The sequence below is a fragment of the Thiothrix caldifontis genome, from assembly GCF_900107695.1.
Lineage (GTDB): Bacteria > Pseudomonadota > Gammaproteobacteria > Thiotrichales > Thiotrichaceae > Thiothrix > Thiothrix caldifontis.
Map to the genome: position 1 here is coordinate 1 of NZ_FNQP01000020.1, position 56,135 is coordinate 56,135.

51 protein-coding genes and 2 pseudogenes are annotated in these 56,135 nt (G+C 50.5%); 38 read left to right on the forward strand and 15 right to left on the reverse strand.

Annotation, left to right across the window (positions count from 1 at the left end; translation table 11 throughout):
• Positions 1-265: 265 nt before the first annotated feature.
• Positions 266-565 (reverse strand): annotated as a pseudogene (locus BLV87_RS14390) (helix-turn-helix domain-containing protein); the annotation flags it as partial.
• A gap of 361 nt (positions 566-926) precedes the next feature.
• Here BLV87_RS14390 and BLV87_RS14395 point away from each other — a divergent pair.
• The 6 genes from BLV87_RS14395 to BLV87_RS14420 all read left to right on the forward strand — a co-directional run bounded on the left by BLV87_RS14395 (position 927) and on the right by BLV87_RS14420 (position 5,557).
• Positions 927-1,628: a pseudouridine synthase gene (locus BLV87_RS14395; protein WP_245707045.1), complete on the forward strand. Its 702-nt coding sequence runs from the start codon at positions 927-929 to the stop codon at positions 1,626-1,628.
• Between the two features lie 117 nt (positions 1,629-1,745).
• Positions 1,746-2,390 carry a YiaD family glycine zipper/OmpA-like lipoprotein gene (locus BLV87_RS14400; RefSeq protein WP_093069800.1) on the forward strand — a complete coding sequence of 215 codons (645 nt, stop codon included), beginning with the start codon at positions 1,746-1,748 and terminating at the stop codon, positions 2,388-2,390.
• A 99-nt stretch (positions 2,391-2,489) separates the two neighbouring features.
• The gene (locus BLV87_RS14405; RefSeq protein WP_093069801.1) at positions 2,490-3,038 is read left to right on the forward strand and encodes a CDP-alcohol phosphatidyltransferase family protein; all 549 of its coding nucleotides are present in this window, start codon (positions 2,490-2,492) and stop codon (positions 3,036-3,038) included.
• A complete protein-coding gene (locus BLV87_RS14410) occupies positions 3,035-4,162 on the forward strand; it encodes an AI-2E family transporter (protein WP_093069803.1) in 1,128 nt (375 codons plus the stop codon). Before BLV87_RS14405 ends, BLV87_RS14410 begins: the two co-directional genes overlap by 4 nt.
• A complete protein-coding gene (gene hda / locus BLV87_RS14415) occupies positions 4,159-4,884 on the forward strand; it encodes a DnaA regulatory inactivator Hda (RefSeq protein ID WP_093069804.1) in 726 nt (241 codons plus the stop codon). Before BLV87_RS14410 ends, hda begins: the two co-directional genes overlap by 4 nt.
• Before the next feature lies 1 nt (position 4,885).
• Complete coding sequence (locus BLV87_RS14420; protein ID WP_093069806.1) at positions 4,886-5,557, forward strand: tellurite resistance TerB family protein; 672 nt, start codon at positions 4,886-4,888, stop codon at positions 5,555-5,557.
• A gap of 59 nt (positions 5,558-5,616) precedes the next feature.
• Here BLV87_RS14420 and BLV87_RS14425 read toward each other — a convergent pair whose 3' ends face one another.
• From BLV87_RS14425 to BLV87_RS14435, 3 genes are all read right to left on the reverse strand, one after another.
• Entirely contained in the window at positions 5,617-5,802 is a 186-nt protein-coding gene (locus BLV87_RS14425; protein WP_093069808.1) for a PA3496 family putative envelope integrity protein, read from the reverse strand.
• 73 nt (positions 5,803-5,875) lie between these two features.
• On the reverse strand, positions 5,876-8,176 hold the full coding sequence (locus tag BLV87_RS14430) for a protein-disulfide reductase DsbD (RefSeq protein ID WP_093069809.1): 2,301 nt from the start codon (positions 8,174-8,176) through the stop codon (positions 5,876-5,878).
• A gap of 335 nt (positions 8,177-8,511) precedes the next feature.
• Positions 8,512-8,832 carry an H-NS histone family protein gene (locus BLV87_RS14435; protein WP_093069811.1) on the reverse strand — a complete coding sequence of 107 codons (321 nt, stop codon included), beginning with the start codon at positions 8,830-8,832 and terminating at the stop codon, positions 8,512-8,514.
• A gap of 270 nt (positions 8,833-9,102) precedes the next feature.
• Between BLV87_RS14435 and BLV87_RS14440 the strand changes: the two genes are divergently transcribed.
• From BLV87_RS14440 to vapC, 6 genes are all read left to right on the forward strand, one after another.
• A complete protein-coding gene (locus BLV87_RS14440) occupies positions 9,103-11,082 on the forward strand; it encodes a putative bifunctional diguanylate cyclase/phosphodiesterase (protein ID WP_093069812.1) in 1,980 nt (659 codons plus the stop codon).
• Positions 11,083-11,160: 78 nt separating this feature from the next.
• Positions 11,161-11,631 carry an FxsA family protein gene (locus BLV87_RS14445; RefSeq protein WP_093069814.1) on the forward strand — a complete coding sequence of 157 codons (471 nt, stop codon included), beginning with the start codon at positions 11,161-11,163 and terminating at the stop codon, positions 11,629-11,631.
• Positions 11,632-11,729: 98 nt separating this feature from the next.
• Positions 11,730-12,020 carry a co-chaperone GroES gene (gene groES / locus BLV87_RS14450; protein ID WP_093069816.1) on the forward strand — a complete coding sequence of 97 codons (291 nt, stop codon included), beginning with the start codon at positions 11,730-11,732 and terminating at the stop codon, positions 12,018-12,020.
• A gap of 19 nt (positions 12,021-12,039) precedes the next feature.
• On the forward strand, positions 12,040-13,677 hold the full coding sequence (gene groL / locus BLV87_RS14455; protein WP_093069818.1) for a chaperonin GroEL: 1,638 nt from the start codon (positions 12,040-12,042) through the stop codon (positions 13,675-13,677).
• 166 nt (positions 13,678-13,843) lie between these two features.
• Positions 13,844-14,071: a type II toxin-antitoxin system antitoxin VapB gene (gene vapB / locus BLV87_RS14460; RefSeq protein ID WP_093069820.1), complete on the forward strand. Its 228-nt coding sequence runs from the start codon at positions 13,844-13,846 to the stop codon at positions 14,069-14,071.
• The gene (vapC, locus tag BLV87_RS14465) at positions 14,071-14,475 is read left to right on the forward strand and encodes a type II toxin-antitoxin system tRNA(fMet)-specific endonuclease VapC (RefSeq protein WP_245707046.1); all 405 of its coding nucleotides are present in this window, start codon (positions 14,071-14,073) and stop codon (positions 14,473-14,475) included. The genes vapB and vapC overlap by 1 nt, the downstream gene beginning before the upstream one ends.
• Positions 14,476-14,490: 15 nt before the next feature.
• Here vapC and BLV87_RS14470 read toward each other — a convergent pair whose 3' ends face one another.
• Both BLV87_RS14470 and BLV87_RS14475 read right to left on the reverse strand, forming a co-directional pair.
• A complete protein-coding gene (locus BLV87_RS14470) occupies positions 14,491-14,901 on the reverse strand; it encodes a GFA family protein (protein ID WP_093069822.1) in 411 nt (136 codons plus the stop codon).
• A 101-nt stretch (positions 14,902-15,002) separates the two neighbouring features.
• Complete coding sequence (locus BLV87_RS14475; protein ID WP_217629998.1) at positions 15,003-15,857, reverse strand: 2OG-Fe(II) oxygenase; 855 nt, start codon at positions 15,855-15,857, stop codon at positions 15,003-15,005.
• Between the two features lie 196 nt (positions 15,858-16,053).
• Between BLV87_RS14475 and BLV87_RS14480 the strand changes: the two genes are divergently transcribed.
• Positions 16,054-17,061 carry a hypothetical protein gene (locus BLV87_RS14480; RefSeq protein WP_093069824.1) on the forward strand — a complete coding sequence of 336 codons (1,008 nt, stop codon included), beginning with the start codon at positions 16,054-16,056 and terminating at the stop codon, positions 17,059-17,061.
• Here BLV87_RS14480 and xseA read toward each other — a convergent pair.
• Together xseA and BLV87_RS14490 are read right to left on the reverse strand one after the other, a co-directional pair.
• Positions 17,030-18,382: an exodeoxyribonuclease VII large subunit gene (gene xseA / locus BLV87_RS14485; protein WP_093069825.1), complete on the reverse strand. Its 1,353-nt coding sequence runs from the start codon at positions 18,380-18,382 to the stop codon at positions 17,030-17,032. The genes BLV87_RS14480 and xseA overlap by 32 nt on opposite strands.
• 68 nt (positions 18,383-18,450) lie before the next feature.
• On the reverse strand, positions 18,451-18,855 hold the full coding sequence (locus BLV87_RS14490; RefSeq protein ID WP_093069827.1) for a hypothetical protein: 405 nt from the start codon (positions 18,853-18,855) through the stop codon (positions 18,451-18,453).
• Positions 18,856-19,001: 146 nt separating this feature from the next.
• Here BLV87_RS14490 and guaB point away from each other — a divergent pair, with 146 nt between their 5' ends.
• The 10 genes from guaB to BLV87_RS14535 all read left to right on the forward strand — a co-directional run bounded on the left by guaB (position 19,002) and on the right by BLV87_RS14535 (position 34,164).
• Complete coding sequence (guaB, locus tag BLV87_RS14495; RefSeq protein WP_093069828.1) at positions 19,002-20,462, forward strand: IMP dehydrogenase; 1,461 nt, start codon at positions 19,002-19,004, stop codon at positions 20,460-20,462.
• Between the two features lie 3 nt (positions 20,463-20,465).
• Positions 20,466-22,043 (forward strand): glutamine-hydrolyzing GMP synthase, encoded by a 1,578-nt coding sequence (gene guaA / locus BLV87_RS14500; RefSeq protein ID WP_093069830.1) that lies wholly within the window; start codon positions 20,466-20,468, stop codon positions 22,041-22,043.
• 166 nt (positions 22,044-22,209) lie between these two features.
• Positions 22,210-22,542 (forward strand): trypco2 family protein, encoded by a 333-nt coding sequence (locus BLV87_RS14505; protein WP_093069832.1) that lies wholly within the window; start codon positions 22,210-22,212, stop codon positions 22,540-22,542.
• Between the two features lie 15 nt (positions 22,543-22,557).
• Positions 22,558-24,054, forward strand: coding sequence for a S1 family peptidase (locus BLV87_RS14510; protein ID WP_093069834.1), 1,497 nt, complete (start codon positions 22,558-22,560; stop codon positions 24,052-24,054).
• Positions 24,047-25,123 carry an AAA family ATPase gene (locus BLV87_RS14515; protein ID WP_093069835.1) on the forward strand — a complete coding sequence of 359 codons (1,077 nt, stop codon included), beginning with the start codon at positions 24,047-24,049 and terminating at the stop codon, positions 25,121-25,123. Before BLV87_RS14510 ends, BLV87_RS14515 begins: the two co-directional genes overlap by 8 nt.
• 3 nt (positions 25,124-25,126) lie before the next feature.
• On the forward strand, positions 25,127-28,087 hold the full coding sequence (locus BLV87_RS19685; RefSeq protein WP_217629999.1) for a formylglycine-generating enzyme family protein: 2,961 nt from the start codon (positions 25,127-25,129) through the stop codon (positions 28,085-28,087).
• On the forward strand, positions 28,008-28,397 hold the full coding sequence (locus tag BLV87_RS20090) for an SUMF1/EgtB/PvdO family nonheme iron enzyme (protein WP_425441565.1): 390 nt from the start codon (positions 28,008-28,010) through the stop codon (positions 28,395-28,397). Before BLV87_RS19685 ends, BLV87_RS20090 begins: the two co-directional genes overlap by 80 nt.
• Before the next feature lie 83 nt (positions 28,398-28,480).
• Positions 28,481-28,939: an endonuclease domain-containing protein gene (locus tag BLV87_RS14525; protein WP_093069837.1), complete on the forward strand. Its 459-nt coding sequence runs from the start codon at positions 28,481-28,483 to the stop codon at positions 28,937-28,939.
• On the forward strand, positions 28,936-29,760 hold the full coding sequence (locus BLV87_RS14530; protein WP_093069838.1) for a formylglycine-generating enzyme family protein: 825 nt from the start codon (positions 28,936-28,938) through the stop codon (positions 29,758-29,760). The genes BLV87_RS14525 and BLV87_RS14530 overlap by 4 nt, the downstream gene beginning before the upstream one ends.
• Before the next feature lie 189 nt (positions 29,761-29,949).
• Positions 29,950-34,164, forward strand: coding sequence for a hypothetical protein (locus tag BLV87_RS14535; RefSeq protein WP_175517953.1), 4,215 nt, complete (start codon positions 29,950-29,952; stop codon positions 34,162-34,164).
• Here BLV87_RS14535 and BLV87_RS14540 read toward each other — a convergent pair.
• Positions 34,074-34,922 carry a transglutaminase family protein gene (locus BLV87_RS14540; protein WP_093069840.1) on the reverse strand — a complete coding sequence of 283 codons (849 nt, stop codon included), beginning with the start codon at positions 34,920-34,922 and terminating at the stop codon, positions 34,074-34,076. The two genes, BLV87_RS14535 and BLV87_RS14540, sit on opposite strands and share 91 nt — an antisense overlap.
• Positions 34,923-34,971: 49 nt before the next feature.
• Positions 34,972-35,085 (reverse strand): annotated as a pseudogene (locus BLV87_RS14545) (hypothetical protein); the annotation flags it as partial.
• A 316-nt stretch (positions 35,086-35,401) separates the two neighbouring features.
• Here BLV87_RS14545 and BLV87_RS19695 point away from each other — a divergent pair.
• The 5 genes from BLV87_RS19695 to BLV87_RS14565 all read left to right on the forward strand — a co-directional run bounded on the left by BLV87_RS19695 (position 35,402) and on the right by BLV87_RS14565 (position 39,134).
• Positions 35,402-35,596, forward strand: a complete 195-nt coding sequence (locus tag BLV87_RS19695) for a DnaJ domain-containing protein (protein WP_217630002.1) — start codon at positions 35,402-35,404, stop codon at positions 35,594-35,596.
• 9 nt (positions 35,597-35,605) lie between these two features.
• Positions 35,606-36,352 (forward strand): DnaJ C-terminal domain-containing protein, encoded by a 747-nt coding sequence (locus tag BLV87_RS14550; RefSeq protein ID WP_217630003.1) that lies wholly within the window; start codon positions 35,606-35,608, stop codon positions 36,350-36,352.
• A 106-nt stretch (positions 36,353-36,458) separates the two neighbouring features.
• Positions 36,459-37,673, forward strand: coding sequence for a BtaA family protein (locus BLV87_RS14555; protein ID WP_093069841.1), 1,215 nt, complete (start codon positions 36,459-36,461; stop codon positions 37,671-37,673).
• A 2-nt stretch (positions 37,674-37,675) separates the two neighbouring features.
• On the forward strand, positions 37,676-38,374 hold the full coding sequence (locus tag BLV87_RS14560) for a class I SAM-dependent methyltransferase (protein ID WP_093069843.1): 699 nt from the start codon (positions 37,676-37,678) through the stop codon (positions 38,372-38,374).
• The gene (locus tag BLV87_RS14565; RefSeq protein ID WP_093069844.1) at positions 38,325-39,134 is read left to right on the forward strand and encodes a UDP-2,3-diacylglucosamine diphosphatase; all 810 of its coding nucleotides are present in this window, start codon (positions 38,325-38,327) and stop codon (positions 39,132-39,134) included. Before BLV87_RS14560 ends, BLV87_RS14565 begins: the two co-directional genes overlap by 50 nt.
• Positions 39,135-39,251: 117 nt before the next feature.
• On the opposite strand, the gene BLV87_RS14570 is transcribed toward BLV87_RS14565, so the two are convergent.
• Positions 39,252-40,295: a substrate-binding domain-containing protein gene (locus BLV87_RS14570; RefSeq protein WP_093069846.1), complete on the reverse strand. Its 1,044-nt coding sequence runs from the start codon at positions 40,293-40,295 to the stop codon at positions 39,252-39,254.
• Positions 40,296-40,476: 181 nt separating this feature from the next.
• Here BLV87_RS14570 and BLV87_RS14575 point away from each other — a divergent pair, with 181 nt between their 5' ends.
• Complete coding sequence (locus tag BLV87_RS14575) at positions 40,477-42,312, forward strand: pyruvate kinase (protein WP_093069848.1); 1,836 nt, start codon at positions 40,477-40,479, stop codon at positions 42,310-42,312.
• A gap of 15 nt (positions 42,313-42,327) precedes the next feature.
• On the forward strand, positions 42,328-43,083 hold the full coding sequence (locus BLV87_RS14580) for a hypothetical protein (protein ID WP_139282193.1): 756 nt from the start codon (positions 42,328-42,330) through the stop codon (positions 43,081-43,083).
• Here BLV87_RS14580 and BLV87_RS14585 read toward each other — a convergent pair.
• Positions 43,080-43,409, reverse strand: coding sequence for a DMT family transporter (locus BLV87_RS14585; protein ID WP_093069851.1), 330 nt, complete (start codon positions 43,407-43,409; stop codon positions 43,080-43,082). The two genes, BLV87_RS14580 and BLV87_RS14585, sit on opposite strands and share 4 nt — an antisense overlap.
• A gap of 157 nt (positions 43,410-43,566) precedes the next feature.
• On the opposite strand from BLV87_RS14585, the gene BLV87_RS14590 reads away from it, so the two are divergent.
• The 4 genes from BLV87_RS14590 to ppk2 all read left to right on the forward strand — a co-directional run bounded on the left by BLV87_RS14590 (position 43,567) and on the right by ppk2 (position 46,875).
• On the forward strand, positions 43,567-44,010 hold the full coding sequence (locus BLV87_RS14590) for a hypothetical protein (RefSeq protein ID WP_093069852.1): 444 nt from the start codon (positions 43,567-43,569) through the stop codon (positions 44,008-44,010).
• Between the two features lie 88 nt (positions 44,011-44,098).
• Positions 44,099-45,058, forward strand: coding sequence for an acetylxylan esterase (locus BLV87_RS14595; RefSeq protein ID WP_093069854.1), 960 nt, complete (start codon positions 44,099-44,101; stop codon positions 45,056-45,058).
• A 69-nt stretch (positions 45,059-45,127) separates the two neighbouring features.
• Positions 45,128-45,856: an esterase family protein gene (locus BLV87_RS14600; RefSeq protein WP_093069856.1), complete on the forward strand. Its 729-nt coding sequence runs from the start codon at positions 45,128-45,130 to the stop codon at positions 45,854-45,856.
• Positions 45,857-46,035: 179 nt separating this feature from the next.
• Positions 46,036-46,875: a polyphosphate kinase 2 gene (gene ppk2 / locus BLV87_RS14605; protein ID WP_217630005.1), complete on the forward strand. Its 840-nt coding sequence runs from the start codon at positions 46,036-46,038 to the stop codon at positions 46,873-46,875.
• Between the two features lie 57 nt (positions 46,876-46,932).
• On the opposite strand, the gene BLV87_RS14610 is transcribed toward ppk2, so the two are convergent.
• On the reverse strand, positions 46,933-49,281 hold the full coding sequence (locus tag BLV87_RS14610; protein ID WP_093069859.1) for an esterase-like activity of phytase family protein: 2,349 nt from the start codon (positions 49,279-49,281) through the stop codon (positions 46,933-46,935).
• A 171-nt stretch (positions 49,282-49,452) separates the two neighbouring features.
• Here BLV87_RS14610 and BLV87_RS14615 point away from each other — a divergent pair, with 171 nt between their 5' ends.
• The 4 genes from BLV87_RS14615 to BLV87_RS14635 all read left to right on the forward strand — a co-directional run bounded on the left by BLV87_RS14615 (position 49,453) and on the right by BLV87_RS14635 (position 55,332).
• Positions 49,453-52,284 carry an nSTAND1 domain-containing NTPase gene (locus BLV87_RS14615; protein ID WP_093069861.1) on the forward strand — a complete coding sequence of 944 codons (2,832 nt, stop codon included), beginning with the start codon at positions 49,453-49,455 and terminating at the stop codon, positions 52,282-52,284.
• 308 nt (positions 52,285-52,592) lie between these two features.
• Positions 52,593-52,820 carry an AbrB/MazE/SpoVT family DNA-binding domain-containing protein gene (locus BLV87_RS14625; protein WP_093069864.1) on the forward strand — a complete coding sequence of 76 codons (228 nt, stop codon included), beginning with the start codon at positions 52,593-52,595 and terminating at the stop codon, positions 52,818-52,820.
• Entirely contained in the window at positions 52,817-53,263 is a 447-nt protein-coding gene (locus BLV87_RS14630) for a PIN domain-containing protein (protein ID WP_093069865.1), read from the forward strand. The genes BLV87_RS14625 and BLV87_RS14630 overlap by 4 nt, the downstream gene beginning before the upstream one ends.
• Before the next feature lie 98 nt (positions 53,264-53,361).
• Complete coding sequence (locus BLV87_RS14635; RefSeq protein ID WP_093069867.1) at positions 53,362-55,332, forward strand: bifunctional 2',3'-cyclic-nucleotide 2'-phosphodiesterase/3'-nucleotidase; 1,971 nt, start codon at positions 53,362-53,364, stop codon at positions 55,330-55,332.
• A gap of 82 nt (positions 55,333-55,414) precedes the next feature.
• Here the strand turns inward: BLV87_RS14635 and BLV87_RS14640 are convergent, their stop codons facing one another.
• Together BLV87_RS14640 and BLV87_RS14645 are read right to left on the reverse strand one after the other, a co-directional pair.
• Positions 55,415-55,822: a DUF4388 domain-containing protein gene (locus tag BLV87_RS14640; protein ID WP_139282195.1), complete on the reverse strand. Its 408-nt coding sequence runs from the start codon at positions 55,820-55,822 to the stop codon at positions 55,415-55,417.
• 20 nt (positions 55,823-55,842) lie between these two features.
• Positions 55,843-56,055: a hypothetical protein gene (locus BLV87_RS14645; protein ID WP_093069870.1), complete on the reverse strand. Its 213-nt coding sequence runs from the start codon at positions 56,053-56,055 to the stop codon at positions 55,843-55,845.
• Positions 56,056-56,135: the final 80 nt, after the last annotated feature.

Below are 56,135 nucleotides of genomic sequence, written 5' to 3' on the forward strand. Positions count from 1 at the left end.
CTCATCCAACACTGGATCATGCTCACCGGATTGTGGGAAATACCCCAGCGCAGCCTCACCAAAGGTGTTCAAGCCATTCAGGAACAGGCTTCCCATCTTGCCGCCTGCATCGCTGAGCGACGCAGCTTGATAAAATGCCTCAAGCAACTGGCAAAACTCTTCGCTTCTTCAACCGCTTGCCGACAAAACAAACGGAGGAAAAAACCTAATAATTGGATGAGATTACAGCAAGTTAGGGAATGGAGGGCTTAAAGTTGATGCGTATAAGGTAGTTCCTGAGGATACCGTCCCCACCGGTATAACCCTGTTCCTGAAGTTCCCGGTACAGCACCGTGGCTGGAATCCAGTGCGGGCGGGCGGCCTCCATCCGTTCATGCAGGTAGGGCTTGAAGGGTTCCAGCAAAGAAGGCCGTTCGGCCCGCTGGTACTGCGGCGTCCGTGCTTGGTTACGCAGATACTGCCGCACGGTATTGCGGGATAGGTGCAACTGTCTGGCAATCGCTCGGATGCTCATACCCTGACGATGTAAAACATGGATATCCACGACTAACTCCTGAGTCAACATTGGCTTGCTCCGTTTTCCGCATCGGCTGAAAACGGCATTTTGCTGTTCAGGTGGGTCAATTTTAAATTGTCATCGGTGGGTCAGTTTTACATTGCTGGTGACAGTTCCCCGCGTCTGTGGGGATGAACCGCCATTCAAATGGCGGCAGGCATTGCCCTAAAAGTGTTCCCCGCGTCTGTGGGGATGAACCGTCGGGCGCGTTGAAATACCTCAAATCAAAGCTGTGTTCCCCGCGTCTGTGGGGATGAACCGATGGTGTGCTGGGCGATAGCATAATCGTCGCTGTGTTCCCCGCGTCTGTGGGGATGACCCCGGATTCTTGTCAACACAGACTGAAAACTGCCCCACCTTACGGATTTAAATGTTATACATAATGACCCAACGGCTAGTTTCTACGGAATGTGATTTGATTCTCTATACCCCCCCTGCCCACACGGGCTTAAACATTCTCTACATTGACGAAGCAATGATCGTGGTCGATAAGCCAACCGGGTTACTCTCTGTCCCCGGGCGTGGTGCAGACAAACAAGATTGTATGATTGCCCGCGTGCAGGCTGAATTTCCTGATGCGTTAATTGTGCATCGGCTCGATATGGGGACGTCCGGTATTATGGTCATGGCACGGGGTAAGGCGATGGAACGTGCTTTAAGCATCTTGTTTCAAACCCGGCAGGTACATAAACGTTATGTGGCAGTAGTAGCGGGGCAGGTATCCCCCACTCGCGGGGAGATACGTTTACCTTTGTTGACAGACTGGCCTAATCGCCCGCGTCAGATGGTCAGCTTTATGCTGGGTAAAGCGTCTTGTACACGTTATCAAGTGATTGATGTTGATAAAGAAAACGACACAACCCGTGTAGAGCTTGAGCCGATTACCGGGCGTACTCACCAATTACGGGTACATTTGCAGGCGTTGGGGCATCCAATCCTCGGTGATGAATTGTATGCCATTGCGGCGGTGTGTGCTAAGGCACAGCGTTTGCTCTTACACGCGGCATGGGTTCGCTTGCCACACCCATTGTCAGCGGATATTTTAACCATCCATAGCCCAATTCCTTTTTAAGCGCTGGTATCCTGCACGCGATTGCGTCAAAATCTGCGCAATCGTCAACGGGAACTCTCTGGGCTAACTCGGTTCTAACGCCGTGACGGTATATTATAAATTATTGAGGTGTTTATTATGAAAATTTCCATGCGTACTCTGTTGATTGGTGCTGTGTCTGCGGCAATGATGGCGGGTTGTAGTCCTACTGGCGAAATGACTCGTGCGCAACAAGGTGCCATTATCGGTGCTCTGGGCGGTGCGGTAGTGGGTAAAAATACAGGCGATAAAGACCGAGGCCATACCATTGCCGGTGCTGTGGTTGGTGGTATCGCCGGTGCTGCTATCGGTAATTACATGGATCAGCAGGAAGCCGCATTGCGTCAGCAAATGCAAGGCACAGGCGTAGAAGTCACCCGTCAAGACAACAACATCATTTTGACCATGCCTGATGCCATTACCTTCGATTTCGGGCGTGCGGATGTTAAACCTCAGTTTTATGGTGTGTTAAATAACTTGGCAACCACCTTGAACCAGTTCCCTGAAACCCGTCTCCAGATTGCAGGCCACACAGATAACGTCGGTAGTGATGCCTCCAACCTGCAACTGTCACAACAACGTGCTAACAGTGTGCGCACTTACTTGGCAAGCACTGGCGTAGCGGCACAACGTATGCAAGCGGTGGGTTACGGTGAAAGCCGTCCCGTTGCGGATAACGGCAGCGATTATGGTCGTGCGCAAAACCGCCGTGTTGAAATCACCTTGATTCCTGTTCAACAGTAATACAGCCACAATAGTCGGAAAACCGGCACATAGGCTATAATCCGTTATATGATGAAGGCTCCGTAAGGAGCCTTCTTTGTATACAAAAATGGATTTAACGTGCGGGAACAAATTCCAAACATCATCACAGTGATTCGTATCCTTTCTATTGCACCAATTTGCTGGTTGCTGTGGAAAGGTATCTATGGTTTTGCACTAGCTTTGCTGGTGTTGGCAGGTTTATCTGATGCCTTAGATGGTTTTTTGGCGCGGCGCTATGGCTGGTTTACACGTTTGGGGGCAATTCTTGATCCGCTCGCGGATAAACTTTTTGTCGTTTCCGTATTTATCGTATTTGGCTTGAAAGGCAGTTTACCCTGGTGGCTGATTGCCTTAGTGATTGGGCGTGATGTGGTGATTGTGCTAGGGGCAATTGCATACCGCTTGGTAATAGGGGGGCTGGATGTGCGCCCGCTGATCATTAGTAAGCTCAACACAGGGTTGCAGATTTTTCTGTTGGCAGCAACGTTATTGCATGTGGCAATCTACCCATTACCGGGGTGGTTTAATCTGGGGTTACAGTGGGCAGTGGCAGTGACAACAGTGCTGAGTGGTTTGGCTTATGTGTTGCTGTGGAGCCGCTATGCATGGAGGGAATATCACGCATGATACTCGATAGTGGACGTTGGTTTTGGTTGGTGACAGGAAGTATTGCGGTTGCGTTGCTGTATATTCTTGCACCTATTTTGACGCCTTTCTTGGCGGCTGCGTTTTTGGCTTATTTGGGTGACCCACTGGTTGATCAGTTAGAGTCTTGGAAATTATCACGTACTTTATCTGTGACCACAGTGTTTTTGACGATTTTCTTGTTGTTGTTGCTGTTTTTTCTATTCCTTGTGCCGGTACTAGAAACACAAGTGAAGCTGTTTCTTAATAAATTCCCTGATTATCTTGACTGGGTTGTGAATGTTTTGGGACCGTATTTGCAACAGAATTTTGGTGTCGATACCAGTGTCTTGGAAGTGGACAAGATTAAAACGGTAATAGCTTCTCATTGGAAGGAAACCGGGGGATTTATCCGCAATACGATTCAGACCATTTCTAAATCAGGGTTTGTCGTGCTGGGTTGGGTTGCTAATTTGGCACTGATTCCAATTATTACGTTTTATCTGTTACGCGATTGGGATCGCATGGTGGCGTATATTGACGACTTGTTGCCGCGCTCGATTGAGCCGTTAGTGGCCAAATTGGCGCGTGAGTCCGATGAAGTGTTGGGGGCGTTTCTGCGTGGGCAGATGTCCGTCATGTTGGCTTTGGCTGTCATTTATTCCATTGGATTATCACTGGTTGGTTTGGAATTTGCCTTATTAATTGGTTTGATTGCGGGTGTGGTAAGTTTTGTTCCCTATCTTGGTTTGATTGTGGGGGTGGCGATTGCTGGTATTGCGATTTTATTTCAAACCCAAGATGTGTTTAATCTGTTTTGGGTGTTAGCGGTGTTTGGTGTGGCGCAGATGATTGAGGGGACTATTCTGACACCGTTATTAGTGGGTGAACGTATTGGCCTGCATCCGGTTACGGTTATTTTTTCGGTATTGGCAGGTGGGCAATTGTTTGGCTTTTTTGGGGTATTACTTGCTTTGCCTGTGGCAGCGGTGTTGGCCGTGATTTTACGGCATATTCACGATACATATAAACAAAGTGAGATTTATGGCATTGAGATAGATGAACCGCATTTATCGACGGTAGGGAATGCTAACAGTAAGGTTAGTGAGGCGAAAGAACAGGCATGAAGCAACAACTGACGTTGAACGTAGGAATGCGCGAAGGTCATCGTTTCAGTTCATTTTTTGTGACACCTGAAAATGCTGAGTTACTGGGTATTTTAAAAAACGGTTTTGAGCATGAATTTCCGCAAATCTTTTTGTGGGGAGAGGCTCAAGCTGGAAAGTCGCATTTACTTCAAGCGTATTGCGAACGTTATTATCAACGGGGTTTAATGGCGGCTTATGTGCCACTGGGTAGTTGTGCTCAATACGGTATCCGGGTGTTAGCAGGAGTGGAAGGCAAACACCTAGTCGCTGTGGATGAACTGGATGCAGTTATTGGGCAGCGTGATTGGGAAGTGGCGCTCATGAATTTAATCAACAGTTGCCGTGCGAATCATCAACCCTTGATTATGGCAGCCCGCATGAATCCCCGTGAAATGACGTGTGTGTTACCCGATTTTTCATCGCGCTTATTGTGGGGAGCTGATTATCGGGTGCATCCGGTGCAGGGGGCGCAATGTTTGCAAGCCATGGCATGGCGTGCGCATCAGCGTGGCTTTGAATTATCAGAACAGGTCATGAAATATATTGAGCGGCATTATCCTCAAAACATGACTACCCTCATGGCAGTGTTAGACCGGTTAGATACCGCCAGCTTAACGAAAGGGCGTAAAATTACCCGTGAATTTATCCGTGAAGTTATGCAAAAAAATGCAAATGCGTTACCTCTAAAACAAGGAGATTGATATGGACGTGAAAAGTTTTTTGGATCAAATGTTGCAATCTGGCAAGGAAATCGCACAAAAAGGCCAGAATATGGCAGAGCAAAAGTTGGGAATTCCGGCTGAAGGCGAGCAGCGTGATCAGATGTTATCAGGTATGAAAACCGGTGCCGCAGCAGCAGGTGTGTTGGCGTTGTTGCTGGGAACGAGTGCAGGGCGGCGTGTAACAGGGGCGGCAGTTAAAGTGGGCAGTTTGGCTGCTTTAGGTGGTCTCGCGTATCAAATGTACCGTCAGTGGGAAACGAATGCCGGTACGAGCGGTGCTGCACCAGCAGGCGAACCGGCTTTATTGGAAGCACCAGCCCCCAAAGCAAGTGCTGAAATCCTGTTAAAAGCCATGATTGCTGCGGCTAAGGCCGATGGGCATGTGGATTCTGCTGAGTTGGCTAATATTCGTCAGCAATTAGAGGGCGTTGAAGTGGAAGGCGATGTCAATGACATGATTCTGAATGAATTGTCTCAGCCATTGGATGTGAAGCAGATTGCTGCTTTGGCTAACAATGATTTGGCAATGGCTACCGAGATTTATCTGGTTTCTGCCGCGATTATTGACGTAGCCAATGAGGCAGAAAGAACGTATTTGGCAGATTTGCGTATGGCGCTGCAATTACCTGAAGAAGTTAGCAACCAAAGTTGATTGGGGAGGGGGCAGTAGAGACGTAATATTTTGCGTCTCTACTGCTAGGCCGTATTGTTTCAGAAATCATCATCCTCGAACACATCTTTAAGACGACGCTCTAGTGCTTTGCGTTCTAAGTAGTCTTCTAGATTACGTCGTACAATATGTGGTTTAATTTTTTTTCCATCCGTCGGTACGGCTGCTTTTTCTAGCTGGAATAGTTCATCTTCTTGTTCAATATAATAGTCTTTGTTATCACGCATGGATTATACCTCCTGTAACCGTTATTCACGATAGTATAGAAGCAGTAGCTGAATTTGTGCTGATTTCAATAAACTATGGAAGGTTTTGTTGGAAGCGCTGAACCCGTTTCAGAAACGCTTCAGGTGCTTCGTAACCGGCTAAACGCACGGATTTGATTTCTTCACCATCCGGTGTAAAAAACAAAATTTGTGGTGGGCCGAATAACCCGAAGTGTTTATTTAAAGCTTGATCTTTTTCATCATCTTCAGTGACATCGGCTTGAATGAGCAGGGTATTACCTAATGCTGCGATCACCTGTGGGTCTTTAAAGGTGTTGTGTTCAAGCTCTTTGCAACTTACGCACCAGTCAGCATAAAAGTCTAGCATAACCGGCTTGTTTTGGGCTTTAGCTTGGTTAAGTGCTTGTTCAAGACCTTCTAAGCCTTTAATTCGTTGAAAATTTAGTGCTATTTGCTGGTTAGGAGCTGCTACAGCATAGGCAGAGCCGCCAAAAATCCCTTTGAGTGGTTGCAACAAATTATTACTACCCGCAGCAACCCCAAACAAAATCATGCCGCCGTAAAAAAACATGATCAATCCCAGACTTTTCCAGAAACGTCCCCATCCTCCGGCTTCATCGTTGATTCGTTCTAAAGCGCCCATGTAAATGCCAGAGCTAACCAATAGCACCCCTGTTAATGCCATGGTGACTTCCAGTGGCACAACGCGGTTGAGCATCCATATCGCTAAGCCTAGCATCATAATGCCAAAAATAGCTTTGGTGGTATCCATCCATGCCCCAGCACGCGGTAGCAAGCGACTTGCTGAGGTGCCGATCATGAGCAGTGGCAAACCCATGCCCAAGCCCAGTGAGAATAATGACAACCCACCAAGCAATGCATCACGCGTTTGTGCAATATAAACCAATGCACCTATTAGGGGGGCGGTGACACAGGGGCCAACAATCAAGGCAGACAAGATACCCATAATACCCGCGCCTAAAAAGCTACCTCCTTGTTGACGATTACTGATTTCGGTCAAACGGCTTTGGATGCTCGTCGGCATTTGTAGGTCATAGAAACCAAACATCGAGAGTGCAAGCAAAACAAAGAGGCCAGCGAATGAGCCAATAATCCACGGATTCTGGAACATAACCTGAAGGTTTGCGCCACTCAGACCCGCAATGACTCCAACAATGGCATAAGTCAACGCCATTGGCATGACATAAGATAAGGAAAGCAGAAAAGCCTTGCGCGGGGATAGGTCATTAGAAGAACCGGCAATTATACCCGATAAAATCGGGATCATGGGGAACACACAAGGTGTGAATGCCAGCCCTAAACCTGCAATGAAAAAGAATAATAGATTACTAAAATAACTATCATCACGCATTCGCATGGAAATAGCATCTTCTGCCGAAGTGGCCTTATTCTCAGCGGTGTTATTATCTTGTGCTGCCTCGTCAAGTGGTTTCGCATCAGGCAGGCCAGCCAGTGTGAGTTCATGATTTTGTTTGACGGGTGGATAGCAAATACCGGTACTGTCTGAACAGCCTTGGTATTCAGTTTCTACAATGAGTTTTTGCAGACCGGAAGACTGTAGTATAGGGACTTTGACATCAATATCGTGTCCATACACTTCAATTTTACCAAAATATTCATCTTCAACGGTTTCACCGGTTGGGAAAATAGGTGCGCCTAAGGTAACACCTTGTGGTTCTTTTACCGTAAATTTAATTTTAGGGCGGTATAAATGATGTTCTGGTTGAATAGTCCAATGAGCATTTAGCGTGCCTTTGTCCAGTGCTGTTAGCTCGAATACAAAAGCCTGATCAACCGGAATCCCACTGTTAGCATTCGGCTTTTGTACTTTTTTGATAATATCTGTCAGACCTTTATCAACAGTAGGTGTATCCGTTTGAGAAGTGGTTTGAGTGCTGGGATCATTGGAGCCATCGAGTGCGGCTAATTGCAGTTTGGCAGTTTTTTTCTGGGGCGGATAACATAAGCCAGCGTCTGCACAACCTTGATACTTGACTTTAATTGCTAATTCTACGGCTTGAGTAGCCGTTTGACCGCGTTCAACGGGGATCTCAACAGCAACCTTCTTATGGTAGACCTCAGTATTGCCGAAATTCGGGTCATTTTTGCGTTCACCGGTTGGGAATGTTGGCGATGATAAGACTAGGTTTGGTGTTTCTGGCTCAAACGTGAAGCGTTCTCGATACAGATAATAGCCTTCTGCAATCTCCCAAGTGGCTTTGATTTTCTCAGGTGAAATGACCTCAGCCTTAAACTTGAAGGCTTCATCAGGCGGCAGCAAATCTTCCTGCTTGAGTGCGTGAGCTTGCATCGAAGCTACAAGCAATAGCAGGAAGCAGAGTAGTTTTTTCATTGTTGGTTGCTCTCTAACCTGCACACAAGGAATGAGGCGGTAGCCTGATCCGGCAGGGTCGTCATTACAAGTAGACAGTCCGTCATCTTTCAGCGTGGTTTAATTGAGTTCGGGTAATAGTAGAGTAAATGCAGTGGATCAGCAAAATATCTTCGCACCATTTTGCTTCATATTGAGTGTTTTTGTTTGTTATGCGGAAGAAATGTTTGATGTCTACATTAAAAGTTGTTGTTTATGCAACATTAGTAGCTTAATTGCAACACACAGGTTAAGAGCTACAACGACGAAAGCCTAATGTAAGGCGGCTTTCGTCATGGTTTAGATACTGATTAGACTTACTCTGGAATTAAGCAATCATTTAAGTCACGGCCTGTTGAGGTCCATTCTTCGACCCAGCCTGGTTTTCTGCCTCTCCCACTCCATGTTTGTTCTGGATTATTGGGGTTACTGTATTTGGCTTTAACAACGCGTTTTTTAGTGGTGCGTGCTTGCATGACTTCTTCTAGGGTAAAGCCTGATTGGGCAATCATGTCTTCGATTGCCTCACGTAAACTAGATAATTCACTGTCACGGCGATTGGCAATGGCACTGTCAATACTACCTTTAAGTCTTTCGAGTTCTGCAACACTGAGATTAGAAATGTCAAGATTGGACATGAATAACACCTTTCCTTTTGCATTATGTTTAAAAATATAGTTTTGTATACTCTCGTTCTTTAATCAAATTGTCAAGCATGGTTTTAATAAAATGAATCTTATTTTCTAAAATAAGATTGTATCGTTAATGGCTAACTGGTGACGTAATGCTTTATTATTGATTGTTTTTTATCAGACGGACGGAGTGGCAATTGTCAAGTAATTTGGTTATAATTAAAGAAAATATTTAATCATAATTATTATGGAAATGCCTGTTTTTAGGGGGATTTGATGCGATTTGTCATTCCAATCCTGTCATTAGTTGCGTTGGCAGTTGTTTTTGTCTGGGTAATCTCCAGCGGCCAGCTAAACAAGACTACGGTGGCAGATAAGCTGTCTTTTTTGGCAGATAGTGTGCCTCATTTATTGTTAGCGATGTTTATTGCGCAAGTTGCTGCGGTTTTCCTTCTCATTCGTTTCAGGGGGAGTGAGGTAGTAACCAATGTTGTGAAAATGCATGATAAGGCAGTAGAGCCTAAGCCTTCTTCAGAACAGGTTAATACTGAGTGGGTCTTAGATGCATTAGCAGGTGGGGTGATTGTTGCAAACCAGCAAGGTGTTATCACTTATATGAACACGAGTGCTGAGAAGTTGACGTTATGGCAACGCGACAAAGTATTGGGGGAGCATGTAAGTCATGTATTGAAACTGGAAGACTTACAGGGAAATCCCATCGGTGAGAAGGCATTTGAGACTAATATACTTCACCCTAATTACCCGCTGCAATTTGGGCAGGTAAAGTTATATCCGCGTATTGGTGAAGAGCGTTTCGTCGAATTAAATACAACTTGTATACTGGAGCACTGTAAAGCAGTTGTCTTTATTTTTCGCGATGTTACCGCTGATCGGAAAGTCATTAACCGTCTATACCGTCAGGCATCGCGTGATGCATTAACGGATTTGATGAACCGTTCTAGTTTTGAGCAATACGTCGAGCAGCTTGCACATGATACTTCCGCGCTTACCCGTAGTCATGTCTTAGCAAGTGTTGATCTCGATAACTTTAAGATTATCAATGATACTTGTGGGCATTTGGCTGGCGATGAGTTACTTAAGCAAGTCGCACAGATCTTTCGTCGCTCGGTACGTCGCTCTGATAAGGTGGCGCGTATCGGCGGGGATGAGTTTGCAGTATTTTTAGAGGGTTGCGGCTTAGAAAAAGGCCGTACTATCATGGAGTCTATTTTAACTGAGCTGCGTAATTTCCGTTTTAGCTGGGAAGGTAAAGTGTTTTCTATTGGGGCTAGTGTCGGTTTAATAGAGTTTATGCCAGCCTCTAATCTTCAGATTAAGCAGTTGTTCTCGGACGCGGATAAGGCATGTTATACCGCTAAAGCTTTGGGTCGTAATCAAGTCTTTATTCATGCCGAAGAAAAGCGTGAGCAAATGTCCAACCAAAGGGTGCATGACTGGAGCAAGTTACTTAAAGATGCGCTACGTGAAGACCGTTTTATTCTGTTTGCGCAACCGGTTGTTCCTTTGCATACAGGGCGTAATCAAAGCTTTCGTCAGTATGAGGTGTTACTACGTTTACCTTTCCGCCAGGCACTGCTGAACCCCGGTAGTTTTTTGCCAGTTGCTGATCGTCTTGATTTGATGACGAGCATTGATCGTTGGATTATCCGTAAAGCCTTGGAAATGTTGGCAGGTTGCCGTGGTGATAACAACAATGGTACTCCCTGCATGGAAACACGTTTGATGATTAATTTGTCAGGACAGTCCGTGCAGGATGCGAGATTATTTCCTTATGTGGAGCAGCAGATTAAGCAGTTTGGTATTGATCCCGGTATGATTTGTTTCGAGATTTCCGAATCGGTGGCAATTAGTAATTTTGTTCATGCAAAGCGGGTAATGAATGCGTTGCATAGTTTGGGATGCCATTTAGTATTGGATGATTTTGGCAGCGGTTTTTCTTCTCTCAGTTACTTGCGTGAATTGCCGCTGAGTTACCTGAAAATTGACGGTAATTTTGTACATAACTTGGTTTCCAGCCCTGTCGATGCGGCAATGGTAAAAGCAGTGCATGAAGTAGGGCAGGTGATGAATTTACTGACCATTGCCGAATTAGTGGAAGATGGCGAAACCTTGGTGCGGCTGCGGCAGATTGGGGTGGATTTTGCCCAAGGGTATTATTGTGGCCGCCCGATTCCGCTGGTGCAGTTGCGTGACCGCCTTCAGAGTGAGCGGGGTGTCGACGTGAAAGCGGCCTGATTTTTATAGGGTTGCCTTGAAAAGCCATTCTTAAGACCGATATAGTTAACATAATTGGTTTGAATGGAATCTTGTGTCATGCGTCGTTTCCCCGTGTTTTCTTGGTTATTGTTAGCGATTCCGTTCATTGAATTGTGGTTGCTCATCAAAGTTGGCAGCGCCATTGGTGCACTGGCGACTATTCTGCTGTTAATCCTCTCCGGTTTTTTGGGGATGTATTTATTACGTCACCAAGGGCTATCTTCGTTAGCAAAATTCCAACACGATATGCAAGCGGGGCAACGTCCGGCGGAGTCCTTGCTGGAAGGTAGCATGATGTTACTCAGCGGTTTGCTCTTCATCATTCCCGGTTTTTTTACTGACATGCTGGGGTTAATCTTGCTGTTTCCTCCAACCCGTTACCTATTGGTCAAAGCTGTTCTCAAGAATGGTGTGGTGTCTGCTTCGGGGTTTCAATACACACAAACGTCACGCACTCACGGCACTGACATCGAAGGCGAAGTCATTCGCCGTACCGATGATACAAAAAATTCACTCGACCGCCCTTGACTTTACTTTGCCCGCCCCTATTATTAGCACTCACTAGCATTGAGTGCTAACAACAACCCTAATGTCCTAATCCTATTGGTTTGAGGAGAATACTGACCATGAATATCCGTCCATTACATGACCGCGTTGTAGTACGCCGTATGGAAGAAGAGCGCAAAACTGCCAGCGGCATCATTATCCCTGACAATGCTACTGAAAAGCCTGATCGCGGCGAAGTCCTCGCGGTAGGCCCTGGCAAAGTTGGCGATGACAATGAGCGTATCGCGCTGCAAGTAAAAGTCGGTGACAAAGTTCTGTTTGGTAAATACGCCGGTACAGCAGTAAAAATGGATGGTCAAGAAGTCTTGATCATGCGCGAAGAAGATCTGCTGGCGATTATCGAAGGCTAAATTTTAAGAGGATTATGAAATGAGTGCTAAAGAAGTACGTTTTGGTGATGACGCTCGCGTTCGCATGGTTCGCGGCATTAATGTTCTGGCAAACGCTGTAAAAGTTACCCTGGGTCCTAAAGGCCGTAACGTCGTTTTGGAAAAATCTTTCGGCGCACCGACTGTGACCAAAGACGGCGTTTCCGTTGCTAAAGAAATCGAACTGGAAGACAAGTTCGAGAACATGGGCGCACAGTTGGTTAAAGAAGTTTCAAGCAAAACTTCTGACGCTGCTGGTGACGGCACAACGACTGCAACCGTTTTGGCACAAGCCATCGTGCGTGAAGGCATGAAAGCGGTCACTGCGGGCATGAACCCAATGGATCTGAAACGCGGTATCGACAAAGCGGTTATCGCTGCGGTTGAGCAACTGCACAATATGTCTAAGCCTTGCGCTGACAGCAACGCGATTGCCCAAGTGGGTAGCATTTCTGCCAACTCTGATGAAGCCATCGGTAATATCATTGCCACTGCAATGGATAAAGTAGGCAAAGAAGGCGTTATCACCGTTGAAGAAGGCTCAGGTCTGGACAACGAACTGGACGTGGTTGAAGGGATGCAATTCGACCGTGGCTACCTGTCTCCATACTTTGTGAACAACCAACAAAGCATGTCTGCTGAACTGGAAAGCCCGTTCGTATTGTTGTACGACAAGAAAATTTCCAATATCCGTGAATTGCTGCCAGCCCTCGAAGGTGCGGCTAAAGCAGGCAAGCCACTGATGATCATCGCTGAAGACATCGAAGGCGAAGCACTGGCGACACTGGTTGTGAACAACATCCGTGGTATCGTGAAAGTGGCTGCGGTTAAAGCACCGGGCTTCGGCGACCGTCGTAAAGCTATGCTGCAAGACATCGCTATCCTGACTGGCGGTACTGTGATTTCTGAAGAAGTCGGTTTGGCTTTGGATAAAGTCACGCTGGACGATCTGGGTCAAGCCAAGCGCATCAATGTCAGCAAAGACAACACCACTATCATTGATGGCGCAGGTTCACCTGATGACATCAAAGCGCGTGTTGACCAAGTACGTGCGCAAATCGAAACCACTTCATCCGACTACGACCGTGAAAAACTGCAAGAGCGCGTTGCCAAGTTGGCAGGCGGCGTTGCAGTTATCAAAGTCGGCGCGGCAACTGAAGTCGAAATGAAAGAAAAGAAAGCCCGCGTAGAAGACGCGCTGCACGCTACCCGCGCTGCGGTTGAAGAAGGCGTGGTTCCTGGCGGTGGTGTTGCACTGGTTCGCGCCCTGCAAGGCATTGCTGGCTTGAAAGGCGAAAACCACGAGCAAGACGTGGGCATCCAAATCGCTATGCGTGCGATGGAAGAGCCACTGCGCCAAATCTGCTCTAACGCAGGTGATGAGCCGTCTGTGGTGCTGAACGCGGTTAAAGCGGGCGAAGGTAACTACGGTTACAACGCACGTACTTCCGAGTACGGCGACATGATCGCCATGGGTATCCTTGACCCAACTAAAGTTACCCGTACTGCATTGCAAAACGCAGCATCTGTTTCTGGTTTGATCATCACGACCGAGGCAATGGTCGCTGAACTGCCGAAGAAAGAAGCGCCTGCAATGCCTGATATGGGCGGCATGGGTGGTATGGGCGGCATGATGTAATTCCTTCGGGAATACATTACCTCCCCATCCCCGACCCTTCCCCCGCAAGGGGTGAAGGGAGCAAGAAAGCCCCGCTGGTCGGGGTTTTCTTTTGTGGGTAAGGCTTGAGTTCATGTGGCAAAAAGTCTATATTTCTGATATATACTTTTTGATGAAGGGACGCGTAATGCAAACAGCAAAAATCTTTCAAAATGGGCGTTCGCAAGCCATTCGTTTACCCAAAGCCTTTCGATTATCGGGTACTGAAGTCAAAATTTCCCGCGATGGCAACCGCATTATCCTTGAACCACTAGAGCAATCTTGGGACGATTGGCTGCTTGCCATCGAACAGTTTTCAGACGATTTCATGGCGGAAGGGCGCGACCAGCCTGCTGTGCAAGAGCGGGAGTGGTAATGGTAATGAAGTACTTGCTGGATACCAACATCTGCATTTACCTCATCAAGGAAAAACCACCAGAAGTGTTGCTGCGCTTCACGGCATTGAAACCCGCGCAAGTGTTCATTTCAGCCGTTACGGTGTTTGAATTGTATTATGGCGTTGAAAATAGTCAGGCTCATAAACGCAACTTGGCGGCGTTGGAAAAATTCCTGCGTCCGATGACTATCCTCGACTTTACCTCTGAGGATGCCAAACAAGCTGCCCGGATTCGTGCTGACCTCAAGCATAAAGGTACACCGATTGGGGCTTACGATCTGCAAATTGCCGCAACAGCATTAGCCAATGGCTTGACGGTAGTGACTAATAACACTGATGAGTTTCAGCGGGTTGTTGGGTTGAGGCTGGAGAATTGGGTTTAGTGGACGGCTTCCCCGCTATTCCAGTATATTTCTTGGTAGGCTTTCAAATTTCGGTATTCCCTCATAAGGCTCATGCCATGAAGCTTTAGATTCGATATTCACATGGGCTACAGGTTGAAAATCTACCGGAGTATCAACAGTTGATAGAACGATGCTGAGATACATAGTTTTATCCGGGGCATAGTTCATCAGTCGAGTGCCACAATTAGAACAAAACGCCCTAACACCACCAAGGTCATTTATGTGTTCTTTAAGGCTTTCTTGTCCCTTTGTGATTTGTAACGTATCGCCTTTTGCAAGAGTTACTGTTACAAAAGCAGCTCCATGCGCTTTTCTACAATAAGAACAATGGCAGTTAAATGTTTTGTCTGGTATGAGTTCTACCTGATATTCAATCTGCCCACATAGACAGCTACCCTGTACCATAGTTGGTCTCCTTTTTAGTTCAACCATTATTACTGAAATCCATCTGCTTGGCTAATCAGGAATCGAGGTTACGAATCAGCCGTGATTGAGTCTTGTGACAACTAGCCCCATTCCGGCAAACAAAGCTGCCAAGTCGGCAGCAAGCGCGTAAACATTGCGATTCCCTCCAGTTCGCCCCGCAAGATTTCCCAGCGAGCCAGATCAAACGAATCCCGATACAAGTACGCCACCCAATCCGCAAGCCGCACGGCTGCATAGGTTTCCGCATCGTGCGTAGCGCCGCTATCCAGCCCAACACTGTACTGGTAGCCACTCACAACCATTGCCGCGTCATAGCCCCAACGATGCAACGCAATCGCCGCCGTGCCTGCCCGATACGTCACATCTTCAGGCAAACTTGCTTCGGCATCTGAAGCAATAGGATTGAGTGCTGTCGGTAATTCCGAGAAATGCAGGTTGGCAAACAAGGATTGAATGTGCGCTTCAAGTTCGGGCGTATTCGCCCTATGCCAGAAATTGAAGACCAGCGTTTGGCGCGGCTGAGTCACTTCGGTGACACCATGATAAGACGCAGCGTGCAGCAAAAAGCCAAAGGCTTTGTTGTATTCAGGGTTAACCTTGAATACCGCTTCGCCATCTGGTGTTGCAAATAACTCCAGCACACCACCATGTTCCGCTTGCCAGCCTTTATTGAGTTGCACCACCAACCGCGCAATTTCATAGCCCAGTAACGGGCGGTCGCTGTGGATACCAATAACGTGTCCGGGCAGCATTCGTTGCGCCGTGACCATAAAACGCTTCACGAGTGGCAAGCCCGTAATCTCACGCATTCGAGCAAGTATGGCGGCATGAAACGTTGCAGGAATCGCGTCGGTAACGTCGTGCAACGAACAGCGGTAAAACGCCTCATCCCGATGTTGCCACTCGCTGTCTTGCACAAATAGCTGTTCAAGCATCGCACATTGTTCTCCAGAGAAGGCGGCATCCACAGCAAAAAAAGGAAATGGGTTTTGGTGGTGGTTGGGTTGTAAGAGCAACGGCTGAAGTCCTTCGAGAAGTTATTAAGTTCTTTAGTTGAAATGTTGTTGAGTCTAGCTTTTCGTATATTACCTCAGTTAAGTTAACGCTTTAAGTTAATGATTAACGACGCTCATGATTAAACTGGACTTTTTCATTCCCGGCTTATGGCAACCTTTGACCTTGTGGCGTAAAGATTTTGCTTTTCAGCCAGTTGCTCAGGCGTTATTGCGGTTGTGTGCCAAGTTGAGTGTGGAAAGCTCTCCCGTAAAGGGGCTGGAAAATACGCTGTTTCAGCAAAGTGGACACCCAACAGAGCTAGAACTCCCGTTTGCGTATTACCGTTACTTACTCGATTTTGGTGTACCACCCGAACAAGCCTTGCTGTGTGCTGACCCTGTATACCTTAGCAGTGGTTTAGACAGTGTGATATTGCAGCCGAATTTGCCGGTCTTAACGATGGCGGAGATGGCAACCGCATTGACCATGCTGAATCAGCATCTGGCAGAAGATGGCTTACAATTGGTGGCGCGACATCCGCAACGTTGGTATTTGTTGGGGGATAAGGTGCGAACGGCTACACCGTTACACACGGTGGCCTTATCGCAGGCAAAAGGGCAAAGTATTTTCCCGTTGCTGCCCCAAGGCGATAAACGCTATTGGCATCGCTTGTTAAATGAAATCCAAATGCTGCTGCATACGTTGGATATGCCAGCCATGAATGCCGTTTGGTTGTGGGGAGCGACTAATCCGACTGCTTTGCCAGCCTTGCAAACACAAACATTTGATGCTTGGCTTGGCTTAAGCCCCACGGCACAAGTCATGGCGTTAGCGACGCATTCTACACATCAAATGACGGCAAGCTTGGCGGATAGCCATTTGGCGGCAGGTAAACGTTATGCCATTATCCTCGACGATTTGCACCTTCCCAGTGTGAGCGATGACCTGAATGCATGGCAGCAAGCGCTGGATGCCATTGAGAAAAATTGGTTGGAGCCAGTGTTAGCGGGTGTGCAGTCAGGCAAGTTTTCGGTCAGTCTGACGGCTGGTGATGGACGTATATTGCGCTGTCAGCCTCCACCTGCCTGGAAATTCTGGCAAACTCAAGCCGCTACTTGGGATCAACTGCTTGAATGCGGGTAATAATGCTGTCAAAACTGCCGTCTTGCACTTGCGTCGTCACGCTGTGCCCTAGGCGTAGTGGCGCGATACTGCGGATAACTTGCCCTGTTTCCAAATGGCGGACAATGCCATAACCACGTTCCAGCGTTGCCAGCGGACTCAATGTGTGCAATTGCCCGGCCTGTATTTGCAATTTATCGTGTGCTTTATCTAAACGTTGCTGAATTAAAACAAGCAAGTATTGTTGCCAGTGTTTCAGTTGTGCTTGTTGCTGCTGAATTTGGCGCACGGGAGATTGCACTTGCAAACGTGTGGATAAGTTTGTCAATTTTTGTTGCTGGCTGTGTAAATGGCGCAGCAAAGTAGCTTGCAAACGCATTTCCAGTTCATCTAAACGTTGTACTTTTTGCTGTAAGCGATTGGTGGGTCGCTGGTTTTCCAAACGTTGTTGCAGGCGTTGCAGGTGTTCACCGGCTACCTGTAAACGCCGTTGCTGATAGCGGTGTAATTGGAGGAACAGGCGTTGTACCTGTGTTTGTAGCGCCGCCATATCCGGACTGACCAGTTCAGCCGCCGCTGATGGGGTAGGTGCTCGCACATCCGCCACGAAATCAGCGATGGTGAAGTCGATTTCATGCCCCACCCCGCTGATAATGGGCAGAGAGCAAGTATAGATGGCATGAGCAACCACTTCCTCATTAAATGACCACAAGTCTTCGATGGAACCGCCGCCCCTTGCCAGAATCAGCACATCGCAACGCTGTTCACGGTCTGCTTGGCGGATGGCGTTGGCAATTTGGTCTTTAGCGCCTTCGCCTTGCACTAGCACGGGGTAAACCACCACCGGAATTTGTGGGCAACGCCGTTTCAATACGTTGAGGATGTCGCGAATAGCTGCCCCAGTGGGTGAGGTGATGACCCCGATACAACGCGGAAACGCGGGCAGGGTTTGTTTGTGTTCGGGGGCGAATAAGCCTTGTGTCTGTAAGCGTTGTTTGAGTTCTTCAAACTGGCGTTGCAATGCGCCAACCCCGGCATCTTCCATGTGCTCGATAATGAACTGGTATTCGCCGCGTGGTTCGTACAGACCGACTTTGCCGCGTACCAGTACTTTTAGGCCGTTTTTGGGAATGAGCTTCAGGCTGGAGGCTCGCCCCTTAAACATGGCACAGCGCACTTGTGCACCTGCATCTTTCAGGCTTAGGTAAAGATGCCCGGAGGTCGCACGGGTAAAGTTAGAAATTTCGCCTTCCACCCACAGGGCAGGGAAGCCTTGGGACAGGAGTTGCCCGACTTCGGCGTTGAGTTGGGAGATACTGAAGATGAGTCGTTCGGTTTGCATTAGGTAACTGTATAAAAAAAGCCGAGGCATTGCTCGGCTTTTTCATCATGGCTTGCTGCAATCAGCGCTTAGCTTTTTGCATCCGCAGCCGCAGGGCCAGCCGTTTTGGCTTTTTCTGCTTGTTCTTGACCTTGCTTGCCAGCGGTTTCAACGGCTTTAGCAATTTTCATGGCATCCTCGTTCTTGCCATCGTTGGCTGCTTTGATGGCATCTTCCAAGTGCTTGCCAGCGGGTTTATTGCCCCAGTACCATTCGAAACCGGCTTTTTTTGCTGCATCATTGGCGGTCTTTGCTGCTTCGATAGCCGCTTTTACTTCAGCATCAACATCGGCTTTCAGTTCAACAGCTTCATCTTTTTTCGCTTCTGCTGGTTTTTCATCTTTTTTCGCTTCTGCTTTCTTATCATCAGCTGCAAAAGCAACAGATGTCATTAGGGATAATGCAAGTGCTGCAAATAGTGCTTTTAAGTTCATCAATGAGTTCCTCCTCTCCTGAAAATTACGTCAATGAGATAAATCAAATTACTTGAAATACTCTGGTGCGTATTGATAGCAGTTTACCGACTGAAGGTCAAACCCTATAATGAGGTGCTTCTTTCTCACAGATGGACATAAGCCCCATGCGTATCCTTCAGGAAGCTCTTACCTTCGATGATGTTCTGTTAGTACCTGCCCATTCTACGGTATTGCCCGCCGATGCTAATCTACAAACCCCGCTGACGCGTGGGATCACCTTGAATATTCCGTTGCTGTCGGCAGCAATGGATACGGTGACAGAAGCGCGTCTGGCAATTGCCCTTGCCCAAGAGGGTGGCATGGGAATTATCCATAAAAACATGAGCATACAGGCGCAAGCTGATCAAGTGCGCATGGTGAAAAAATACGAAAGCGGTATTATTAAAAACCCGATTACGGTTGCACCTGATACCACCATTCGTGATGTATTGGCTTTGACCCGTGCGAATAATATTTCCGGCGTTCCGGTGGTAGAAGGCGAAGATTTGGTCGGTATTGTCACCGGGCGTGACTTGCGTTTTGAAACCAAACTTGATCAACCGGTTAGCACTATTATGACGCCGAAAGAGCGTTTGGTGACGGTGGAAGAGGGCGCGAGCAAAGGCCAAATCCGCAAATTGTTGCATACCCACCGTATTGAAAAAGTGCTGGTTATTAACGATCAATTCCAATTACGGGGTTTGATTACGGTTAAGGATATCCAGAAATCCACCGATTTCCCGAATGCGTGTAAAGACGACCAAGGTCAATTGCTGGTCGGTGCGGCAGTCGGTGTCGGTTATGGCACAGAAGATCGCGTGCGTGCTCTGGTCGAAGCCGGTGTGGATGTGATCATTGTTGATACCGCGCATGGGCATTCCCAAGGTGTGTTGGATCGGGTGAAGTGGGTTAAGGACAACTTCCCGCAAGTCCAAGTCATCGGCGGCAACATTGCCACAGGTGATGCGGCACTGGCGTTGGTAGCAGCAGGCGCGGATGCGGTGAAGGTGGGTATTGGCCCCGGTTCGATTTGCACTACCCGTATTGTGGCTGGTGTGGGCGTACCACAAATTTCGGCGGTGATGAATGTGGCGAAAGCCCTTGAAGGCACGGGTGTACCGTTGATTGCGGATGGCGGTATTCGTTATTCCGGGGATATTTCCAAAGCGTTGGCTGCTGGGGCACACACGGTGATGTTGGGCGGAATGTTCGCGGGGACGGAAGAAGCACCGGGTGAGGTGGAATTGTTCCAAGGGCGTTCGTACAAGTCTTACCGTGGCATGGGTTCATTGGGGGCGATGGCGAAGGGTTCTAGCGACCGTTACTTCCAAGATGGTTCGGAAAATGCGGCGGATAAGCTCGTGCCGGAAGGTATCGAAGGGCGTGTGCCGTACAAAGGGCCGCTTGCACCGATTATTCACCAGATGATGGGTGGTTTGCGTTCCAGCATGGGGTATGTGGGCTGCAAGGATTTGGAAGAGATGCGTACCAAGCCACAATTCGTGCGGATTTCCAGCGCGGGTATGCGCGAATCCCACGTTCATGACGTGACTATTACGAAAGAATCGCCAAACTACCGGGTGTAATTGATGACACAGAATATTCATGCGGATCGTGTACTGATCCTCGATTTCGGTTCGCAATATACGCAGTTGATTGCACGGCGTGTGCGCGAGGTTGGGGTTTATTGTGAGATTTACCCGTGGGATGTGGAGGCGGAAGCGGTTGCTGCATTTGGTGCGAAGGGCATTATTTTGTCCGGTGGCCCTGAATCGGTGACGGATGCTGAACCACCGAAAGCGCCGGAGAATGTTTTCAGCTTAGGTGTGCCGGTGTTGGGCATTTGCTACGGGATGCAGACAATGGCGGTGCAGCTCGGCGGGGCGGTGGAATCGTCCAGCCATTGCGAATTTGGCTATGCGCAAGTGCGGGCGCGTGGGCACACCGAATTGTTGCGTGAAATCGAAGACCATGTGACTGCCGACGGTTTTGGGTTGCTGGATGTGTGGATGTCGCATGGCGATAAAGTCACCGCGATGCCGGAAGGCTTTAAGCTGATGGCAAGTACCGATTCCGCGCCGATTGCGGGGATGGCGGATGAGTCGCGGCATTTCTACGCGCTGCAATTCCACCCGGAAGTGACGCATACCAAACAGGGCAAGCGCATTTTGCAACGCTTTGTGCAGGGCATTTGCGGTTGTGCAGGGTTGTGGACGACGGCGAATATCATCGAGGAAAATATCCGCTTGGTGCGCGAAAAAGTGGGTTCGGATGAAGTCATTTTGGGCTTGTCCGGCGGGGTGGATTCGTCCGTTGTTGCAGCGTTGTTGCATAAGGCGATTGGTACACAATTGACCTGCGTATTCGTGGACACTGGCTTGCTGCGTTACCGAGAAGGCGATCAGGTGATGGCGATGTTCGCCGAACACATGGGCGTGAAAGTGATTCGCGTGGATGCGGAAGCGCGTTTCCTCGCCGCACTGGCGGGTGTGACTGACCCGGAGAAGAAGCGCAAGATCATTGGCGGGTTGTTCATTGATATTTTTGATGAGGAATCCTCTAAGCTGACTTCGGCGAAATGGTTGGCACAAGGTACGATTTACCCGGATGTGATTGAATCGGCGGGGGCGAAAACGGGCAAGGCGCATTTGATTAAGTCGCACCATAATGTTGGCGGTTTGCCGGAAAACATGAAGCTGGGGCTGGTCGAGCCGTTACGCGAATTGTTTAAGGATGAAGTACGCGTGATGGGGGTGGAACTCGGTTTACCGCCGGAAATGGTGTATCGCCATCCGTTCCCAGGCCCCGGTTTGGGCGTGCGGATTCTGGGTGAAGTGAAGAAGGAATACGCTGACCTGCTGCGTCTGGCTGACCACATTTTCATTGAGGAACTGCGCAAGCATGACTTGTATGACAAGACTTCGCAGGCGTTTGCGGTGTTTTTGCCGGTGAAATCGGTGGGCGTGACCGGCGATGGGCGGCGTTATGATTATGTGATTGCGTTGCGGGCGGTAGAGACGATCGACTTTATGACGGCGCGGTGGGCGCATTTGCCGTATGAGTTGTTGGATCTGTTGTCGCGGCGGATTATCAATGAGATACGCGGGGTTTCGCGGGTGGTTTATGATATTTCGGGGAAACCTCCGGCTACGATTGAGTGGGAGTGAGAGGAGACCCCCATCCCCAGCCCTTCCCCCGCAAGGGGGGAAGGGAGTTAAGAGGTGGTGGCGAGCTTCTGTTGTAGGAGCTTGCCCTGCAAGCGAATCTTTCCTTGCGCATCCTTTGTTCAGTCGCTATAAAGAAAAATAATTTTTACGGGCTGGAGAAATGAAAATGGCACAGAAATTGGAACTGGCAGAAGTCATTAAGGCGTTGCGCGAGGAGTTAAATCTTGCCAAGCGTGATGGAGAAGGGCAAGGCATCCGTTTTAACATCAACAATGTAGACATCGAACTGCAAACCGTGGTTGAACGTAAAGTGGATGCGGGTGTGTCTGGCAAAGTGCGCTTCTGGGTGATTGATGCGGATGCGAAAGCCAACGGTGAACTGAAAGATGCTGTGACCCAGAAAATCAAACTCAGTTTGCAGGTGGTTGATACGACTAAAACGGCTGAAGAAATCGCAGCAACAGGTTCTAATGCGATGACAATCAACGATAAAGCCTGACCATGAGGATGCATTATGCTCAATGCCGATTGGTTGGTGCAGGTTTATACTCACGATAAAGACGGTGATCCTTGCATTGGCACGGGATATTCCATTGGAAATGGGTTAGTTCTGACTGCCCGGCATGTGGTGGTTTTTGATAAACGCGCCGCTGATCCTCGCTTAAAACTGGTATGGCCTGAGCAAAATAAACATGAGATGCCGTTTGCGGATGCGGATATTGTGTTTGATGGATTTGCTTGTGAGCCAAATATTGACGTTGCGGTTATCCGTTGCCCCCAAGCAACACTTTTTAAACCACCTCAGGTAGATTGGTTGTTTACTGCTCCTGTGCCGACTACTGCTTGGGCGGGTCGGGGTTTTCCACGAGCAGCTAAAGAGCCAACGATTCGCGATGATTTGGGCATGTCGGGCACAGTGGCAGGTTTGAAAAAGCATGTGGTCGAATTGGCAACCGATGTTGATGCGATAGAAGCCAATGGTTGGGCTGGCTTTTCAGGCTCTCCGGTGTTTATTGGTCAGCAATTGGCGGCGGTGATTACCCATGACTATTCATCGTTAGAAGGCTACTTCAAAGCCGTTTCAATTCCGTGGTTATTGCACAATGAAAAATTATTTCGTGAAATCGTCAAGCCTGCTAAGCAGGTAACAGCCCAATTGCACGCCAAGGTAAAAGCCGAAGCGACACGCATTCTGGATGGACAAGCGGTGCTGCGCGATAAATTGAAAGTCGCCTTGAAACTGGATTCCGGTGCTATGGCGACTGACATCGCAGCGTGCCTTGTTGAAAAGCAAGAGGTTGGTCAAGCCATTGGAGTACTCGCTCAAATCTCCTTGGAGCTGGATAAGAAAAAGCCTGAACCACTCAAAGAGCGCTGGGAAGATTATTTAACCGATGTTGAGCAATTGTGCGGCTGGTTGTTGATTAATAGCGTTGATCCTGACTGGTGGCTTCAACATGAAGCAAGTTTGCAAAGCATTGCCCAAGATAGCGTTACCCGCAGTTTATCTTTGGATACACAAGCCTATGTGGAAGTCATCATTTCGCGCAGTTTATTACAGCAAGCCCGCTATGATCTGGATGAATACGGTGATCCCATACCCGCCAGCAGTATTCATGACCCGATGGTGTTTGATGGGCATACGGCGGGTGCATCCGATATTCAGATATTGAGTGAGATTTTTAAGCAATTGCGCCGAGTCGACAGCGCACCGCAAGATGTGGACAGACTTCTGGCAGATATACAAAAAACTGCCCGTGCCTTATCGAAACGCCAAGGTGGTAAGCCGATCTATTACATCGTTTCTAATGCTTATTTGGAGATGTTAAAGGATTTGGCTTGCTACCCGAAGCTGAAAGAAAAATTAGCAGGATGCATACAATTCATCTGTTGTGTGCAAGCGAGTCTTGATGAGTTGTCGCCTTGTCGTGAAGATCAAAGTTCGTTGCTGGAAGATCTAGCCGTTATACTCCGACTCAAGAACCCCAAGCGAGTAGCTGCCCATGTCTAAACAAGAAGTGCCGAAGCTCAAGGATTTTATCCCTCCTAATTTGACCGTTTCCAATCTGGGGCGGAAGTTACACCATGTTTTCAACGAAGAGGATTGCTACGCACTGTGGGCGGCGTATTCCGCAGGGCGACCTTTGTTGGTGAGGGGAAAACCGGGGACAGGTAAGAGCCAGATGGCAAAAGCGATAGCCGAACAATTGGGCTGGGCGTTTGTCAGTGAAGTCATACACGGTAGTACCGAACTTAGCGATTTGCATTGCCACTTTGATGCGATAGGGCGTTTAGGTGAAGCGCAAGCACGTAGTATGGGTAACGATTCACCCCCAGCATCAGGTTGCAGTTCGACCCAAGACCGGCTTAATCCGCTGAACTTCCTTTCGCCCGGTGTATTCTGGTGGGCTTATGATTGGCAGGCAGCCGCGTATCAGTATCAAGCCTGTTATACCCGCTTACGCCCTGCACCGTTAAAGCCCGACAGCACAACCCCGCAAGGTAAAACATGGCAGCCACAAACAGGCGGTGTTGTGTTGCTCTTGGATGAAATTGATAAAGCCGAGCCTGATTTGCCTAATGGTTTATTGGAAACTTTAGGACAATACCGTTTTAGTGTTCCTTACCTACATGATACCCAGCAGGCGAATGCGAACAGTGTATTGAATAACCCGGTACAGGCTGATCCTGCGCGGGTGCTGGTGGTGATTACCACGAATGAGGAGCGTGAATTGCCCTCTGCCTTCGTGCGCCGCTGTTTTGTACACACTTTGAAAATGGAAGAGTCCCCCGAAAAAATAACGGTGACATGGCATGATGAGACTGTTGAAAAACGCCATGCCTGGTTGGTGGAACGCGGTCAATTGCATTTTGGTAGCCGTATTGCGGATGCTGTCTATTTGCAGGCGGCTAAACAGCTATGGGCAGATAGGGAAGGGGATAGCCAAAACCGTTATCCACCGGGATTAGCGGAATACATCGACTTGCTGAGTGCACTGCAATCGTTGGAGAAAACGGAACAACAAACCCGGCTTAATAAAATAGCCCGTTATGCCCTGAAAAAAGAAGTGGACGGTTAAACAATGGCATGGGGGCGGTTGGCACTGCTACAAGCGGCGGGGGAAGAGGATGCCAAGCTGCAAAAAATGGCGACAGTGTTTGGTTATGTCAAACAGTCTGCGCCAGAACCGCTTATCGTTGATGATGCCGATACCGCTTCACACCACACCACTTCAACGCTGATACCGTTTGAAACGACACCAGACGTAGCCATTCCACAACGCCCACCTGCCCGTTTTTTGCGGGTCAATAAAATCACCCGTTCAACAGAGCCTGACAAACAAGCGTCGGACTATCTGCATGACCCCGCCATGCGTTTATTGCCTAATGCAAACAGCATGGATTCATACCATTTTGCACCGCCACCACCCTTATTGCCGCTCTCACGCCTTGTTCCGTTTTTGTTGAATAGCCTTGGGGTGTCTCGCACCAGCAAACGTTTGGATCAGCAACGACTGGCACGCCAAGTGGCATTGGGTAAAGCGTTGCAGCGTTTACCGCAGATGTCGCGCCAACATTGGGCGCAACGTTTGCACATTATTGTGGATGCAGGGCTGCATTTAGAACCGTATTGGGGCGATTTTGCGCGTGTCATCCAACAATTCAAGGCGTTGTTGGGTGAGGATGCTGTTGAAGCTATCCGTTTTGAGGATACGGCTTGGTCTGGGGAAATACCTGATTGCATCCCGTGGCCAGGGCAGGCGGACGACGAGTGGCAACAGTGGCAACTTCCACCAGCGGATGTGCCGATTTTGGTCTTGGGGGATTTGGGGGTAACAGCCGATAATGTTAGTGCCAGTGCCAACTGGTCACGCTTGCTCAAGGTATTGCGTTCGCATCCTGCACCACTATTGACGCTCAGCCCGGTGATGCGCTCCCCGCGCCAGCGGTGGCTATGCCGCACATTCAAGCCGCACCCTTTAAATGATGTTTATCGGTTGCCACGTCATCCGGGGCAAAATGGCTTTACGCTAACGGCAGCTTCACCTGTCCCCATGAGTGAGATTCTGGCTTTATTGTCGTGTTTGCCGGTGGTGGATACGGGGTTATTGCGGCGTTTGCGGCTGGTATTGCATTGGGGCGGTAGTGAACGGGAAGGCGAAATCTGGAATCACCCTGACATTCGCCGCATTGGATTAGGTATCCGTTTGGATGAGCGGGTAGCGGAACGTTACCGTCAAGACTATCAAACGCATTTCGCCGGTTCGCAGCAAGCCGAAACATTGTGGCAGCTTGTGCAGGCGCATCATGTCGGTGCTTTTGAGGGGTTGCGGCAACTGGAAAAACTGAATCAGTGTGTGTTGGAACTGCGCGATGATGCCGCGTTGCGGGATTATCTGCAACGCTTGTGTGCCACTGTTACCCAAGAGGGGCAAGGTTCGGCACGGCATAAAATCTTGGTAATGCAATGCCGCACTATTCTGGCTTCTAAACCAGAAAGTATTTGGTGCAGTGAGCATAATGAGCTGGCGTATCACTTGTTTGGGGTGGCTTATGCAGAAGACATTCGGGCGGGTAAGTGGCCTGAGCAATTGGAAAAAGACTTTGATCCGGCACGATTGCAGTGGGTGCTGGATGCAAAAGCGCGGGAAGAATGGGTTCAGTGGCAGGTAGTGCAAGTCGGTGATCAGGGGCAGTTCAAGCTACAACAAGCACAACGGGCAGATGGGTTGGCAATAACACCTGTTGCGGAATTCAGTGCGTTGCGTGGTTTGCCACCGACGGTATTGTTTGCTCCCATTGATGGTGGTCAGCATTCTATCGCAGTGGAAGGGGCTGTTTATCAAGCCGAACAGGGATTGGTTGGAATCGAGTCAGCTACCCATTGGATTGAATTGCAAGGTATCACTAAGCCGAGTTGGGCAAATAAAATTTGGCGTGACCAAACAGGATTGCAAGCAGAAATCATTTTTGCAGGTGAGCTGTATGTTGTTCAGTGGAGAAAATCTAGCGGGGGCAATAATGAGGATGGCATACAAGAAGATGAAGACCTGACGGAATCTAATGTTTACATCGCTTACGGTTTGTATGAGCAGGCAGCAAGTATATTAAAGAGGAGGATTGAGGCTAATCCAAATAATCTTGAATACCAACACAAATTGTTGGAATGCTATTACATGTCAAATAATCATCACGATTTCGATCGTCAGGCAAAAAAGTTTGTTTTTATGGGCGGCAAGATGAAGGAGGCGTTGTGGAAAGATATTGTTAAATGGAGTCGAAAGATCAGTCCTGATAATAGACTTTATCATGAAGGTGGAATGGTTACTTATGCTGTTGATGTTATCAATCATTGGGAATGGCCTAAGCCTTTTGGGCAATATGTGCTGAGGGGTGCTTATGATTATCAGGATGGTCTGGGGTTGTATGCCGACCTTGCAATCGCTGGCATCACTCAACGCTTCCGTTGGATTGAACCAGGCACATTCCTCATGGGTTCACCCGAATCCGAACAGGATCGAGTGACTGAAAGTGAAACCCAACACCAAGTAACCCTAACTCAAGGCTTCTGGTTAGCTGATACCACCGTCACTCAAGCACAATGGCAAGCGGTCATGGGTAACAACCCTAGCTATTTTCGCGATAACCCCAACAACCCGGTTGAGCAAGTAAGCTGGAACGATATTCAAGATTTCATTAAAAAACTCAACACACTTATTCCCAGTCTACAAGCCAAACTCCCCACCGAAGCCCAATGGGAATACGCCTGTCGTGCTGGCACGACTACCCCGTTTTCGTTCGGCGATAACATTACCCCAGAACAGGTGAATTACAACGGTAATAATCCCTACGCAGGTGGCAATAAAGGTCTATATAGAAAAAAAACTGTCCCGGTCAAATCACTTCCAGCCAACCCGTGGGGTTTGTTTGAGATGCACGGCAACGTGTGGGAATGGTGTCAGGATGTGTGGCAAGAAAAATTACCGGCTTCGCCGGTCACAGACCCGGAGGGTGTCGCCGGAAGGCGACAAAGCAGGCGTTAGGCGCGTCATTCGCGGCGGCTCATGGTACGGCTACGGCGGCTGGGACTGCCGTTCTGCCTACCGTGGCAGGAACGAGCCTGATGACCGTGACCGCAACCTTGGCTTCCGTTTGCTTTTAGGTCATTTTGAGCTAAGGTCAGGGCAGGGCGGCGGAGCCGCAGGGAGCGGAGCGACCAACGATAGAGCGGACGGGAATGACGCGGACAGACGTGGCGCGGGCGACACGGCAGGTCGTGGCAGTGCCGGGAGCGGCGGTTTAGTTGAGAAAATTTTCAAAGGATTGAAAAACCCTTTCAGGAAGAAAAAATGAAACAGAAATTTTTTATCATCCCCGCCAAAGACCCTCACCCCAACCCCTCTCCCAGAGGTAGAGGGGCTAAGAAGTAGAGTGCCATGACAATAATAAATCGTGAGAAATCTCGCCTGCTTCGGCAACAGCAAACACCCGCAGAACAGTGTTTGTGGCAGCAATTGCGTAATCGCCAACTGGATGGTTACAAGTTTCATCGCCAGTATGCTGTTGGTTACTACATCGTGGATTTTGTATGCCGAGCGGAAAAGCTTATTGTGGAACTGGACGGTATCCACCATGCAGAAGCTGATCAGGCAGAATATGACCAAATCCGTACCCAATTTCTCATCGCACAGGGCTACCATGTCTTACGTTTCTGGAACCGTGACATTGAAGCATCCATGCCAAGTGTTTTAGATAAAATCCATTCAGTGTTGCAGACCCTCACCCCCCAGCCCCCTCTCCCGGAGGTAGAGGGGGAGCAAGATGCCGACCCAAATTCTTCCCTCTTAAGCCCCTCTACCTCTGGGAGAGGGGTTGGGGTGAGGGTCTTCCCATGACCTATCGCAACCACCTCTCCCCACCTGTTTTCCCTTACGCTTGGGCATCCGACTGGGGCGAAGACCGCCGTGGCTTATGGATGGCGTTCACCTACTGTGATGTACGCCACGCCTTCCGCTGGATTCAACCCGGCACGTTCATGATGGGTTCGCAGGAAACCGAAAAAGGTCGGCTGGAATGGGAAATATTACACCAAGTCACCCTCAGCAAAGGTTTCTGGATGGCAGAAACGCCCGTTACCCAAGCCCTGTGGCAAGTGGTCATGGGTGAAAACCCCAGCAGCTTCAAAGGTGAAAAACGCCCGGTCGAACAGGTAAGCTGGAATGATGCCCAAGCCTTTATCACCAAGTTCAACCAAGTCCACCCCGATCTGAATGTATGCCTGCCCACCGAAGTCCAATGGGAATATGCCTGCCGTGCCGGAACGCAAACCCCGTTTAATTTCGGTGATGAGTTGACGCTCGACAAAGTGAATTACCGAGGTACTTGGGAATGGGATGGTTCAGATAAATGGGGTGATGGCGCAAAGCAACAAACCACCGATGTCACCAGTTATCCCAGTAATGCTTGGGGCTTGTATGACATGCACGGCAACGTGTGGGAATGGTGTCAGGATGTGTGGCAAGAAAAATTACTGGCTTCGCCGGTTACAGACCCGGAGGGTGTCGCCGGAGGCGACCAAGAATCGGGCGTTGAGCTCGTCGTTCGCGGCGGCTCGTGGAACCTCAACGGCAGGAACTGCCGTTCTGCCTCCCGTTACAGGAGCGGGCCTGATGTCCGTGACTTCGACCTTGGCTTCCGTTTGCTTTTAGGTCATTGAGCATAGGTCAGGGCGGCGGAGCCGCAGGGCGCGGAGCGCCCCAAGGGAAAAAGTGAGCGGACGGCTCTGACGCGGACAGGCGTGGCGGGGCGCCATGACAGACCGTGGCAGTGCCGGGAGCGTGTGGAGGTGGTGAAATTAAAATGATATGGGTATAGTTAACAACAATAAAAATCCAAAGGCACTGCTATGTTACATTTTCTGCGCCTCCTGCCCTTGTGGCTGTTACTGCTAACCACCGCACACGCCAACCCGCTTGCCCCTGAAAACGTCCCCGACCCGCTCAAACCGTGGATAGGCTGGGTGTTAGATGGGCAAAAAGACCTGCAATGCCCCTACCTCTTCAACGCCGAAGAACGCCAATGCGCTTGGCCGGGACGTTTAGATTTGCAGCTCACCACCACCGGCGGCACGTTCACCCAACACTGGGAAGTCTACGGTGAAACCCAAATCCGCCTCCCCGGTGATGCACAACACTGGCCGCAACAAGTGCAAAACAGCACCAACACCCCCTTGGCAGTGCTGGAAAAAGACGGCTATCCGGTTGTCACCCTCCCAGCAGGCAGCCACGATCTCAGCGGGCAATTCGTCTGGGATAAACTACCCGAAGCGCTCTTCGTTGCCCCGACCAGCGGCTTGGTGCAACTCAGTGTCAATGGCGCAAACATCGCCACCCCCGAATTCAACGCCGCTGGCAGTTTATGGCTCAGCCAAACCAACCAAGAAGCCAGCGAAGACAACCTCGAAGTGCAAGTATTCCGCAAAGTATTGGATTCGCACCCGCTCGAAGTCACTACCCACATTCAATTGCGTGTCGCAGGCAAGCAACGCTACGCCGAATTCACCCCAGTGTTGCTGGACGGTTTCATCCCGCTGCACCTCGACAGCCCCTTACCCACGCGCATGGGGCAGGATGGCAAGCTGCAAGTGCAACTGCGCCCCGGCGAATGGACGCTCAAACTGACCGGACGCGCCCTCACCAATGTCACCGAATTAGCCTTGCCCGCGAGCAGCACCCCTTGGCCTAGCGAAGAGGTTTGGGTATTTGAAGCCGATCCGACAATGCGCCAAGTGCAGGTCGACGGCGTGAATAGCGTTGACCCCAGCCAAACCCGCTTACCCGATACTTGGGCAAGTTTGCCTGCATATCTGCTCACCAGCGGCAGCAAAATGACCTTGGCAGAACAACATCGCGGCATGGCAGACAGCCCCGCGCAACTCAATTTAACCCGCCAACTGTGGCTGGATTTCGACGGCAACGGTTACACCCTGCAAGACCAGTTGACGGGAACACTGGCGCAACAGTCACGGCTGGAAGTGCTGCCCGATATTCACCTCGGCAGGGTCAGCATTGACGGCACACCGCAGTTGATTACCCAACAAGCTGCCGATCAAGCCGCTGGCGTGGAAGTGCGCCAGCGCAATCTGGCACTCGAAGCCGATAGCCGTTACGTCGCTGCGCGTTCCAGCCCGCCGGTCAGCGGTTGGCAACAGGAATTGCAGCAAGTCAGCACTACCTTGCACTTGCCGCCCGGCTGGTTACTGTTTGCGGCGAGTGGCACGGATAATTTGCCGCTGACTTGGTTGCAGCAATGGAGCTTGCTGGATTTGTTTCTGGTGTTGCTGACCACGGTGGCAACCGGCTATTTATTTGGCTGGCAATGGGGTGCGGTGGCAGGGCTTGCCTTGTTGCTGACTTGGCATCAGCCGGATGCGCCGCGCTTGTTGTGGTTGAATCTGTTGGCGGTCACGGCCTTGCTGCGTTCCGTGCCGGAAGGGGCGATTCAACGTTGGTTGGGGCGTTACCGCTGGTTGAGCTTATTGGGATTGGTGCTGGTGATTTTGCCCTACACCATTGATACGGTGCGTTTGGCGCTGTACCCGCAGTTGGAATACAGCACCAGTGGCGGCATGAATGGCGTGGTTTATGAATCAGCCGCTGCACCTGCTGCTGAGGAAGCGATGGATGCAGAAGTGGCAATGATGGCAGATCAAGCCGCTATGCCTGCCGCTCCAGCACCGGCTCCCGTGATGAAATCGGAGAGTTATGCGCGTGAGAAAATGCGTAGCTTGGCAAATAGCGGCGCGTATCCTGATACCCGACCCGCCAAAAAGCAGGTCAATCTGCGTGAAATCGACCCGAATAGCATGATTCAAACTGGCCCCGGTTTACCCACATGGCAATGGAATCAGGTGCGTTTGGAATGGTCAGGGGTGATCCAACCCGACGAACGCATGGGCTTGTGGCTGATTTCGCCGGTAGCACATTCGTTGCTCAAAGTGTTGGGGGTGATTATTATGCTGATTTTGGCGGCACGTTTGGCACTGGTTTCCGGCAGATTGACGGCGTTGTGGCAAGCGACACAATCCGCCAAACGCGGTTTGTCCTTGGCGTTGTTACTGGCGATGACCGTGCCGTGGGTAATAGTAACACTGCCGCAAACTGCCTTGGCAGAATCGCCTGCTGTTGCCGCCATGCCCGTTGCACCCGCCAGCAATACACCCGACCCTAGCCTACTGGAAACCTTGCAGGAACGTTTGCTACGTGCGCCGGAGTGCTTGCCAAACTGTGCGCAAATCGAGCAAATGTATCTGAACGTGGGGAATGATGGCTTGCAAATCCGGCTGCGGGTACACACTGCTACCGCCGTTGCCGTGCCATTGCCGGGCAGCCAAAGCACGTGGTTGCCACAAACGGTATTGGTGGATGCGCAACCCACGCAAGCTTTGCGCCGTGATGCTGAGCAACAATTGTGGGTGGTCTTGGCGCAAGGTCAGCACGATGTGGTCTTGCAAGGCGCTATTCCCACCCGCAGCAGCATCGCCTTGCCTTTGCCGCTGAAACCGCATCGCGTCACTTGGCAAGGCGAAGGCTGGCAGGTGGACGGTATCCGCGATAACGGTGTGCCCGAAGCCCAGCTTCAGCTTAACCGCACCACCGCCAGCAGCGATAACACCATGCAAGACATGCCAACCTTGCCCGCGTTTGTCAAAATTTCGCGGCGCTTGGATTTGGGGCTGGATTGGTATGTCACCACCACCGTCAGCCGCGTGTCTGACAGTGCCGCGCCAATCAGCTTGGCGATTCCGTTGCTGGCGGGTGAACAGCCCTTGAGTGAGCAATTCACCCTCAAAGATCAGGCGTTGCAAATTAATCTCAAACCGCAGCAAAACACGCTGGAATGGACATCGCGGCTGCCGCAGACCGCAGAATTACAACTTACCGCCAGTCAAAACAACGCTTGGCTGGAAGAATGGCGCATTGCTGCCAGCCCGGTATGGCACGTCGATGCCACCGGTTTGCCTGCCAATGCTTATGAAGAAGCCGACGCACAAGGCACCTTATTGTGGAAGCCGTGGGCAGGCGAAACCCTGAACTTGGCGGTTAACCGTCCGCAAGGCACTGCCGGGCAAACCGTGACGCTGCTTGCCAGCCAGATGCAGGTCGAGATTGGCAAACGCGCCCGTGATGTCAGCTTGCGCCTGAATTTGCACAGCAGCCGGGGTTCGCAACACAGCATTAGCCTGCCGGAAGACGCGGTGGTGCAAAGCTTGACGATTGATGGCACCAAACAAGCGATTCAACAGCAAGCGGGCAAGGTGATCTTGCCGTTATTGCCGCGCAAACAAGAAGCGGTGCTGGAATGGCAGGAAAACGGCGCATTGCCTTTGCATTACACCTTCCCGGCGGTCGATTTGGGTTTGCCGAGTGTCAATAGCGAGTCACGCTTGCAAGTGCCGCAAGACCGTTGGGTATTGTGGACGCATGGGCCTTTGTTAGGCCCTGCGGTGTTGTTCTGGGGCATGGTCGTGGTGTTGCTGGTGTTTGCGCTGCTGTTGGGGCGTTCCAACATTACCCCGTTGAAAAGCTGGCAATGGTTCTTGCTGGGCATTGGTTTGAGCCAAAGTACGCCGTTTTTGATGGTGCTAATGGCGTTCTGGCTGATTGCTTTGGCGTTGCGTAGCAAAGTGTCATTGGCTGACTGGGCGCGACCTTATTGGCAATTTAACCTGATGCAAGTGGGTTTGGCAGGCTTGACGGTGGTGGCGTTAGCGACTTTGGTGGGGGCGGTTGCCAATGGCTTGCTGGGGTCGCCGGATATGCAAATCACCGGCAACGGTTCATGGGCGCAACAATTGCAATGGTACCAAGATCGCGTAGCAGGGTTATTGCCACAGGCAGGCGTGATCAGTGTGCCGATTTTGTATTACCGCTTGCTGATGTTGGCTTGGGCGTTGTGGTTAGCCGTCGCCTTGCTGGGGTGGTTGCGTTGGGGCTGGACTGCCATTAACCACGGTGGTTTGTGGCAGCCTCATATTTCTGTCACCCAAACGCCTACCGTCAGCGTTGCGCCCGCAGGTCCGATGAATGCGCCTGCGACGGGCGGCACGGATTCGGGTTGACGGGCGACGGCGACCGCAATGTGGTCGGTTCCCACGATCGTGCCGATGGTCGGATCAAAGCCTTTCCACCCTGCGCCGGGTAGGAACACTTCTGCCCAGGCATGGGTTGCACCGAAGTCAGTCGGGGCGAGTTGCGTGTGCAGATAACCACTGACAAAACGGGCGGCGAAACCTAAGCGCCGTGCCGTTTCCATAAACAGATACGCCGAGTCACGGCACGACCCTGTACCACGGGTGAGCGTGTCGATCACGGATTGCACCCCCGGTTCTTCACGTAATTGATACTTCAAGGTTTGCTGGATGCGTTCGGCAAGGCGTTGCAGCAAGCTGTAGGTCTGAATTTTTTCGCCCGGTTGCCAGAGGCTTGCTACCCAGCGTTCCAGCAAGGCACTGGGTGGATCGCCTGCTTGTCGGTAGGGGGCTAATACCGCTTGATCATCCGGCAGGTAGGTGAACGGGTAATAGGTAGCGTAATCAGCGACCAGAAAATCCAGCGGGGCTTCGTTGTATTGCTGGATGATAATCGTGCTTTCGATCATCAGTTGCGTGGTCGGGGTTTTGAAGGTAGCGATGGCGACCGAATTGTCTTCCACGTCACGATGCCAGCGCAGGGTGGCGGCAGGTGTGATGTTTAAGCTGGAGGATTCGATGCGCAGTTCGTAGCCTTCACGGGGGCGCAAGCGTAACGTGTGTGGTTCTAGGCGCACGATGCCGGGGAAGTTGTAATAGGTGCGGTGTAGGATTTTATAGCGTTGCATAGGCGTTTATACCCCACACCCAATCGCGGATTTCCGGCATATCTCGTCCTTATTTGCCGATGTATTGCTTGTGTTCAATTAATTTGTCCTTGAGTTGCTGTTTCAGGTAACTACCCTTATCCCCCGTTTGCGGCAAGCGGTCAATAGCATCCATCACCAAATGGAAGCGATCAGCGCATGGGGGTTTTTACGCTTAACATTAGATGGTTTTTAGATAAATATCAGTATTTAATTCAGTTTTATTAGGTGCTAAATTTGCTTAGGTTGAGCAGTTTCTGTGGATCATTCTATTAGCCGCCGTGGTATTAATCGCACTGGTGCTGGTTTTTGTGGTATGGAAAATACGTTCTTATTAAAATGAACTATACTTAAAATATAAGATTTGTCATATTTAACAACAGAAGAAGTTAATGTCATGGCAATCTTGATTGTTGTTGCAAATGCGACAGTGGCGCGTTTTTTTAGTGCTGAGCCGTTAAATGCAAATGCCTCGCTTATTGAGTTGGAAGACAAGGTTCATCCGAGTTCCCGTTTACATGGGCGTGATTTGGAAACGTTACAAAGTTCTGGGTCTGACTAAAGCAGCCACGCAGGATGACATTAAGCGTGTCTACCGCAAACTGGCGCGTAAATACCACCCCGACATCAGCAAGGAAAGCAATGCCGAGGAATAGTTTAAAGAAGTGGGTGAAGCCTACGAAGTTTTGAAAGACCCGGAAAAACGCGCAGCCTATGACCAGTTGGGCGAAGACTTAAAAGCCCAGCGTGATTTCTGTCCGCCGCCGTCAAGTGGTACTGCGGGAACAGGTCGGTTTACCGATTTTGATGATTTCCTTGCCAACCTGTTTGCTCAACGTGGGCGGGGTGGTGCAGGTGGGGCAGGTCGGGTGTATCAGGAAAATGGTGAAGATAGTCACTTCAAGGTGTCGATTGATCTGGAAGATGCTTACCGGGGTGCTACGCGCAGCTTGAATTTGCGCTCTTTCCAGCAAGAGCGAACCCTCAATGTCAAAATCCCCAAAGGGGTCAGGCAAGGTCAGCACATTCGTTTGCAAGGGCAGGGCAACCCCGGCATCGGTGGTGGTGTGGCGGGTGATTTGTATCTGGAAATTGCCTTCAACCCACATCGGCTGTACCGCGTTGAAGAGCTGGATGTGTATCTGGAATTGCCGCTTGCCCCGTGGGAAGCGGCGCTGGGTGGCAGTGTCAAAGTGCCAACCCCAGACGGCGCGGTGGATATGAAAATTCCGCCCAATTCATCCACAGGGCGCAAATTACGCTTGAAAGGGCGCGGCATTCCTGCGCAGATACCGGGCGATGTTGTGATCCGGCTTCAGCGTGATTTGGGTGTTAATCTGGCAGGTGCGGCTTTGGCGGTGGAATTGCTGGATGAAATCAAGACATTACGGAGTAATGTGTCACGTGGTTAGTCGTCAAAGCGGTATCCATAACACAACCGTAATATAACCGTCATTTTGTGGTCATTCCCAAGCCTTAGCCTCACTGCCACGATTAGATTTTGTTAGCGAGAGTTTCATGGCAGGTATTTCCGACGCAATGCGCGATGCTGTGCATCAACATGCCCCCACGTCCTTGATGGGGATGCAGCAACGTTTGTTCAGCTTTTGGTTCAATAGCTTCATCTACAACCAGATTTGGGAAGACCCCACGGTGGATATGCAAGCCTTGCAACTGACCTCGGAAAGCCGGGTGCTGACGATTGCTTCGGGCGGTTGTAACGTCTTGAATTACCTGACCGCAAACCCTGCACATATCACCGCGATTGACCTGAACCCGTACCATTTGTCCCTGACGCGCTTGAAGCTGGCAGCGCTGAAACATTTGCCGGATCATGCCGCCTTCTACGATTTCTTTGGTTACGCTGACCGTGACACCAATCCGGCGCATTATGAGCAATACATCCGCCCGCATTTGGATGATGCACTGGATGGGTTCTGGCAAGGGCGCAGCATTCTGGGGCAAAAGCGTATTCATATGTTCCGTGACGGGCTGTATCGGCAAACGCGCTTTGGCTATTTCATGCGCTTCTTGCACTGGATTGCCCGCCGCACCAATTACCACCCCGAAAAGCTCCTCACCGCCACCAGTTTGTACGAACAGAAAGCGATTTTCCAGCAACACATTGCGCCGTTCTTCGACAATAAACTGGTGAAATTTTTGGGCAAATTGCCGATGTCAGTGTTCAGCCTTGGCATTCCGCCACAACAATACAAGGCGATGAAAGAGCAGGGCAATCTGATTGAGCAATACCGCGAGCGCGTCGAACGCTTGGCGTGTGATACCCCGATTCAGAACAACTATTTCGCATGGCAAGGTTTTAGCCACAGCTATGACCATGAAAAGCGTCAAGCGATTCCTGATTACCTGAAAGCGGAAAACTACGACGCTATCCGCAACCAGTTGGGCAAAGTCGATACGCACCTCGGTTCCATGATCGACTTCCTTGAGCAGCAAGCTCCGCACAGTTACGACCGTTTCGTGTTCCTCGACGCGCAGGACTGGATGACGGATGAAGTCCTCACCCAGTTGTGGACGCAAGTTGCCCGTGTAGGCAAGCCAGGGACACGCATTATCTTCCGTACTGCCGCCGCCGAATCACCGTTGGAAAGCGCGTTGCCAGTCGAATTACGCAGCCAGTTTGTGTACGAAGCCGAGCTTTCCGCGCAACTGTTCCAGCAAGACCGTTCGGCGATTTACGGTGGTTTCCACCTCTACCGCAAGGCCGATTGACGATGGATGCCGCACAGAAAATGGATCAGCAGTACCGTTACCAGCGGTACGTTTACGATTGGTCGCGCAAGTATTATTTGCTGGGGCGCGATGCGTTGTTGGCGGAAATTCCGTTGCAGCCGGGCGAAACGGTGCTGGAAATCGGCTGCGGCACCGGGCGTAATCTGAGCAAGCTGGCGTATCGGCAACCACACGCCAAACTCTACGGCATGGATGCGTCCGCGATGATGCTGGACACTGCCCGCGATAATTTGCGTAACACCTTGTATGCACAACAAATTACCTTGCAGCAAGGCTTGGCGGGGCAGGTCGACCACACCACCTTCGGGCTGGAAAAACCGTTTGATCACATTGTGTTTTCGTATGTGCTGTCGATGATCCCCGGTTGGCAGGATGCGCTGGAACATGCCTTGAGCATCCTTAAACCCGGCGGTTGTTTGCATGTGGTGGATTTTTCTGACCAGCAAACCATGCCCGCGTGGTTTCGCAAGCTGCTGTTGCAGTGGCTGGATTGGTTCAACGTCCACCCTGATCCGGCAGTCCCGGCGTATTTGGAGCAAATGGCAGCCCGTCACCATGACCAATTGCGTATCCGCCACCTGAGTGGGCGTTACGCAGTGCTTGCGCATTACCAGAAAGGGGGGATTCCCAATGACCATCAACCAGAACTTCCGCAAATATCGCAGTATCTGGATTTCTGATACGCACCTCGGTTCACGCGGGTGCAAAGCCGAGTTCTTGCTCGATTTCCTGCAACACAATCAAGCCGATCATTTGTATCTGGTCGGCGATATTATCGACGGTTGGGCATTACGCAAACGCTGGTATTGGGATACGTTCCACGACCAGATTTTGCACTTGCTGTTTGAACGGGCGCAACGTGGCACGCAAGTGACCTATGTCAGCGGCAATCACGATGAGTTTTTGCGTCCGTTTATCCATCACCGCATTACCGCGATCAGTTTGGAAGACGAGGTGGTGCATACCACTGCGGATGGGCGCAAGTTTTTGGTGTTGCACGGCGACCAGTTTGATGGCGTGATGCAATTTGCCCGCTGGCTGGCAATCTTAGGCGATTGGATTTACGAGCGTTTGCTGGTGGTGAACAATGTGTACAACCGGCTGCGGCGGCGCATGGGTTATCCGTATTGGTCACTCTCGGCTTACCTCAAGCACAAAACCAAGTCGGCGGTGAATTTCATCTCGGCATTCGAGGAAACGCTGGCGAAAGAAGCGAAGAAGCGTCAGTTGGATGGGATTATTTGCGGGCATATTCACCATGCCGAAATTCGCGAGATTGACGGGGTATTGTATTGCAATGATGGCGATTGGGTAGAAAGTTGCACCGCGTTGGTGGAAGAGTGGGATGGGAGTTTGCAGGTGGTGCGTTGGACAGAAGCCAAAAATGCCGCTGTGGAAGTATGCTTGCCCAGCGTAACGCCTGAACCGTTAGCTGCTTAACGCTATTTCAGAACAACAAGCATAAAAAAGGGAGCATCCGTGCTCCCTTAATCGTTTTGAATCTTTAGTTATCGCTTAGATCGGCTTATTTTTTATGATTGTCTAGAGAGAGTTTGATTACTTCAGTGCGTTTGCTGACACTGGCTTCAGTGCGTTAGCAGCAGCAACTGTTTCAGCTTTTTGGCTATCCGGTAATGCAACCAGACCTTTGTCAGCCAAGTAGCCGTCTTTGCTCAGCGCTTCTTCGCTAGTGAATTCAGCGATGAATTCTTTGATACCAGGTACTTGACCAACGTGGCTGTTTTTCACGTAGAAGAACAGTGGGCGTGACAGTGGGTAAGCACCGCTAGAGATGTTCTCGTAGCTGATTTCTTTGCCGTCGATAGTGGCAGCTTTCAGGGAGTCCATGTTTTGCTCAAGGAAGCTGTAACCGAAGATGCCGACTGCATCACGGTTAGCTTGCAGCTTTTGTACGATCAGGTTGTCATTTTCGCCCGCTTCGATGTAGTGACCGTCTTCACGCACGGTGGTGCAAGCGGCTTTGAATGCTTTCTCGTCTTTCTTTTTCAGCTCTGGCATACCTTGGAACAACAGGCAACCTTTTTCCATGCCCAGTTCAGCCAATGCGTCACGTGTGCCAGATGTAGGTGGCGGGCCCATGACTTCGATTTTCACGTCAGCCATGTCGGGGTTGATTTGCTTCCAAGTGGTGTAAGTGTTGGGTTGCAATTCACCGTTAGGGCCAGTTGGAACGTCTTTTGCCAGTGCCAGATACAGTTCGCGGCGAGACAGTTTGACGGGTGCAGCATCCTTGGCTTGAGCTACAGCGATACCGTCGAAGCCGATTTTGACTTCAGTGACTTCGTTAACGCCGTTTTTGATGCAGCTTTCCATCTCGCTCTTTTTCATGCGGCGGGAAGCGTTGGTGATGTCTGGGGTTTCAATGCCAGCGCCTGAACAGAACAATTTCATACCGCCGCCAGTGCCGGTGGATTCAACCTTAGGAGCAGCCATGCCTGTTTTCTTGGCAAACTGTTCAGCAACAGCCGTCGAGAAAGGGTATACAGTAGAGGAGCCAACGATTTCGATATTATCGCGTGCTTGTGCAACGCCAGAGGCAGCAACCAAGCCCAGTACAACTGCCAGAGTGAGTTTTTTCATTGCGAGTTTCCTTCAAACAAAAAGAATCCAAGGCGGATTTGCGCGAATCTTAAGGGGTATTCAATGAAGGTTTTATGGCAGATATATTAAAAAATGATGACAACGACTGTTTGCTCAGGTGTCATCAAGCTGCAATAACGGCGGCGTAGCATGGGTAAACCCCCAAAATGGAATCAAGCCAATGGACAATAACGTGTTACTAACCCGTTTGTGGCAATTGCGTGAACAGGCAGTGGACTTCGCGGCACAACACCCTGATGTAGACAACATTCACCCTAATCATGCCGTTTCTGCGCAAAATTTATTGCATTATCTTGGTTTACGCAGCCATGAATTGCGTGAGGTACAACTGGCTTTGATTGAACGGGGATTAAGTTCTCTGGGGATTCTTGAGGCGCATACGCTGGCAACGCTCAACCGGGTGATTGCGGCTTTGGAATGTTTGAGTGGGTGCGCTCCCTCACCAGAACCGAATGCCCCGATTCAGGTTGCTGAGAGCCAGCATTTATTGGCGTATGCCAGCCATGCACTGTTTGGCGAACGCCCCACCCAGCGTGAAGCCCGTATTATGGTCACGATGCCGACGGAAGCGGCTGAAGGCTCTGCATTCCTCAGTGAGTTGTTGGCAGCAGGCATGGAGGTGATGCGCATTAATTGTGCTCACGATGATACGGATGCTTGGCAACAGATGATTACCAATCTGCGTTTGGCAGAGTCACTCACCCATAAACGCTGTAAAACCCAATTGGATTTGGCAGGTCCTAAACTGCGCACGGGTACGCTTGGCGTGGTTGGGCGAGTCATTAAACTTAAACCAGTACGTGATGTGTTTGGTCATGTGTATTTGCCGGGGCGACTCTGGTTGATACCGCAAGGCGAAGTGGTGGTAGTCTCTGATCTTCCTGCCTTAGAAGTCGAAGGCGCGGATTTTAATGGGACACAGGTGGGTGATTACATTGTACTGACGGATGCCCGTGGCTCTCTGCGTCAATTACGTATTGCTGCAAAACATCAGCACGCCCGCTTGGTAACGACTGAGCACACGGTGTATCTGCAAGAAAATACCCAACTGGTGTTTGAGCGCAGTGGCAAAGCGTTTGGCACGGGTTCATTGGTCAATGTGCATGAAGTAACGCCTCCGTTGGTACTGTCAGTGGGCGATGCCTTGATTTTAACCCGTGACGACCAACCGGGTGTATCTGCCAAGCAGGCGACCGATGGCACACAAACCGAACCCGCCCGCATTCATTGTACGTTGGAGGAGGCTTTCGTTGTGGTACGAGCAGGGCAACACGTGTGGCTTGATGATGGCAAAATCAGCGGGATAGTCGAACAGAATGATGGCGCTGAAATCAGGTTGCGTATTACCCAAACACCCCCCGGTGGTGCGAAATTGCGTGCAGAAAAAGGTATCAACTTTCCCGACGCGGCGTTTGATTCATCCGCTTTAACCGAGAAAGATGTAGCCGATTTGGAAGCCATGGCGGGCAAAGTGGATATGGTGGCGTTGTCGTTTGTGCGCTCCCCGCAAGATGTGGCGAATTTGCAAGGACATTTGCAGCGTTTAGGCATCCCGGAAACGGGGATTATTCTGAAAATTGAAAACCGTGCGGCCTTTGAAAATTTGCCTGCGATTTTGCTGATGGCGATGCGCTCACCCAATATCGGGGTCATGATTGCACGGGGTGATTTGGCGGTAGAGGTAGGGTTTGAGCGTTTGTCAGAGGTGCAGGAAGAAATCCTCTGGTTATGTGAGGCTGCACATATTCCGGTGATTTGGGCGACGCAAATTCTGGAGGGAATGGCGAAAAAAGGTGCGCCATCCCGTGCTGAAGTGTCGGATGCTGCCATGAGTATTCGCGCCGAATGTGTGATGCTGAATAAAGGGCCTAATATCGTCGAAACGGTACGTTTTCTGGATGGTATTTTGCAGCGCATGGAAGGCCATTACCACAAGCGGCGTTTGATGATGCGCCCGTTGAGCGTGTGTCAGCATTCTTTACAACTCAATAATTAGTTAAGGACATTAGCCATGTCTGGATTAACAGATGCAAATGCCTGTTATCGACGTTTAGAAGTTGATCGAATCAAACAAACGACTGAGCATTTATGCCTGCGGATACACGAACGTTTTCCGCACGCTAATTTGCTTAAGGTGTGTCATGAGCTGGATCATCAGGTGGATGCACTCAAAGCCAAAGCGTGTTGGATCGCTTGCCCCAATTGGTGGTTGCGGGGAGTGATGTTGCTATCGGCTATGCTGGTGCTTGGTGTGGTGCTGTGGTTTACGTTTGCACCACTCAAAGAGTTGTTATTGAACCGTGTTGAAGCGCCGGGCGATTTCTTGCAGGCAGTGGAGGCGGTGCTGAGTGGTGTGTTTTTACTGGGGCTATGGATACTGTTTTTGTTTACCTTAGAGCAACGTTTTAAGCGTAGTCGGGCGCTAACGGCTATCCACGAATTACGCGCTTTAGCGCATGTCGTGGATATGCACCAGTTGACCAAAGATCCCAGTTACATTCTCAATAAGGCTGCCCGCACTGCGTCATCACCACCGCGCAATCTGGGGGCGTTTGAGTTGATTCGTTACTTGGATTATTGCAGTGAAATGCTTTCAATTATCGGCAAGCTGGCGGCGTATTACGCACAGAATTTCAATGATTCGGTATTGTACGATGCGGTCAACGACGTGGAATCGTTGACCAATGATTTGTCGCGCAAGATTTGGCAAAAAATTGCGGTATTGCACGAATACCAGCAAGAGCAAGACGAGAACGCCACTGATTAATGTTTCACGATTTTTGAAAACATCTGGATGACGACGACGCCAGCAATGATCATGCCCATGCCAAGCACGGCGGGTAAATCCAAGCGTTCATCGTACATAATAATGCCGATGATGCTGATCAGCACAATCCCCAGCCCTGACCACACCGCGTAGGTAAACCCCAAGGGCAGGGTGCGTAACGCGAGCGTCATAAAATAAAACGCAAACCCGTAACCCACGATCATGATCAGGGTAGGGATGGGCTTGGTAAATTCTTCAGTCGCCCGTAATGAACTGGTGGCAATGACTTCAGCGATGATGGCAAGCGCAAGGTAAAAATAAGACATAAGTTAGGGTTTTGGTTTTACACAACAAAGGACTGGTATCATAAACGGAATGCGAGTGTTATGGCATTGGATTCTTGCCAATTATCGTCTTGTGATCAATCCGTATTAGCGTTTTGTTATATTCCAGCATGACAAAACTCCACAGAGCGACTTTAAGATGAATGATAAAAAACATTGTGCAATGGATACCCGTGATTTAGTCACGCTATTGGCTGACTTAGCCGAGCAAATTGAAACCTTGATTGGCAAAAAAGGTGCGGTCAGCGTGTTCCGCTATGCAGGCAAGCAAATGGGCAAACGTTTAGGTGCTGGGCAGTCCGGCGATGCGGAGCAGGCACGCGGGATTGTGGCAAAATTTTTCCAAGACAAAGAATTCATGGATGGCGTGACGCTGGAAGGCAACGGTGCAGAACTCAGCGGTTGCCGTATCGGTCTGGTATTGCGTGACCGTGGTATCCAAGCAGGTTCACATGCTTTATGCCATTTTGGGTTTGGTTTGATTGATGGTGTTACAGAAGCAGTAACAGGGCGCAAGATTATTACTCTGCATTTGGCTTCGGAATACCACGATGATGGCATTACGTGTCATGAAACTTGGTAATAGAGTAAATGGTGAGAATTTCATTGTGTGGCTGTGAAGCAAAATAAGGTATAAACACAGGTTTCCATGACGTGATGAGGGAGCGCGGATGCCTGCCAGTTTTACCCACGGTTTTGCTTTTGACCCTAGTTACGGGTATTCGCTGGATGATTTTCTGGCGATTGACGCACCGCTTGCCCCTGTTGACTTTGCGGATTTTTGGCAGGCGCGTTATGCCCGTGCTTTGCAGGTGCATCCACGCCCACGCATCACCCATACGGGAACCGCGCAACACGGTTATGAAGTGTACGATTTGCGCTATTGTTCGACTGAGCATTTTATGATTCGTGGTTGGCTATTGATTCCTCAACACCAGCCGGTAACGCGGGCATTGGTATTTGGACACGGTTACGGTGGCTGTGACGGTGCGGATTTTCGGTTGCGACCGGAAGGCACAGCGTTGGTGTTTCCGTGTTTGCGGGGCTTATCACGCAGCCAGCATCCGCCGATTTCAGCGAATCCGGCATTTCATGTGTTGCATGACATCGACAAGCCGGAACAGTACCTGATTGGCGGTTGCGTGGATGATGTGTGGCTGGCGGTGTCAGCAACGCAGATGCTTTTTCCGGCGACGATGGGGCATATTGGCTATTCCGGTATCAGTTTCGGGGGCGGAATTGGGGCATTGGCATTGCCGTGGGATGCGAGGATGCAGCGGGCGCATTTGAATGTGCCGACGTTTGGCAACCAACCTTTGCGTTTGCAATTGCCGACGATTGGTAGCGGTGCGGCAGTGCAGCGTTATCAGCAGCAACACGGTAATGTGCTGGAAACCTTGCAATATTACGATGCCGCCAGTGCTGCCCGTTTTATCCAGCAACCGATGCATGTGGCGGCGGCATTGTTTGACCCAGCCGTCGCGCCACCGGGACAGTTCGCGGTTTACAATGCATTATCCGGCGAAAAATCGTTGTTTGTGCTGGAAGCAGGGCATTTTGATTACCCGCAGCGAGGGGCGCAGGAACAGGCGCTATTGCAAGAATTGGAAGGATTTTTCGCGCTACTGTAAAACGCCTGCAATCTCGCACGTTTATGATGCCTCCATCGAAATGTCGCAAACAGTAAGCAGGTCAGGTCAATGCAACGCGAATATCACCGCTGGCACAGCCCCCGTTTGGGGCGCACGATGGAATTGCTGGTATTTGGGCACGCGGGAGCCAAGGTGCTGGTATTCCCCACCCGCGACGGGCGTTTTTACGAATACGAAAAGTTACGCATCGTCCACCAGCTTGCACACAAGATTAATGCAGGGCAATTGCAACTGTTTTGCGTGGATAGCGTAGACCACGATGCGCTGTATTGTTTCTGGAAGCATCCCGCCGAACGTATCCGCCGCCACATGCAGTTTGAGGATTACATCCTGCATGAGGTGTTGCCATTTATGCAGCACAAGAATCAGCACCCTTGCACGATTGCGCACGGCTGTAGTTTGGGGGCATTTCATGCGGCGAATATCGCATTTCGGCATCCGCACTTGTTTCAGAAACTGAGCGCGTTTTCGGGGCGTTATGATTTGACGATGCAGGAGGAAAGTTTTTCTGATCTATTCAACGGCTATTACGATGAGAATATCTATTTTCATACGCCGACGCATTTTTTGCCGAATCTGACGTGTGAGTGGCGGTTACAGCATTTGCGGCAGATGGATATTGTACTGGTGATTGGTAAGGAAGATCCGTTTTTGGGTAATAACCATCACCTGAGCTATATCTTGCACAGTAAGGGGATTCGGCATCAGTTGCATGAGTGGAATGAACGGGCGCATCGCGGCTATTATTGGCGGCGCATGGCTCCGTTGTATGTGTAAGCGCATCCGACACAATGCTGTCATATAAAAACGTTAGTATCCCGCCCTGATCAAGGATCATTTAAATCCCACTTCGAGGAATAAGAGGAATATTAATGGATTACGAAAATAATACAGAAGACTTTAGCAGTGACTGGCTACAAGCAGAGCTAGACGAAACCTTGGATGATTTGTTTGAGATGGAATTCAATGAACCCATGCTCAGCCAAGAGATTCGTAAAATTTATAAGCGCCACCACCCTGATATGTTGGATAACCGCACTTATTATACCAACTTGCTGCGTCTCCAGTCCGAGCTGATCAAACTGCAATACTGGGTGGAACAGACCAATGCCAAGGTGCTGATTATCTGTGAAGGACGTGACTCCGCAGGCAAGGGCGGGGTCATTAAGCGCATTACCCAGCGCCTAAATCCGCGTGTTGCCCGTGTGGTAGCGTTGCAAAAGCCGAGTGACCGCGAAATGACCCAGTGGTATTTCCAACGTTATGTGCCGCATCTGCCTGCTGGCGGTGAAATCGTGCTATTTGATCGTTCTTGGTACAACCGTGCCGGGGTTGAGCGGGTGATGGGGTTTGCGAGCGAAAGTCAGGTCGAACAATTCCTTCAAGACGTGCCAGAGTTTGAGCGCATGTTGGTGCGTTCCGGCATTATTGTGCTGAAATACTGGTTCTCGATCACGGATGAAGAGCAACAATTGCGTTTTTTGACCCGCATTCATGACCCGATGAAACAGTGGAAGCTCAGCCCGATGGATTTGCAGTCCCGTGTGCGTTGGGAAGACTACACCAAGGCGAAGGAAGAAATGTTCGAGCGCACCAATATCCCGGAAGCGCCTTGGTACATTGTCGAGGGCAATGATAAGAAGCGCGAACGCCTTAATTGCATTGAGCATATCCTCTCAAAAATTCCGTATGAAGAAATTGCTACCGAGAAAGTTACCTTGCCTGAACGGGTATTCAACCCGGATTATGAGCGTCGTACCTTGCCGGATGAGCTTTACGTGCCGAAGATTTATTGATTGTTGAAGAAACCCCTCCAAACCTCCCCTTGTCAGGGGAGGCTTTTTTTCTACCACTTACTTGATGATATTGCCCAAGTTGATCAACTGGGTTTCACCATTGTTGTCTTTCACGCCATCGTTGTCGTTGATGATCAGTACATTGCCGTTGGCGAGTACGGCTGAACCTTCGATCTTTTCCATGACCGGGCTGCCAGTGGCTTTCAGGTCTGGCAGGATGTCGCGTACCAAGGTCTTGGCAACGGTTGCACCAGCCGCTACGCCGTTGGTGTCGATGCGGTACAGGCGTTTGATGGCAGCATCCGGCCCGCCTTGGTTATCACGTTCGACCACCAAGAATTGACCGTTACCCAGCGAAGTCAGGTCAGACAAACCGACCCAACCGCCGTTTTTGGACGCAACCGCATCCAGCGGGTAAAACACAAAGCTCCATGCTTTGGTTGCGGTATCGTAGATGCCGATGCGTGGGTTGGCTTCCTTGTTCCAAGCACGTTGGAACGCAACGTAGACACGCCCGTTGTATTCCGCCACGCCTTCAAAACCAAAGCGCAATTGTACAGCATTAAGGTCGGCTGGCAGCGGGATAGCTTGCTGAATCACGCCATTTGCATCGGTCTTGAACAGCAGGTTAGCACTATTAACCGGGCGTGCTGCTTCACCAACTGTACCCGCACCTTCAGAAGCAATCCAGAAGCCGCCATCACTGGCAACCGCCACGCCTTCAGGGTCAAGGTTGACGGTTTTGTCGGCGTTGATCATGGCTTTCAGGTCGGCACTGTCAAACACGTCTTTGCGGGTATCGCTGTCGGCTTTGGCAGCCGCATCAACTGTGGCAACGGACAGGCTCCCCAGCACATTGTTCAGGTCGCTGATTTTGGCAGCAACGCTTAACTTGGCAGGTTTGCTGGACACATCCAGTTTGAAGATGCGGTTTTGCTGGTAGAAGCTGTCTTCAATGGCATAAACCGTGTTGGAATCATTGGGTGCAGCAGCAAGACCAGACATCGCACTCCAGGCTACCGGCTGACCACTGGCATCATCGGTGGAAATGACCGTCGGGTACGCAGCGGTTTTGTCTTCGTAGCGGTAAATGTTCAGGGTTGAGCGAATAATGTCTGCACGCGCATCGACTTCACTGGCAGCAACCAACAGGTTACGAGAAGGGATGGCTAGCACACCTTCAGGCCCTGCACCCGCTGGCAATACTTGTTTCAGCACAGGTTTGCTGTTGTCTTTAGCATCGTAGACGAAAACTGAGTTTGAACGTTCTGAAGCAACAAATAGGAATTTATTGGATTCAAAGGTACCCGATTCGGCATTTTCCGGTTCATTGCCTTTGTTTTTGGAGCGGTCATCGGGGTAATGCCCCATGCGGATAGCTTGGTGTTCCATGCTATTACCTGCGGCAAACACGACGTCGCCTTTGGTGTTGAAAATGGTGAAACCACGGCTGCCACCTAACCAGTCGCCTTCGTCAGCGGTGGCAAACAGGTCAGTGGATAACCAAGTTACGCCATCCGGTTCACGCGCGATGGCACTCAATGCGCCGTCGGTGGTAATCAGGGCAGGGGCTTCTTCTTTGGTGTCGATTTTGTCGAGGTCTACCGCGCCTGCATTGAAATGGTTGATGATTTTACCATCGACCAAGTTTACCAAGGCGATGTGATTGTTTTCTTGTAAAGTCACGACCGCGACGTTATTGCTGTTAATGTCAACGTATTCCGGCTCTGGGTCGCCAGGGGCAACGGCGGCTAAGCCACTCATGTCCACTTTGCGGCTTGTCCAGGCGCTGGGTTCGCCCTTGAGGTCGATGATCATCAAATAACCGGCAGGTGCTTGGGGAATCGCACCGTCATTCACGTCTTCATCGCGTTCGTTTTCGATGGCAATGGCGGCGTAATTACCGTCAGGGCTAACCGCTACGGAATCGGGTTGACCGCCAAGGTCGAGTGAGGCAACCACGGTTTTGCTGCTCAGGCTGACTACATCCAGCTTGCCACTGGCATTGATGAAGTCGGTGGAGGTGTTGACGCCTACCAGCGCGTAATTGCCTTTGACGGCAACGGAGGTTGGTTCGCCGCTCATTTTCAGTTTGCCTGCGGCTTTGGGTTTGGTCGGGTCGGTGATGTCAACGAAACCGATGGATTTGCTAGGGCTGTCGCTGTAAATCAGTGTCATGCCATCGGTGCTGGCGGCGACGATTTCAGCAGCGGTTTCGTCAGCAACATTGCAGTCAGCATCCAGTTGCAGGCACACCGGAAATGAGGCAACACGATTGAAATTTTTGGTGGTGGTCGCTGGGGTGGTGTTATCCGTGCCGGTGTTATTGTCATCGTTGCAGGCACTCAAGCCGAGTGCGACCGCGAGCGCAAGGGCGCACAGTTTTAGGGAGACAGGTAGGCGCATGAAAGACTCCATAATGCGTTTATAGAAATAAGTGATTGTTGGCGGTTTGAATGAAGATTATTTGACAAACATGTGACGTTTTGGTGAAACAGCAAGCAGTGGGAAATGGAGCGCACAGGGGTTTCAGTCTGTGCCATACTTCAGCCATCCGTATGAGAAGGGAGAATCGGGATGGCAGATGCCCCGCAAACCGCACAGATTTTTCTCAGTTACAGCCGCACCAATCTGGAAGCGGCGATTGTATTACGCACTGAACTGGAAAAAGCCGGATTCACCGTATTCCGTGATGAAGATTCCATCCGCGCTGGTGATAACTGGATGGAACGTTTGCAAGCCGCGTTGCAAGGCTGTTCTGCCTTCGTATTGCTCTACGGGCGTGAAGGCGTGCGGCGTTGGGTCTGGGCGGAAGTGCAGTATGCCTTGAGCCGCAACCTTTCCCCGCATGATGATGCTTTGCGCTTGCCGATTTTCCCGGTTTTGTTGCCGGAAGGCGATTTGCATAATCTGCCGCCGTTTTTGAGTCTGTTTCAGATTCAACGCTGGCAACCTGAGCAAGCCTTGCCCGCTACGCTGATTCAGGCAATCCGCGATAAGACTGAATTGCTGGATGATAGCAATACTTTTGAAGGCTGCCCGTATTTGGGCTTGAGTGCGTTCCAGCCGGAACACGCCAACTTGTTCTTTGGGCGGCGTGAGGAAACGCTGGATGCGCTCAAACTGCTCGGCACATTGCGCGATGACGTGCGTCCTGACCGCATCCGTGTCGATGGGCAATATTGCCGTTGGCTGCAAATCGAAGGCAACAGCGGTTCGGGCAAATCATCGCTGGTGAATGCCGGGATGTTGCCGCTGATCCAGCAAGGTATTTTGTGGGCGCGGACGGGCTACGAACACTGGCATATCCTCAAGCCGATGATGCCGGGGGAAAAGCCGCTGCAACAATTGGCGGAAGTGCTGGAACATTCGCTGTTACCGGAACAGCAACGCGACATCGGCAAGCGTCATCAATGCCTGTTGGCGGATGAAAAGGCTTTGGCCTTGCGCCTGCGCGACTTCAAGCAGGATGGCAAAGCCTTCCTGCTGGTGGTTGACCAGTTTGAGGAGTTGTTCACTTTTTCTGATCAGACCGAAAAGCTGCACTTTGACATGCAGCTTTACACCGCGCTGCAAGACAAGGATTGCCCGCTGTTTGTGATCAGCACGGTGCGTATCGACTTTCTGGAGCATTTCGAGCAATTGCTGTGCCTGAAAGCGCTGTATCGTCAGCGGTTGTGCGAACGGTATTTGCTGCCGACTGTGACGCAACGCGGCTTGCAGGAGGCGATTGAACAACCGGCACGCTTGGCGGGGTTGGATGTCAGCGCGGTGACAACGGCGATGCTCAACGATGCCAAAAATGAGCCGGGGGCGTTGCCGCTGGTGGAAAACGCCTTGCGGGTATTGTGGGAACAACGCGAAGGCAACCGCCTCAGTGGTGAGTTGTACCTCAGCAAAGGCGGCATTGCCGGGTTGCTGGAAGAACAGGCGGATGATTTGCTGAAACGGCTCGACAGCGATTTGCCCAAAGGCAAAGCGGATGCGCTGGAATTGCTGCTGGCACTGACCCGCATCAATGACGAAGGCCGCCATACCCGCCGCCGTTTGCCCTTGGGTGAAGCGCGGCTGGCAGCCGGGGGCAAACAGGCTGACCCTAAACGCGGGCAACAGGTGATTGATTACTTGACAGGCAGGCTCACGCCGGATGGTGGCAACCGTAAGGCCAATGGCAGTTTGCGCCTGCTGGTGACGGTCGGCGACAACGAACACGACCAATCCATTGACCTGATCCACGAAACCCTGATCCGCGCCAAAGGCAAGGATGAAGTCACCGGCAAGCAGGTGGGTTACTGGAAAACCCTCTACGACTACATCGACAAGAACCGCGAGCGCGGTTTCTACCGTGACCAACTGGCACGACAAGCCAAAGAATGGCAGGGCAAGAAGGGCTTGGGGCGTTGGTTCAACTTGGCGGGCTGGGGTGATTTGCGGGCTTACCGTAAGCTGCGCCCGGAGCGGGGCAGTGTGGATGAGCGTTTTCTGAGTCGCAGCCGTCGGGTTGGGTGGTTGCAAGGTGGGGCGTTGGTGTTGTTGCTGGGCTTCGTCGGCGAATCCTACCTGTGGACGTTGAACAACGGGCTACCGCCCAACTACATGCTGACCCAGCAGAAATTCCGCCTGATGGATTGGGGGATTTTGCCCGAACCATTGCCTGAGATGTTAGAGATTCCATTGTCGGTAGGGGAGTTTCAGATGGGAGATAGTAATGAAGATAAATATAAAAACTCTATGAAAAACCCTATATCAAAAGAGTCGGTTAATTTGGGGGATCCACCAATAAGAGTCACCCTCACTAATCCGTTTGCACTAGGTAAATTCGAGCTGACTTACGAGCAATATGATTACTACGTTTGGTCGCAACGAGAAAATGATGATTCACCAGCTTACCCTAGTAATGCACCTAATGAGAATGCGCGGGGGCAACGGGCAGTAGTGAATGTGTCATGGAACGATGCACAAAACTATTTACAATGGCTTAGCATTAGAACGGGTGATAATTACCGCCTACCAACAGAAGCAGAGTGGGAATACGCTGCTCGTGGGGGGCTTACTACACCCTATTGGTGGGGGAATAACATTGGAAAGAACAATGCTAACTGTCGAAATTGTGGTAGTCAGTGGGACAATACATTTGTTGCTCCAGTGGGTAGTTTTAAACCTAATCCGTTTGGATTGTATGACACAGTAGGCAATGTATGGGAATGGACGTGTTCAGACTGGAGAATGATTTTTAATGGTGATGAGAAGATTTGTACACAATTTGAATCTGATTTTCGCGTTTCTCGAGGTGGTTCTTGGAATATCGATGCTATTTATGTGAATGCTGCATCTCGTTCTAAAGACAACGTAGTTGAAAGACACAATAATGTTGGCTTGCGTGTTTTGCGTACTGCTAGAACCCATTAACCTTTTACCGTTGGTGGCACGTTGGTTCGGGTGCTGTGGTGCTTGCCGGGAGTGGCGGTGGTGGGGCTGGCTACCGCGCGAAGCGCGGTCGAAAATCCCCCTCAATCCCCCTTTTGCAAAGGGGGAAGCTGGAGAGTGCCGTCCTCTTGTCCCCCCTTTGCAAAAGGGGGGCAGGGGGGATTTCTCTTACGCTTACCACCAATCCAGCCTGTGGTGCGTTCAAGACAAAAAAGCTCAATATCAATCCTTGTGCCAGTATTCTCTTTGAATTACTATTTTTGCAATTAAGTAATTCAAGGAGTGCCGTCATGCGCAGCACCATCACCTCCCGTGGTCAAACCGTCATCCCCGCCGAAGTCCGGCGTTTTTTCCACCTTTCCGCTGCTGATCGGCTGGAATGGGTGATTGAAAACAATACCATCCGTGTCATTCCGGTGCGGGAAAATCCTATCGACGCTTTCCGGGGCGGTAGCAAACGGAAGGGATCAGTCGAGCGCTTGTTGGCAGAGCGTGCTTTCGACAAGGAGCGGGAATGAAGCGTTACCTGCTGGATACCTCTGCATTGCTTGCTTTGTGGGATGAAGAAGAGGGCGTGGATACCGTCAGCGATCTTCTTCAGCAGTGCGAAAATGGGCAGGCTAAATGCTTTGCCTGTTTCATGAGCCAGATGGAAATTCTCTACCGTGTCTGGAAGGATGAGAACGAGCAAGTGGGACGGTTGGCGTATGAACAGTGCAAATCCCTGCCCATCGAATGGGTTCACGAATCGGCGCAGTTGCTCGAAAAGGCGGCGCAACTGAAAGCCACTTGCCGGGTGTCACTGGCAGATGCATGGATTGCTGCCAGTGCCTTGCTACACGGTGCAACGCTGGTACACAAAGACCCGGAATTTGAAACGGTGCAGTGCCAGCAGTTGGCGTTGCCTTATAAGCAGACCAAGATTCACGAAGACGAGGGTGAATATCGGCTACCGGCATAGCGCACACCATCACAAAAACATCACCAAACATTCGTAGCCCTGTAACCCTTCAGTCAGCACCATGCACCGGATTCTCAACGTTTCCCACGGAGCGCCCCATGAAGCTGAAAAACGTCCACCGACCTTGGTCATTGAGTATTCTTGTAGCTTTATCTGCCAGTGTCCTACTGGTTTCTGGTTGCAACGATAATGATGGAACCGCCACCACCAGCGATACGACCAACACCACCCTTGCTATCCTCGCCACCACCGACGTCCACACCAATATCCTGTCTTACGACTATTACAAAACCACCGAAGACAAAACCATCGGTCTGGAACGCACCGCCGCCCTGATTCAGCAAGCACGGGCGCAATACCCCAATAGCATCCTGCTGGATAATGGCGATACCCTGCAAGGCACGGCAATGTCGGATTATCAAGCGGTCGTCAAGCCGGTTACGTGTGGTGAAACCGCTGCCCAAATCAAGGTGATGAACTATTTGCGTTACGATGCAATGGCTTACGGCAACCACGAATTCAACTACGGTTTGCCTTGGCTGGATCAAGTGACCGGCAAGGATGGTTGTGCGGGCGCTAATTTCCCCATCGTGGTTGCCAATGTGCTGAATGCCGATGACAAAAAACCACGTTACCCTGCAACCACCATAGTGGAAAAAACCATCGACGGCAAACCGCTTAAGATCGGTGTTTTCGGCGTCACCCCGCCGCAAATCGTCTTGTGGGATAAACGACATCTGGATGGCAAAGTCGTCACCGAAGGCATCAAAGAAGGCGCGACCAAAGCTGTGGCAGAACTCAAAGCCAAGGGTGCTGACATCATCGTTGCGCTCAACCACGGCGGCATGACCAAACAAGCGTACTCAGCAGAATTGGAAAATGCTGGGAATTACGTGGCAGAAATACCCGGCATTCATGCCATGATCATGGGGCATTCCCACAGCTTTTTCCCGGATGGCAAAGCCTACGCCGATATTCCGAATGTGGATAACAAAACCGGCAAAGTGAATGGTGTACCTGCGGTAATGCCCGGTTTCTGGGGCAACCATCTGGGGGTGATCACGCTGGAGCTGGAGCAAAAAGATGGCAAATGGTCAGTCGCCAGTTCCAAAAGTGAAATTCGCCCGATTGCCATCAAGGATGCCGCAGGCAAAGTGACCGGCTATGTTGACCCCGATCCACAAGTGAAAACACTGGTGCAAGCAGAACACGACGCCACCGTCACTTACGTCAGCACCCCAATTGGCACGAGTGAAATGCCAATTGCCAGCTTCTTTTCGCACGTGGGAGATACCACCGCGATGGAGCTGATCAATAAGGCACAAACCCGCTACGTCAATGACTACGTGAAAGCCAATTTGCCGCAATACGCCAGCTTGCCGGTGTTGTCAGCCGCAGCGCCATTCAAGATGAATTTCCGGGGGTCGGGTTACACCGATATTCCTGCCGGTGGGGTGGCAATCAAGAACGTTGCCGACCTGTACCTTTACCCCAATACCGTGCAAGCGGTGAAAATTGACGGTAAAGCGGTTAAAGCCTGGTTGGAAAAATCCGCGCAATATTTCAAGACCATTGACCCGACCAAAGCTGAGGCTCAGGAATTGATTGATACCACCTTCCCGTCCTATAACTTTGACGTGATAGATGGTGTGACGTATGAGATTGATGTTGCCGCCGCCGTGGGCAGCCGTATCAAGAACCTGAGTTACCAAGGCGTGCCAGTGACGGATGCGCAGGAATTCATCGTGGCAACCAACAATTACCGCGCTTCTGGCGGCGGTGGGTTTGCCGGTTTGAATGGTAGCCAGACGATTTTTGAATCACCGGATACTAACCGTGACATGATTGTGGAATACATCAAAACCACCAAAACCCTGACCAAAGCCAATAGCGGTGCGGACAAGAACTGGCGTTTTGCCCCGACACTGACCGGCGGCACAGTCACGTTCAAATCGGCTTGCGACAAGCTGGCGGTGGCGACGGCTGATGACATTGCCAATGTGACCCAAACCAGTGCGGCGAAAGACGAGAACGGTGACTGTACTTACAGCATCGACTTGAGCAAGTAATTCCTCCTCCTGACTATCCCTCCAACCGGAAAGCCCTGCCCACGCTCGCAGGGCTTCCGCTTTTAGAGTGCACTCTATTGCTTTACTCGAAATAAAACTTCCCAAACAAGGCTTCCATTTCCTCTTTGGTAAACAACGAACCGCTCACGGGTTTCGGTCCTGCTGGTGCTGAAGGTTTGACCTCAGGTTCCGCAGGTAAACCCAGTAGTTCCACCGCCCGTTCATGTGCCACCATTGCGACGCTGCGGAACGGGTAGGTTTGCTGATTGAAGGAATAACGCCCGGCCTGAATCGTCGTGAAGGCGAGCAAGGCATCTTCCCCGTGCAAACGGCTAAATGTGCAATGCGTTAAGCGCCCTTTTTCAAGGGCGAAGCGGCAAGATGCATTGTCATGGGTCGCAATTAGGAATGTGCCAGACAATTTCTGGACAACCGCATCCATTAACCCATTCCATAAGACGAGGTAAGGGTGGTAATCACGATTTGGCATGTAACACTCGTAAGTTAAAATTAACTGCGTACCAGCTTGCGCTTGCCAGCACCGGCTACCGTGGTTTTCAGGCTTTTTTCCAGCTTGGTGGTGTAAGTGCTGGTTTTGACGCTGGAAACAAAATACCAGTCTGCTTTGGCTTCGGTCGCATTCACGCTTAGCACCATGTAACCGCGTTGTGCGGTATCCGCGTAAGCCAGCGTGGGGATCAATTGCTGCACCCCTATACGCATCAACTTTAACCCGCGAAAGCGGTCTCCCTCTCTGGTAGGCTATTAGTTTTGCACACCGAATAGATCGACTTCGACAAGGA

What these genes read in the sequence shown, in the direction of transcription:
- BLV87_RS14395 (WP_245707045.1), top strand. Translation starts at nt 927, where the DNA reads ATGTTATACATAATGACCCAACGGCTAGTTTCTACGGAATGTGATTTG.
- BLV87_RS14400 (WP_093069800.1), top strand. Translation starts at nt 1,746, where the DNA reads ATGAAAATTTCCATGCGTACTCTGTTGATTGGTGCTGTGTCTGCGGCA.
- BLV87_RS14410 (WP_093069803.1), top strand. Translation starts at nt 3,035, where the DNA reads ATGATACTCGATAGTGGACGTTGGTTTTGGTTGGTGACAGGAAGTATT.
- hda (WP_093069804.1), top strand. Translation starts at nt 4,159, where the DNA reads ATGAAGCAACAACTGACGTTGAACGTAGGAATGCGCGAAGGTCATCGT.
- BLV87_RS14420 (WP_093069806.1), top strand. Translation starts at nt 4,886, where the DNA reads ATGGACGTGAAAAGTTTTTTGGATCAAATGTTGCAATCTGGCAAGGAA.
- BLV87_RS14425 (WP_093069808.1), bottom strand. Translation starts at nt 5,802, where the DNA reads ATGCGTGATAACAAAGACTATTATATTGAACAAGAAGATGAACTATTC.
- BLV87_RS14430 (WP_093069809.1), bottom strand. Translation starts at nt 8,176, where the DNA reads ATGAAAAAACTACTCTGCTTCCTGCTATTGCTTGTAGCTTCGATGCAA.
- BLV87_RS14435 (WP_093069811.1), bottom strand. Translation starts at nt 8,832, where the DNA reads ATGTCCAATCTTGACATTTCTAATCTCAGTGTTGCAGAACTCGAAAGA.
- BLV87_RS14440 (WP_093069812.1), top strand. Translation starts at nt 9,103, where the DNA reads ATGCGATTTGTCATTCCAATCCTGTCATTAGTTGCGTTGGCAGTTGTT.
- BLV87_RS14445 (WP_093069814.1), top strand. Translation starts at nt 11,161, where the DNA reads ATGCGTCGTTTCCCCGTGTTTTCTTGGTTATTGTTAGCGATTCCGTTC.
- groES (WP_093069816.1), top strand. Translation starts at nt 11,730, where the DNA reads ATGAATATCCGTCCATTACATGACCGCGTTGTAGTACGCCGTATGGAA.
- groL (WP_093069818.1), top strand. Translation starts at nt 12,040, where the DNA reads ATGAGTGCTAAAGAAGTACGTTTTGGTGATGACGCTCGCGTTCGCATG.
- vapB (WP_093069820.1), top strand. Translation starts at nt 13,844, where the DNA reads ATGCAAACAGCAAAAATCTTTCAAAATGGGCGTTCGCAAGCCATTCGT.
- vapC (WP_245707046.1), top strand. Translation starts at nt 14,071, where the DNA reads ATGGTAATGAAGTACTTGCTGGATACCAACATCTGCATTTACCTCATC.
- BLV87_RS14470 (WP_093069822.1), bottom strand. Translation starts at nt 14,901, where the DNA reads ATGGTACAGGGTAGCTGTCTATGTGGGCAGATTGAATATCAGGTAGAA.
- BLV87_RS14475 (WP_217629998.1), bottom strand. Translation starts at nt 15,857, where the DNA reads ATGCTTGAACAGCTATTTGTGCAAGACAGCGAGTGGCAACATCGGGAT.
- BLV87_RS14480 (WP_093069824.1), top strand. Translation starts at nt 16,054, where the DNA reads ATGATTAAACTGGACTTTTTCATTCCCGGCTTATGGCAACCTTTGACC.
- xseA (WP_093069825.1), bottom strand. Translation starts at nt 18,382, where the DNA reads ATGCAAACCGAACGACTCATCTTCAGTATCTCCCAACTCAACGCCGAA.
- BLV87_RS14490 (WP_093069827.1), bottom strand. Translation starts at nt 18,855, where the DNA reads ATGAACTTAAAAGCACTATTTGCAGCACTTGCATTATCCCTAATGACA.
- guaB (WP_093069828.1), top strand. Translation starts at nt 19,002, where the DNA reads ATGCGTATCCTTCAGGAAGCTCTTACCTTCGATGATGTTCTGTTAGTA.
- guaA (WP_093069830.1), top strand. Translation starts at nt 20,466, where the DNA reads ATGACACAGAATATTCATGCGGATCGTGTACTGATCCTCGATTTCGGT.
- BLV87_RS14505 (WP_093069832.1), top strand. Translation starts at nt 22,210, where the DNA reads ATGGCACAGAAATTGGAACTGGCAGAAGTCATTAAGGCGTTGCGCGAG.
- BLV87_RS14510 (WP_093069834.1), top strand. Translation starts at nt 22,558, where the DNA reads ATGCTCAATGCCGATTGGTTGGTGCAGGTTTATACTCACGATAAAGAC.
- BLV87_RS14515 (WP_093069835.1), top strand. Translation starts at nt 24,047, where the DNA reads ATGTCTAAACAAGAAGTGCCGAAGCTCAAGGATTTTATCCCTCCTAAT.
- BLV87_RS19685 (WP_217629999.1), top strand. Translation starts at nt 25,127, where the DNA reads ATGGCATGGGGGCGGTTGGCACTGCTACAAGCGGCGGGGGAAGAGGAT.
- BLV87_RS20090 (WP_425441565.1), top strand. Translation starts at nt 28,008, where the DNA reads ATGTGTGGCAAGAAAAATTACCGGCTTCGCCGGTCACAGACCCGGAGG.
- BLV87_RS14525 (WP_093069837.1), top strand. Translation starts at nt 28,481, where the DNA reads ATGACAATAATAAATCGTGAGAAATCTCGCCTGCTTCGGCAACAGCAA.
- BLV87_RS14530 (WP_093069838.1), top strand. Translation starts at nt 28,936, where the DNA reads ATGACCTATCGCAACCACCTCTCCCCACCTGTTTTCCCTTACGCTTGG.
- BLV87_RS14535 (WP_175517953.1), top strand. Translation starts at nt 29,950, where the DNA reads ATGTTACATTTTCTGCGCCTCCTGCCCTTGTGGCTGTTACTGCTAACC.
- BLV87_RS14540 (WP_093069840.1), bottom strand. Translation starts at nt 34,922, where the DNA reads ATGCAACGCTATAAAATCCTACACCGCACCTATTACAACTTCCCCGGC.
- BLV87_RS19695 (WP_217630002.1), top strand. Translation starts at nt 35,402, where the DNA reads ATGCAAATGCCTCGCTTATTGAGTTGGAAGACAAGGTTCATCCGAGTT.
- BLV87_RS14555 (WP_093069841.1), top strand. Translation starts at nt 36,459, where the DNA reads ATGGCAGGTATTTCCGACGCAATGCGCGATGCTGTGCATCAACATGCC.
- BLV87_RS14560 (WP_093069843.1), top strand. Translation starts at nt 37,676, where the DNA reads ATGGATGCCGCACAGAAAATGGATCAGCAGTACCGTTACCAGCGGTAC.
- BLV87_RS14565 (WP_093069844.1), top strand. Translation starts at nt 38,325, where the DNA reads ATGACCATCAACCAGAACTTCCGCAAATATCGCAGTATCTGGATTTCT.
- BLV87_RS14570 (WP_093069846.1), bottom strand. Translation starts at nt 40,295, where the DNA reads ATGAAAAAACTCACTCTGGCAGTTGTACTGGGCTTGGTTGCTGCCTCT.
- BLV87_RS14575 (WP_093069848.1), top strand. Translation starts at nt 40,477, where the DNA reads ATGGACAATAACGTGTTACTAACCCGTTTGTGGCAATTGCGTGAACAG.
- BLV87_RS14580 (WP_139282193.1), top strand. Translation starts at nt 42,328, where the DNA reads ATGTCTGGATTAACAGATGCAAATGCCTGTTATCGACGTTTAGAAGTT.
- BLV87_RS14585 (WP_093069851.1), bottom strand. Translation starts at nt 43,409, where the DNA reads ATGTCTTATTTTTACCTTGCGCTTGCCATCATCGCTGAAGTCATTGCC.
- BLV87_RS14590 (WP_093069852.1), top strand. Translation starts at nt 43,567, where the DNA reads ATGAATGATAAAAAACATTGTGCAATGGATACCCGTGATTTAGTCACG.
- BLV87_RS14595 (WP_093069854.1), top strand. Translation starts at nt 44,099, where the DNA reads ATGCCTGCCAGTTTTACCCACGGTTTTGCTTTTGACCCTAGTTACGGG.
- BLV87_RS14600 (WP_093069856.1), top strand. Translation starts at nt 45,128, where the DNA reads ATGCAACGCGAATATCACCGCTGGCACAGCCCCCGTTTGGGGCGCACG.
- ppk2 (WP_217630005.1), top strand. Translation starts at nt 46,036, where the DNA reads ATGGAATTCAATGAACCCATGCTCAGCCAAGAGATTCGTAAAATTTAT.
- BLV87_RS14610 (WP_093069859.1), bottom strand. Translation starts at nt 49,281, where the DNA reads ATGCGCCTACCTGTCTCCCTAAAACTGTGCGCCCTTGCGCTCGCGGTC.
- BLV87_RS14615 (WP_093069861.1), top strand. Translation starts at nt 49,453, where the DNA reads ATGGCAGATGCCCCGCAAACCGCACAGATTTTTCTCAGTTACAGCCGC.
- BLV87_RS14625 (WP_093069864.1), top strand. Translation starts at nt 52,593, where the DNA reads ATGCGCAGCACCATCACCTCCCGTGGTCAAACCGTCATCCCCGCCGAA.
- BLV87_RS14630 (WP_093069865.1), top strand. Translation starts at nt 52,817, where the DNA reads ATGAAGCGTTACCTGCTGGATACCTCTGCATTGCTTGCTTTGTGGGAT.
- BLV87_RS14635 (WP_093069867.1), top strand. Translation starts at nt 53,362, where the DNA reads ATGAAGCTGAAAAACGTCCACCGACCTTGGTCATTGAGTATTCTTGTA.
- BLV87_RS14640 (WP_139282195.1), bottom strand. Translation starts at nt 55,822, where the DNA reads ATGCCAAATCGTGATTACCACCCTTACCTCGTCTTATGGAATGGGTTA.
- BLV87_RS14645 (WP_093069870.1), bottom strand. Translation starts at nt 56,055, where the DNA reads ATGCGTATAGGGGTGCAGCAATTGATCCCCACGCTGGCTTACGCGGAT.